This is a genomic window from Sphingomonas sp. AAP5 (assembly GCF_004354345.1).
Taxonomy (GTDB): Bacteria; Pseudomonadota; Alphaproteobacteria; order Sphingomonadales; family Sphingomonadaceae; genus Sphingomonas; species Sphingomonas glacialis.
In genome coordinates this window covers 3,874,732-3,931,116 of the sequence record NZ_CP037913.1, presented here as the reverse complement: position 1 = coordinate 3,931,116, position 56,385 = coordinate 3,874,732, and the positions used below count along the sequence as shown (strand labels likewise).

Annotated in this window: 52 protein-coding genes (2 of these 52 cut by a window edge); 18 read left to right on the top strand and 34 right to left on the bottom strand. The window is 65.8% G+C overall.

Annotated elements, in window-relative coordinates; all coding sequences use genetic code 11:
* The 5 genes from E2E30_RS18290 to E2E30_RS18270 form a co-directional block, all read right to left on the bottom strand.
* Nucleotides 1-86, bottom strand: partial view of an IS110 family transposase gene (locus tag E2E30_RS18290; RefSeq protein ID WP_133191781.1) — the 5' end (the start) only. 970 nt of this gene lie to the left of the window's left edge; only the first 86 of its 1,056 coding nucleotides appear in the window; the start codon lies at nt 84-86; the stop codon falls past the left edge of the window.
* A gap of 444 nt (nt 87-530) precedes the next feature.
* Nucleotides 531-896: a hypothetical protein gene (locus tag E2E30_RS18285; protein WP_133191780.1), complete on the bottom strand. Its 366-nt coding sequence runs from the start codon at nt 894-896 to the stop codon at nt 531-533.
* A gap of 333 nt (nt 897-1,229) precedes the next feature.
* Nucleotides 1,230-1,550: a DUF736 domain-containing protein gene (locus E2E30_RS18280; RefSeq protein WP_133191779.1), complete on the bottom strand. Its 321-nt coding sequence runs from the start codon at nt 1,548-1,550 to the stop codon at nt 1,230-1,232.
* A gap of 290 nt (nt 1,551-1,840) precedes the next feature.
* Nucleotides 1,841-2,737 (bottom strand): HEPN domain-containing protein, encoded by an 897-nt coding sequence (locus tag E2E30_RS18275; RefSeq protein ID WP_133191778.1) that lies wholly within the window; start codon nt 2,735-2,737, stop codon nt 1,841-1,843.
* Between the two features lie 157 nt (nt 2,738-2,894).
* Nucleotides 2,895-4,751: a ParB/RepB/Spo0J family partition protein gene (locus E2E30_RS18270; protein ID WP_133191777.1), complete on the bottom strand. Its 1,857-nt coding sequence runs from the start codon at nt 4,749-4,751 to the stop codon at nt 2,895-2,897.
* 352 nt (nt 4,752-5,103) lie between these two features.
* Here E2E30_RS18270 and E2E30_RS18265 point away from each other — a divergent pair, with 352 nt between their 5' ends.
* On the top strand, nt 5,104-6,324 hold the full coding sequence (locus E2E30_RS18265) for an IS481 family transposase (protein ID WP_133192189.1): 1,221 nt from the start codon (nt 5,104-5,106) through the stop codon (nt 6,322-6,324).
* A gap of 674 nt (nt 6,325-6,998) precedes the next feature.
* The gene (locus E2E30_RS18260) at nt 6,999-7,196 is read left to right on the top strand and encodes a helix-turn-helix transcriptional regulator (protein WP_133191776.1); all 198 of its coding nucleotides are present in this window, start codon (nt 6,999-7,001) and stop codon (nt 7,194-7,196) included.
* Nucleotides 7,197-7,385: 189 nt separating this feature from the next.
* Here the strand turns inward: E2E30_RS18260 and E2E30_RS18255 are convergent, their stop codons facing one another.
* Both E2E30_RS18255 and E2E30_RS18250 read right to left on the bottom strand, forming a co-directional pair.
* On the bottom strand, nt 7,386-8,381 hold the full coding sequence (locus E2E30_RS18255) for a response regulator (RefSeq protein ID WP_133191775.1): 996 nt from the start codon (nt 8,379-8,381) through the stop codon (nt 7,386-7,388).
* Nucleotides 8,382-8,483: 102 nt separating this feature from the next.
* On the bottom strand, nt 8,484-10,028 hold the full coding sequence (locus tag E2E30_RS18250; RefSeq protein WP_133191774.1) for an ATP-binding protein: 1,545 nt from the start codon (nt 10,026-10,028) through the stop codon (nt 8,484-8,486).
* A 129-nt stretch (nt 10,029-10,157) separates the two neighbouring features.
* On the opposite strand from E2E30_RS18250, the gene E2E30_RS18245 reads away from it, so the two are divergent.
* A complete protein-coding gene (locus tag E2E30_RS18245) occupies nt 10,158-10,769 on the top strand; it encodes a response regulator transcription factor (protein ID WP_133191773.1) in 612 nt (203 codons plus the stop codon).
* A 523-nt stretch (nt 10,770-11,292) separates the two neighbouring features.
* Here the strand turns inward: E2E30_RS18245 and E2E30_RS18240 are convergent.
* Nucleotides 11,293-12,453, bottom strand: coding sequence for a tyrosine-type recombinase/integrase (locus E2E30_RS18240; protein WP_133191772.1), 1,161 nt, complete (start codon nt 12,451-12,453; stop codon nt 11,293-11,295).
* Between the two features lie 477 nt (nt 12,454-12,930).
* Between E2E30_RS18240 and E2E30_RS18235 the strand changes: the two genes are divergently transcribed.
* The 3 genes from E2E30_RS18235 to E2E30_RS18225 are packed head-to-tail and all read left to right on the top strand — an operon-like array spanning nt 12,931 to nt 17,370.
* The gene (locus E2E30_RS18235) at nt 12,931-13,596 is read left to right on the top strand and encodes a TetR/AcrR family transcriptional regulator (protein ID WP_240698982.1); all 666 of its coding nucleotides are present in this window, start codon (nt 12,931-12,933) and stop codon (nt 13,594-13,596) included.
* Between the two features lie 57 nt (nt 13,597-13,653).
* A complete protein-coding gene (locus E2E30_RS18230) occupies nt 13,654-16,146 on the top strand; it encodes a TonB-dependent receptor (protein ID WP_133191770.1) in 2,493 nt (830 codons plus the stop codon).
* 60 nt (nt 16,147-16,206) lie between these two features.
* Nucleotides 16,207-17,370 carry a CehA/McbA family metallohydrolase gene (locus tag E2E30_RS18225; RefSeq protein ID WP_133191769.1) on the top strand — a complete coding sequence of 388 codons (1,164 nt, stop codon included), beginning with the start codon at nt 16,207-16,209 and terminating at the stop codon, nt 17,368-17,370.
* 9 nt (nt 17,371-17,379) lie between these two features.
* On the opposite strand, the gene E2E30_RS18220 is transcribed toward E2E30_RS18225, so the two are convergent.
* The 6 genes from E2E30_RS18220 to E2E30_RS18195 form a co-directional block, all read right to left on the bottom strand.
* The gene (locus E2E30_RS18220; RefSeq protein WP_133191768.1) at nt 17,380-18,789 is read right to left on the bottom strand and encodes an FAD-containing oxidoreductase; all 1,410 of its coding nucleotides are present in this window, start codon (nt 18,787-18,789) and stop codon (nt 17,380-17,382) included.
* Nucleotides 18,786-19,241: a DUF4126 domain-containing protein gene (locus E2E30_RS18215; protein ID WP_133191767.1), complete on the bottom strand. Its 456-nt coding sequence runs from the start codon at nt 19,239-19,241 to the stop codon at nt 18,786-18,788. The genes E2E30_RS18220 and E2E30_RS18215 overlap by 4 nt, the downstream gene beginning before the upstream one ends.
* Nucleotides 19,242-19,306: 65 nt before the next feature.
* A complete protein-coding gene (locus E2E30_RS18210) occupies nt 19,307-20,821 on the bottom strand; it encodes a cation:proton antiporter (protein ID WP_133191766.1) in 1,515 nt (504 codons plus the stop codon).
* A gap of 72 nt (nt 20,822-20,893) precedes the next feature.
* Nucleotides 20,894-21,985: an extracellular catalytic domain type 1 short-chain-length polyhydroxyalkanoate depolymerase gene (locus E2E30_RS18205; protein ID WP_133191765.1), complete on the bottom strand. Its 1,092-nt coding sequence runs from the start codon at nt 21,983-21,985 to the stop codon at nt 20,894-20,896.
* Between the two features lie 129 nt (nt 21,986-22,114).
* A complete protein-coding gene (locus E2E30_RS18200) occupies nt 22,115-22,402 on the bottom strand; it encodes a hypothetical protein (protein WP_240698981.1) in 288 nt (95 codons plus the stop codon).
* 52 nt (nt 22,403-22,454) lie between these two features.
* Nucleotides 22,455-22,736 (bottom strand): CsbD family protein, encoded by a 282-nt coding sequence (locus E2E30_RS18195; protein WP_133191764.1) that lies wholly within the window; start codon nt 22,734-22,736, stop codon nt 22,455-22,457.
* 145 nt (nt 22,737-22,881) lie between these two features.
* Between E2E30_RS18195 and E2E30_RS18190 the strand changes: the two genes are divergently transcribed.
* Nucleotides 22,882-23,145 (top strand): DksA/TraR family C4-type zinc finger protein, encoded by a 264-nt coding sequence (locus E2E30_RS18190; RefSeq protein ID WP_133192187.1) that lies wholly within the window; start codon nt 22,882-22,884, stop codon nt 23,143-23,145.
* A gap of 122 nt (nt 23,146-23,267) precedes the next feature.
* Nucleotides 23,268-24,155: a DUF4886 domain-containing protein gene (locus E2E30_RS18185; RefSeq protein ID WP_133191763.1), complete on the top strand. Its 888-nt coding sequence runs from the start codon at nt 23,268-23,270 to the stop codon at nt 24,153-24,155.
* Between the two features lie 9 nt (nt 24,156-24,164).
* Here E2E30_RS18185 and E2E30_RS18180 read toward each other — a convergent pair whose 3' ends face one another.
* Entirely contained in the window at nt 24,165-24,590 is a 426-nt protein-coding gene (locus tag E2E30_RS18180) for a pyridoxamine 5'-phosphate oxidase family protein (protein ID WP_133192186.1), read from the bottom strand.
* A gap of 181 nt (nt 24,591-24,771) precedes the next feature.
* Complete coding sequence (locus tag E2E30_RS18175; protein ID WP_165954562.1) at nt 24,772-25,101, bottom strand: hypothetical protein; 330 nt, start codon at nt 25,099-25,101, stop codon at nt 24,772-24,774.
* A gap of 67 nt (nt 25,102-25,168) precedes the next feature.
* Here E2E30_RS18175 and E2E30_RS20845 point away from each other — a divergent pair, with 67 nt between their 5' ends.
* Both E2E30_RS20845 and E2E30_RS18165 read left to right on the top strand, forming a co-directional pair.
* A complete protein-coding gene (locus E2E30_RS20845; RefSeq protein ID WP_165954561.1) occupies nt 25,169-25,639 on the top strand; it encodes a hypothetical protein in 471 nt (156 codons plus the stop codon).
* A gap of 518 nt (nt 25,640-26,157) precedes the next feature.
* Nucleotides 26,158-26,829: an outer membrane protein gene (locus E2E30_RS18165; RefSeq protein WP_133191760.1), complete on the top strand. Its 672-nt coding sequence runs from the start codon at nt 26,158-26,160 to the stop codon at nt 26,827-26,829.
* Nucleotides 26,830-26,936: 107 nt separating this feature from the next.
* Here E2E30_RS18165 and E2E30_RS18160 read toward each other — a convergent pair whose 3' ends face one another.
* From E2E30_RS18160 to E2E30_RS21155, 3 genes are read right to left on the bottom strand one after another with little or no spacing between them, the layout of a single operon-like run.
* On the bottom strand, nt 26,937-29,318 hold the full coding sequence (locus E2E30_RS18160; RefSeq protein ID WP_133191759.1) for a glycoside hydrolase family 31 protein: 2,382 nt from the start codon (nt 29,316-29,318) through the stop codon (nt 26,937-26,939).
* On the bottom strand, nt 29,315-30,583 hold the full coding sequence (locus E2E30_RS18155) for an MFS transporter (RefSeq protein WP_133191758.1): 1,269 nt from the start codon (nt 30,581-30,583) through the stop codon (nt 29,315-29,317). The genes E2E30_RS18160 and E2E30_RS18155 overlap by 4 nt, the downstream gene beginning before the upstream one ends.
* Nucleotides 30,580-30,702, bottom strand: a complete 123-nt coding sequence (locus tag E2E30_RS21155; protein ID WP_272482937.1) for a hypothetical protein — start codon at nt 30,700-30,702, stop codon at nt 30,580-30,582. Before E2E30_RS21155 ends, E2E30_RS18155 begins: the two co-directional genes overlap by 4 nt.
* Nucleotides 30,703-30,852: 150 nt before the next feature.
* Between E2E30_RS21155 and E2E30_RS18150 the strand changes: the two genes are divergently transcribed.
* Complete coding sequence (locus tag E2E30_RS18150; RefSeq protein WP_133191757.1) at nt 30,853-31,620, top strand: FadR/GntR family transcriptional regulator; 768 nt, start codon at nt 30,853-30,855, stop codon at nt 31,618-31,620.
* 168 nt (nt 31,621-31,788) lie between these two features.
* Here E2E30_RS18150 and E2E30_RS18145 read toward each other — a convergent pair whose 3' ends face one another.
* Together E2E30_RS18145 and E2E30_RS18140 are read right to left on the bottom strand one after the other, a co-directional pair.
* Nucleotides 31,789-32,679: an HpcH/HpaI aldolase/citrate lyase family protein gene (locus E2E30_RS18145; protein ID WP_133191756.1), complete on the bottom strand. Its 891-nt coding sequence runs from the start codon at nt 32,677-32,679 to the stop codon at nt 31,789-31,791.
* Nucleotides 32,676-33,128: a MaoC family dehydratase gene (locus tag E2E30_RS18140; RefSeq protein ID WP_133191755.1), complete on the bottom strand. Its 453-nt coding sequence runs from the start codon at nt 33,126-33,128 to the stop codon at nt 32,676-32,678. The genes E2E30_RS18145 and E2E30_RS18140 overlap by 4 nt, the downstream gene beginning before the upstream one ends.
* Nucleotides 33,129-33,268: 140 nt before the next feature.
* Here E2E30_RS18140 and E2E30_RS18135 point away from each other — a divergent pair, with 140 nt between their 5' ends.
* Entirely contained in the window at nt 33,269-33,946 is a 678-nt protein-coding gene (locus E2E30_RS18135; protein ID WP_133191754.1) for a response regulator, read from the top strand.
* Nucleotides 33,947-33,950: 4 nt separating this feature from the next.
* Here E2E30_RS18135 and E2E30_RS18130 read toward each other — a convergent pair whose 3' ends face one another.
* Nucleotides 33,951-35,381, bottom strand: coding sequence for a glycosyltransferase family 2 protein (locus tag E2E30_RS18130; protein ID WP_133191753.1), 1,431 nt, complete (start codon nt 35,379-35,381; stop codon nt 33,951-33,953).
* A gap of 103 nt (nt 35,382-35,484) precedes the next feature.
* On the opposite strand from E2E30_RS18130, the gene E2E30_RS18125 reads away from it, so the two are divergent.
* On the top strand, nt 35,485-36,048 hold the full coding sequence (locus tag E2E30_RS18125) for a cytochrome b (protein ID WP_133191752.1): 564 nt from the start codon (nt 35,485-35,487) through the stop codon (nt 36,046-36,048).
* Nucleotides 36,049-36,180: 132 nt separating this feature from the next.
* Here E2E30_RS18125 and E2E30_RS18120 read toward each other — a convergent pair whose 3' ends face one another.
* From E2E30_RS18120 to rpiA, 6 genes are all read right to left on the bottom strand, one after another.
* Nucleotides 36,181-37,194: an acetamidase/formamidase family protein gene (locus tag E2E30_RS18120; protein ID WP_133191751.1), complete on the bottom strand. Its 1,014-nt coding sequence runs from the start codon at nt 37,192-37,194 to the stop codon at nt 36,181-36,183.
* A gap of 47 nt (nt 37,195-37,241) precedes the next feature.
* Complete coding sequence (locus E2E30_RS18115; RefSeq protein WP_133191750.1) at nt 37,242-38,039, bottom strand: Cof-type HAD-IIB family hydrolase; 798 nt, start codon at nt 38,037-38,039, stop codon at nt 37,242-37,244.
* On the bottom strand, nt 38,036-39,019 hold the full coding sequence (gnd, locus tag E2E30_RS18110; RefSeq protein ID WP_133191749.1) for a phosphogluconate dehydrogenase (NAD(+)-dependent, decarboxylating): 984 nt from the start codon (nt 39,017-39,019) through the stop codon (nt 38,036-38,038). Before gnd ends, E2E30_RS18115 begins: the two co-directional genes overlap by 4 nt.
* Before the next feature lie 147 nt (nt 39,020-39,166).
* Nucleotides 39,167-40,276, bottom strand: coding sequence for a transaldolase (gene tal, locus E2E30_RS18105; protein ID WP_133191748.1), 1,110 nt, complete (start codon nt 40,274-40,276; stop codon nt 39,167-39,169).
* A gap of 212 nt (nt 40,277-40,488) precedes the next feature.
* The gene (gene tkt / locus E2E30_RS18100; protein WP_133191747.1) at nt 40,489-42,588 is read right to left on the bottom strand and encodes a transketolase; all 2,100 of its coding nucleotides are present in this window, start codon (nt 42,586-42,588) and stop codon (nt 40,489-40,491) included.
* Nucleotides 42,589-42,669: 81 nt separating this feature from the next.
* Nucleotides 42,670-43,338 carry a ribose-5-phosphate isomerase RpiA gene (gene rpiA / locus E2E30_RS18095; protein ID WP_133191746.1) on the bottom strand — a complete coding sequence of 223 codons (669 nt, stop codon included), beginning with the start codon at nt 43,336-43,338 and terminating at the stop codon, nt 42,670-42,672.
* Between the two features lie 167 nt (nt 43,339-43,505).
* On the opposite strand from rpiA, the gene E2E30_RS18090 reads away from it, so the two are divergent.
* Together E2E30_RS18090 and msrA are read left to right on the top strand one after the other, a co-directional pair.
* Nucleotides 43,506-44,135 carry a DedA family protein gene (locus tag E2E30_RS18090; RefSeq protein ID WP_133191745.1) on the top strand — a complete coding sequence of 210 codons (630 nt, stop codon included), beginning with the start codon at nt 43,506-43,508 and terminating at the stop codon, nt 44,133-44,135.
* A gap of 90 nt (nt 44,136-44,225) precedes the next feature.
* Nucleotides 44,226-44,882 carry a peptide-methionine (S)-S-oxide reductase MsrA gene (gene msrA, locus E2E30_RS18085; protein ID WP_133191744.1) on the top strand — a complete coding sequence of 219 codons (657 nt, stop codon included), beginning with the start codon at nt 44,226-44,228 and terminating at the stop codon, nt 44,880-44,882.
* 45 nt (nt 44,883-44,927) lie between these two features.
* On the opposite strand, the gene pdeM is transcribed toward msrA, so the two are convergent.
* On the bottom strand, nt 44,928-45,617 hold the full coding sequence (pdeM, locus tag E2E30_RS18080; RefSeq protein WP_133191743.1) for a ligase-associated DNA damage response endonuclease PdeM: 690 nt from the start codon (nt 45,615-45,617) through the stop codon (nt 44,928-44,930).
* A gap of 137 nt (nt 45,618-45,754) precedes the next feature.
* Between pdeM and E2E30_RS18075 the strand changes: the two genes are divergently transcribed.
* Entirely contained in the window at nt 45,755-47,689 is a 1,935-nt protein-coding gene (locus E2E30_RS18075; protein WP_133191742.1) for a potassium transporter Kup, read from the top strand.
* Nucleotides 47,690-47,801: 112 nt separating this feature from the next.
* On the opposite strand, the gene E2E30_RS18070 is transcribed toward E2E30_RS18075, so the two are convergent.
* From E2E30_RS18070 to E2E30_RS18050, 5 genes are all read right to left on the bottom strand, one after another.
* Nucleotides 47,802-48,974: a zinc-dependent alcohol dehydrogenase gene (locus tag E2E30_RS18070; protein ID WP_133191741.1), complete on the bottom strand. Its 1,173-nt coding sequence runs from the start codon at nt 48,972-48,974 to the stop codon at nt 47,802-47,804.
* A 301-nt stretch (nt 48,975-49,275) separates the two neighbouring features.
* On the bottom strand, nt 49,276-50,685 hold the full coding sequence (locus E2E30_RS18065) for a M20/M25/M40 family metallo-hydrolase (RefSeq protein ID WP_133191740.1): 1,410 nt from the start codon (nt 50,683-50,685) through the stop codon (nt 49,276-49,278).
* Nucleotides 50,686-50,784: 99 nt separating this feature from the next.
* The gene (locus E2E30_RS18060; protein WP_133191739.1) at nt 50,785-51,735 is read right to left on the bottom strand and encodes an aspartyl protease family protein; all 951 of its coding nucleotides are present in this window, start codon (nt 51,733-51,735) and stop codon (nt 50,785-50,787) included.
* 40 nt (nt 51,736-51,775) lie between these two features.
* Nucleotides 51,776-54,190 carry a ligase-associated DNA damage response DEXH box helicase gene (locus tag E2E30_RS18055; RefSeq protein WP_272482936.1) on the bottom strand — a complete coding sequence of 805 codons (2,415 nt, stop codon included), beginning with the start codon at nt 54,188-54,190 and terminating at the stop codon, nt 51,776-51,778.
* Between the two features lie 54 nt (nt 54,191-54,244).
* A complete protein-coding gene (locus E2E30_RS18050; protein ID WP_240698980.1) occupies nt 54,245-54,979 on the bottom strand; it encodes a hypothetical protein in 735 nt (244 codons plus the stop codon).
* A gap of 109 nt (nt 54,980-55,088) precedes the next feature.
* Between E2E30_RS18050 and E2E30_RS18045 the strand changes: the two genes are divergently transcribed.
* Complete coding sequence (locus tag E2E30_RS18045) at nt 55,089-56,087, top strand: ligase-associated DNA damage response exonuclease (protein WP_133191737.1); 999 nt, start codon at nt 55,089-55,091, stop codon at nt 56,085-56,087.
* A 66-nt stretch (nt 56,088-56,153) separates the two neighbouring features.
* Nucleotides 56,154-56,385, top strand: the 5' end (the start) of a protein-coding gene (locus tag E2E30_RS18040) for a hypothetical protein (protein ID WP_165954560.1). Its footprint extends 257 nt past the window's final position; only the first 232 of its 489 coding nucleotides appear in the window; it begins with the start codon at nt 56,154-56,156; the stop codon falls past the right edge of the window.

The following is a 56,385-nucleotide window of genomic DNA, read 5'->3' as shown; positions in this document are numbered from 1 at the left end:
GGCGCCTCATCTGCGCCTAATACCCACACACCAGTGCTCGCCTCACCCACGTCAAGACCAACCCCAGTATTTGTGACCCATGACATCCTCCTACTAGCGAAGAGGCCGACACCAACTTGAAGAACGGGATGACGCGGCACTTGCCGATCCCCTAAAGCAAGGTTGCGGTGTTCAGACTTCCTGCCGTCTTGCGGCGGGCCCGTTCTCAACCGCTGCGATTATCAGCGAATTAACAAATAATGTGATCGTCATGGTGTCGGCAAAATGGTGAGAAGTCAGCCATTTTCGGGTAATGCGACACTGTCAGCGCCCCGGCAGCGCCAAAATTCTTAACAAAAAACGATGTGCAGACAAACACTTACGGCGCCACCGGTGCCGTAGCTTTATCTTGCCTTCTACTCTCCTCCCATCCAGCCGCCAAACCCCATAAGTTCACGCCATTCCCAACCCTCGAGGTCAAAGCCAGCCGAGGCAAAAAAGACCGGGAAACGATGCTGATCGCACCGTCACCCGGCCTCGATCTTGTGCAATTAATGCGCCTTGGCCATCGCTTCCCAGGCTGCTTTCCGACTGCGGAATTCCCGGCATCCGAGCACCCCGTGCGCATTGCCATCGCCATCCACGATCATCGTCGCCGCGAACCATTTGGCGTCCAGTCGCCCGCAAATCGTGCTATCGAGCCAGAAATCTTCTTCGCTGCCTTCATATGCACCCAGCCAGCGCTCCCCGATGCGCACCTCCCATCGAAAATCCGCATCCTCCGCAGCCAGGAAATGCTGTGCCAGTCCCTCGCCCGCGCCGCGCCCGAACTCCACCTCAAGCCCTGCGATGAGTGCCGCCATCACTCGATCCGACGCTGCTGAAACTGGTTGAAACACGGTCATGATGTTCTCCATCGATTGACGCCTTCATCATCGAAGACAGCCTCTCGACGGCGGTTGGCGGCGTGGCAGTCAGGGCTGGCGGAGCGCCAGCGCAGCCACCGCGCGAGCGGCGGCGGAGGAACCGATTTTGTTATGCGGCGCCAAACAAACTCGGCTGCGCAGCAGCCACCATTTCACAACAAAATTGGAGGGGCCGCCGGCCTTGCACAGCCGCGCCGCCAGCCGCCATGCTCGGACGATCCGAGACGAGCCCCGCCCACCTCTCGATGGTGCGCCAACGTCTCCCCGCGCGCTGAAAGACCGGCCCCGACGCCCTCTCGGTCGCCGGAGCCGGTCCCTGCACCGTCAGTCGGCCGGGTTCCAGATGACCGCGAACCGGTCTTCCGGGCCGCCGGTGGCCTGGCCGAGATTGGCGTAGAGCCGACGCGGTCCAAACTCGGGCGCCGCGAGGCTCAGCGACACATAATCGCGGCCCGAGCTTTCCGACCGCCGCATCCAGCCCGCGCCGATCTCAACCCCGTCGGACAGCACGCGATAGTGCGGCTGGGTATCGCCCGAGCGGCTGGTATTGGCGACAATGTCAATGTCGGCGCGGATGCTGAGCGTCTTGAGCTGGCCCTTGAACGAGCCGTCCTCGTTCTTCGTCACATATCCGATGGCAGGCATGATCTTCACTCCTTCACGCGACCCGGGACCATTCCCGCGTCGACCCGCCGACCACATGGACGGGCCAGGGACGCGCGAACCGTCAGGCCGCAGCGCCAGCGGAGGACCGGAGCGTGCGCGCTGTTTTGCCGCGCGAGGAATGGCCGGCAGGCCAAGGGAAAACAGTGCGTGCGCGATGGTTTTGCCAGCGGTCCGACCGGCCATAGGTCACAGGCGACCGATCGCGGACACGGTCCTGCCCACAGGAGTAAGATGCCTGCTTTCGTACCGGTGACGACGGGGTTCTGGCGTCAGGATTGAGCCAGCCGTCGCTCGCAGACCTCGCGCACCAGCGTCTCCGGCACCGCGACCCGCTCGGCAATCCAGCCGATCTCTTCGTCGCTGAGCTTGTATTCGGGGGAATAGCGCGCGTTGACATAGGCGAGCCGTAACAGCTCGAAACAGCGCCGCGAGAATTTGTCCTCGCGTGGCCATGCGGCGATCAGTTCGGGCGCGAATCCCTCGCAATGCGAGCGCAGGAAGTTCAGCTTGTGCGACTTTGGACTGTAGAGCGTCAGCACCAGCAGGAGGGTGTGATAGAAGCGTTCGGTAGACTGGTGGTACAAGAAGGGCGCGAGCTTAGACTCCCCATCTCGCACAGCGTAGCCAGCGTTACGTCCAAAGCTGGACGCACTCGTAAACCACTCGTCGAAATAGCGCTGTGCCTCGGCGCGCGCTTCCTCCGGCGGCAGGTTCCGCGGCTGCCCGAACGGGTGCCCTTCGGCCTCATACAGCGCAATCCCCTGCTGCACGATGTCACCGAAAAAGGGTCGCCCATGCTCCAGTTGCTGGTTCACGTCCTTCAAGGTGTGGACGATAAAATTGACCGGTGCCGACAGCGCGTTGGTGATCGTCACGTCGCGCATCAGCCGGTCCTCGGCGGCGGCCCAATAGTCGGTGAAGTCGGTGAGCTTGTCGTGGCTGACCACGATCAGGATGTCATAATCGGACGTGTAGCCGTCGATCGGATCGCTGGCCCAGTCGCCGCGCGCATAGGAGCCGTAGAGCACAATCTTGAAGATGCGCGCGACCTTGCCGAACCCGTTCGACTTCGTCGTCGCGGCCTCGAACTCCTCGAACAGCACGTGCACGACGTGTGCCAGCTCGCGCTGCTTCGAGAGGGGCAAATGATCGAGGTCGGTCTTCATCCGTGACAGACTCGCTGCAAAGCGGGGCGATGCCAAGCGCATAATGCACTGTTCTTCGCGCGCCCGGGTGCGGAGCCGTGAGGATCCGCGCCTGGGCGCGCCCCGAATTTTGGGGCCTTTGGGGTGCGCGCGGGACTTACCCCGCGCGCACCCTTGGTCAGGCCGCACGCCGCTCCTCGTCCTCGGCGATGACGGGGTCGCCGTCCTGCGGGTCGCTGTCGTCGGGGTCCGGCGATGCCGCGAGCGAAGCCGGGGCATCGGAATCGGGGTCGGCATCGCTCACCGCATCGCGCTTGGCCGCCGCCACTCTGGCATTGGCCCTGACCGTGCAGACGCCGCCGCGCGACGTGTAGGCCGATGGCGGAAACGCCAGCCAACGCGGCACCCAACGCTCGACTTTGGCACGCCCGCCGCTGCCGCAAAGATGGTCGGCGATGATGCGTTTGAGGGTCGCGCCTTTCTCTTTGGCATTGGCAGCGGCAATGGTTTCGCCTGCGACTTCGCCGACCATGTTGCCGAGCACTTCCTTGTCGCGGACAAGGTCGAGGAACGCCGCATCGGCCTGCCACCATGCCGCCATATCAACGCCGAGGGTTTGCCCCACCGCCTCCACCGCCGCGCCGCCCGCGATCAAGGTTTCGCCCATCGCGATGGCAATGGCATCGCCGAGCGCGGCATCGGCCACGTCGAGCAATCGCAGGAACAGGCGGGTCAGTTCGTAATCATCGCCATCGCCGCCGGTCACGGTCGCTCGCTCGGGGTCCTTGCCGAGCAACGCCAGAACGGCGCGACGGCGTTCGTCGAACACGGCTTCGCCGCAACAATTTTCGACGCTCTCGCACGTGGCATCGTTGCGCGCAGCCTGCGGCTCGCGCCGTACGCTCCAGAGCGGCGACCCGACAATCACATGCGCAACCATCATCCGCAGCGCGACGCCGGGATGGCCCGCGAGTTCGGCGCGGACGGCGGCGTGGCGGTGCAGATCGACATAGCTCTGACAGGCGGGGGTGATCTCGGGCCGGACCGGCCTGGCGTCGGTTTCCGTCCCTGCTCGGGCGGCACGTTCGGCTTCGCGGCGGCTGACATAGCCTTCATAGAAGGTCACCTCGCCGGTCGCGCGGACATCGATATAGACGCGTCCGCCCTTGCGCCGGGGCGTCTTTTCATACGCCCAGGTCTGGAAATACTCGCTTGCCGGAATGATGTGCACCCCGGTCCAGCCGTCTGCCAGATAGGCAGCGCGCCGCTCTTCGATCGCGGCATTTTGCGCGGTCCAGAACGCGCCTGCGTCGGCAAAATAGCGATCCTCGCAGAACAGATCGGAGACCGTGGCAAGACCGCTCTCCGCCACGTCGAACAGCGCAACGGTGACCGCGATCGACTGCCCGCCCAGCAGCCATGCCTTTAATTGCCCCCCCATAGGCGCCCGCTGTTCGGCATCATCGACAAGCGCGAGCCAGTCGCTTTGCTGGCGCCTGCTGGCAAGCGTCAGGTGCCGCACCGTCGCGCGGTCGATCTGCTCGCCTGCATACATCTTGCGGATGCGCGGCAAGAGATTGCCAAGCGCCAGCACGCGCCTGATGGTGAGGTCGGGCAGACCGAACGTCGCCGCCACGTCCTCGATGCTGCGGCCCTCCTTTACCAGTCGCGTAAAGGTCGCCCATTGCGTCACCTCGTCGGCATCGAGCCGCGCGATGTTCTCGATCAACGAAGCCTCGACCGCGTCGGCATCGTCGCTCCGCTCGAGAATCGCGCAGGGGAGCGGCTCGGGCGGCCCCGCTTCCCCCGCGGCCGCGCGCTCATCCGCGACGATCCGCGCGGCAGTGAAGCGCCGTGCGCCCGCGATAATCTCGAACGTACCGGGCGCGCCGTTCGGACGCACCATGACGGGTTGCAGAACGCCGCGCCTGCGCACGCTGGGCAGGATGTCGGCCACATCGGGCGCGCGTTTCGCATAGCGCATGTTGGTCGTGCTGACGCTCAGTCGGTCGAGCGCAATGAAGTCGAGTTTCATGGGTGTTACTCCTTTCCCTGCCACACCCGGCCCCCGGAAAGCGGGGGTGAGCGGCAAACAGCGAGAGAAGCGGACCGCCGCCGAGCGGTGGCGGCACCCAAGTCCGGGGCCCCATCGCGACAGCGCGATGGGTCGCGCAGGGCCGCAACGTCAGTGAAGGAGCCGGGCTGCGCCCGGCTTGCCGCTGCCGCGGGCGGTCCTAGCAGCGAGTGCCGCGCACTCCCGCGCACCGGGAGCTACGCCGCGGTCCAATCCGGTTACCTTGGTGACGGATTGGACCGATCAGATCGGTTACACTTTGGACCGGTGACCTGGGTGACGGTCCGGCAATATGGCCATCGAGGAGATGGCCATGTCGTGGATGGAAACGGACCCTGTGAGCGAACGCGTGCGCTTCATATCGGCGTGGTTGAGCCGCGAGGAGAGCGTCAGCGCGCTGGCGATCCGGTTCGGCGTCTTGCGCAAAACGGCGTATAAATGGATAGGCCGCTACGCGGCCGAAGGCCCTGCCGGGCTTGCGGAACGGACGAGCGCGCCGGTGACGCAGGCGGCACAGACTCCGCCAAAGATCGTCGCGGCGATCCTGAAGCTACGGCGCAAATACCCTGCGTGGGGACCGCGCAAGCTCCGCGCGCGGTTGCAGCTCGACGATTCAACGACAGTGTGGCCAGCAGCGTCCACGATCGGCGACATCCTCAAGCGAGCCGGGCTGGTTCGTCCGCGCAAACTGCGTCGGCGGGTTCCGCCAGCGCAGCATCCGTTCCGCGGTGCCGATGCTCCCAACGACGTGTGGTGCATCGACTTCAAGGGCTTCTGGAAAACTGGCGATGGCGTTCGGGTGCTGCCGTTCACGGTGACCGACGCAATGAGTCGCTACCTGCGGGTCTGCCAGGCGGTCGAACATCCCGACTTCGAGACGGTGTGGTCGATCCTGACAAAGGCTTTCAAGGAATATGGTCTTCCGCGGGCAATCCGCTCGGACAACGGCCCGCCGTTCGGCGCGGTTGCCGCGGGTGGGCTGTCGAGGCTGGCGGTAAACTTCGTGCGGATGGGCATCACGCCGGAGCGGATCACACCGGGCAAACCGCAGGAGAATGGTCGCCACGAGCGGATGCACCAGACGCTGAAGCGCGAAGCGGCGACGCCGCCTTCCTCGACCGACAAGGCTCAACTGGCACGGCTCGAGCGCTTCCGGCAGATCTTCAACGACGAACGTCCGCATGAAGCGTTGGGCCAAATCCCGCCAGCCAGGGTCTTCACACCCAGCCCAAGACTATGGGACGGCAAGCTGCGCTCGCCGGCTTACTGGGGTGCTACGCACGTTCGCACCGTGCGGGTCAGCGGATCGATCAAATGGCGTGGGCGGGAGCTGTTCGTCTCGGAGGTGCTGAACGGCCACCGCATCGGGATCCTCGAGATCGCGGACGACGAATACGAAGTGCGCTTCGGTCCGATCCTGCTCGGCTACATCAAGGGAAAATACAAACTCATCCGCGTGCGCCCCGGCAAACGGCGCCGCCACTCTCCTGAAAACTGTCACCCAGCTGCCCGGTCTGAAACGTCACCCATGTGACCGGTTGCACACCGCCGCCGCGTAAGCGGCGACCGCAGCACCCGGCGCGCCAGCGCCGCGCAGCAAAGACCGGCACCCCGAGCGGGGACGGCGGAATAAGGTGCAGGGTCGGGCTTCGCCGGGCCGCCGTGCCGAAGGCGCCAAGGCCCGCGCGAAACCGGGCGCACCGACCGACGGCCGAGCCGGCGTGCCTGCGGGGCGATCGTAAGACGCCGCACCCTGACCGGCTGCAAAGCGGGTTTTCGCAAAGCACGGTTTGCGAAGACCGGCGGGGCAGTCCGGCAGTGTGCGCCCTCCGCCCCGCGCCGCTGTTCGGGGCGTTGCGGGGTGACCCCGCAGAAGGGGTATGGCCGAACTTTCGGATCGGCCATCAGGGGAAGGCTTTCCCCTCTTGGCCCATCACCCACGGCATACGGCCCAACGGCAAAGCCTTGACCGGCAAACCATGCGACTCGGGGCGAGATCGCATCCCTAACAACAAGATTCAGCCACTATGCACTGGCTCGGCCGCCTACAGGTCGGCCCTAATATCCAGTAAATGCCAAGTTTATTGCTCCTGTTTGGCTCGCAAGCGCTCAAGAGCGATTTTCATGAACTCGCTCCTGTTGCCGCGCGCTCAGACCCTACCAAAGCTCCGCAGCACGCATCATCGCGTTCAACAAAGGAGAGAGACCATGGGCGATGCACCCGACCGAATTCTACGAATCAAAGCCGTTCTTGAGCTAACCGGCCTGAGCCGTTCGACGCTCTATCGAAAGGTAGGGCAAGGCAGGTTTCCGAAGCAGATCAACATCGCCGAACGGTGCGTCGGCTGGCGACAATCCGCCGTGCGCGAATGGATGCAGAATCCCGCAAGGTATCTCGCTGGGTAACTAAGGCGCGGCCGCCTTGCGCCCCAACCTCGGCCGTTCCGACCAAACCGGCGAACGCTTGAAAGCAGACATTGCTCTTGGAAAAATTGATTGGCTGGGTCTGGGACATTTCAGTCGTTCAGATCCGGCTCCGCGAACGGCGGCTTCGGCTAAAAGCGGACTTTCCCGACGCATCCCACCGCTGCCAGTTTAGGCGGCGACGGCGAGCGGCGGCACGCGCATCTTGATGATCTCGGCCGCGATGCGCGCCATGCTGCGCAGGTTGATGACGACCTCGGAAGTGACAACCCTGGGCTTGGCGTCGATCAGGCAGATCGCGCCCAGATTTGTGCCGTCGTATACGATCGGCTGGCCAACGTAGGTGCGAATGCCGCCTTCACATGTGACTAAGGCGTTTCCGGCGAAGCGAGCATCGGTCGCGGCGTTCGCCACCACAAATGTCTCGCCAGCGCACAAGGTCCAGTTACAAAAGCCGAGATGGCGCGGCATCGCGCAGCGGGCCATGTTATGAGTTGCCTTAAGCCATTGCCGATCGCGGTCGATAAAGGTGATGATCGCGGTTGGGAAATCTGTGGTAGCGCCCAGGTGCGCGACCAGCAGATCTAGCTGTTCGTCCGGCGTCTCGCTGGCCAGGCCAATGCGCCGCAGCAAGGCTAGCCTTGCCTGTTCATCAATTGGGATCGGAAAAGCGCCAGGGCGCATTACGGATGCTACTGACTCGTCAGGCAAGCTCCGTTCGGCTGCGACTGGTAACCCCCTAAGGGCGGTGCGAGGCTTCGACCGGGCGAGTATCGCTTGTATTCTGCTGCAGAACTTGGCGGGATCCTGCGACAGATCCTTCTTGTGGATACATGCATCGGCGCCGGCCGCCTCCAGGCTGGCGGCGATGGCGGGGCTGTCGAACGCCTGGCCCGAGACGATGACCTTCCGAACGTCGGTCAGGTCCGCGATCATCTCGAGCAGCTTGCGTCCGTCGATATAGGGCATGCAAAGGTCGATGGTGACGAGGTCGGGCCGCATCTTACGGATCAATTCAGCCGCGGACTGTGCGTCGGACGCCAGGCCCACCACGTCAAACCCGAGCCGCAGCGAGAAGATCTGCTCCAGCGCGGCCTGCATTGTCCGTGAGTCGTCGACGACAACGACCCGTTTGCGCCTATTCGTAGTTTCCTTAGAAAACTTCATGACGCCCTCCCTCGATGATAGCGTGATGCACCGAAGAGAGGGGGCGGGGTATCTACGGATTCCACTGTATAACCGGAACGGGTTCCTGATCCGGTCTTTCGGTCAGGCCCGCTTTTTGCGCGCGTCGATCCGGTGTTCGATCTCGGCTAGCATGTCCGCCGTGCGGAAGGGTTTGCGCAACACGGGGATGCCGTCGATCTGGTCCACCTCGGCCGCCAGTTCCTCGGCGAAGCCGGTCATCAGCAGGATCGGGAATGAGTGGCCGCGCTCGACCAGCAGCCTGCTCAACTCAACCCCGGTCATGCCCTCACGCAGCCGGATATCGGACAGCAGCATCGCCGGGGTCAGGCCGCCATCGACCAGCGCCATGGCCTCCTCGGCCGAGGCGACGGCTTCCACTGCATAGCCGGCACGATCCAGATGCAGCGTCAGCACCTTGCGAATCTTGGCCTCGTCCTCAACAAGCAGTATCCGCTGGCGCGCATCAGCCTCAGTTGCGGATCGGATCGCGGGCTCGTCAATCGGCAACAGCATGTTCACCGTTGTGCCGACCCCCGGCGTGCTGTCGATGGTCACATCGCCGCCCGACTGCTTGACGAAATTGTATACCATCGCCAGCCCTAAGCCGTTGCCGCGCCCGTCCGACTTCGTCGTGAAGAACGGTTCGAACGCCCGCGCGACGGTGGCGGCATCCATTCCGGTTCCGCTGTCGCTGACCGACACCATCGCCACCGTGCCCAGCTTGGGGCCCGCGTTGATGCGACGGCGTGTGGCGATTCGGATCGTGCCGCCGTCCGGCATAGAGTCGCGCGCGTTGAGCACGAGATTCATCAGCGCCGTCTCGAAGAGAGTGCGATCCAGACGGACGCGGCCGACTGCGGCGCTTAGATCAGTCTGTACGTTCACACGCTCGCTGATCGTGCGTGCCAACAGCGCCACGATGTCCTCGATCGCGGAATTCACCTGTACGTCGACCAGTTCGCCATTCTCACCACGCGCATATTGCAGCATCCGGGTGACGAGCTTGGATCCGCCATCCGCGGCTTCCATGATGTCCAACGCGGCATCGCGCGTCATAGATTCATGTGGCGCCTCGCCGGCGATGATTTCTGCGTTGCCAAGGATCAGCGCCAAGATGTTGTTAAAGTCGTGTGCGATGCCGCCCGACAGCTTGCCGATCGCCTCCATCCGTTGCGACTCGCGTAGGCGTGCCTCGAGTTGGCGACGCTCCGTGACGTCGGACTGCGTACCCATCCAGAACCGGCCATTCTCGCCATCGTCGAGCAACGCGAGCGACAGCTCGTTCCAGAACGCGCTGCCGTCCTTGCGGTAATTAAGGATTAGCCCATCGAACGACCGTTCGGTCGCAAGCGCGGTGCGCATCGCCGCCATCGTTTCGACACTCGTCTCCGGCCCGGCTAGAAAATTGTAGCTTCGGCCGACCACCTCTGACGCGGCATAGCCCGTCAAAGTGGAGAACGCCTCGTTGACGAAGATGATCGGGTGACCTTCGCGACTTGCGTCGGCGATCACTACGCTTTGACGAATGGCGCTCAGGGCGAGTTCGCGAACGCGGGCGATATCATATTCCTTGCGGCCACGCACCGCGCCGGGTCGTGCCGAATCTTTGAAGGGTAAGGTCGTCACGATAAAGCAGTCCGCTTTTGACGGGGTGTTCGGAGCATAACCCGAAAACGCTTAAAAATCCAGTCTTCGCGATTTCTTTAACCTACATTTAGTTTCGAACTGCGACAGTTCAAACAAAAGGGGAAGCCGATGCGCGTCTATATAATCGACGACGACCCGCTGATACGGCGCATGATAGCGCGCATGATCGCGGGCGAGGAGGCACAGTGGGAGGAGTTCGGATCCGCCGCGGCGTTCCTAGAGGCGCTCGACACGCTGCCCATCGGCTGCGTCCTGCTCGATATCGGCCTGCCGGACCAACACGGCCTTGAGGTGCTCAACCGCATCGTCGCGAGACGCCCGTTTCCGGTAGTGATGGTATCGGGCAGTTCCGACGTGAACGATGCGATCGGATCGTTTCGCGGCGGAGCGATGCACTTCATCCGCAAGCCATTCAGTCGCCAGCAGTTGCTGGATACGCTGGCCGAGGCATGGACGGTCGGACTGGAACGCACGGCTGCGGCCGAGCGCGAGGCGGCGGCGGGCCGCATACGGCTGACTGCCCGCGAGAAGACCGTCCTGGAAGCAATGACGAGGGGCCATCAAACGAAGCTGACTGCTTGGCAGCTTGGTCTCAGCGTGCGCACAGTCGAGATGCACCGGTCGAACATCCTTACGAAGCTTGGCGCCCGCAATGTGGCGCATGCTGTGGCGATCACGCGGTCGCTGCACCTGTTGCCAGAGGCTGCGTCGCTGGCGTGAACAGAGGAGGCCTGCATCTTGCCCCCGCCTACAAGCGTGTGTGGCTGGCGGCCGCAAGATCTTCGGCCATCGAGTAGCCCAGCTGGCATCGGTGAGGAGAGGGCCAAGGCGCGCTCGCTCCTAAATTTGGCGACGTGGAGACGGGACCGCTGCTGTTGGCGGGATTTTCGGTTCCTGATGCCGTCGCGATTTGCCTATTGGCCGGGAGTGGGCGGTAGCCGTCCGGCAGCTTTCCGGCGCAAACGGCGGTTCCTGTCCGGGGCGGTCGTTCGGTGCTTCGCTCGGGAGCGGCCGGGATTGGTCGACTGCTGCCGAAAGTGGGGTCGGCGCTTCTTGGTCAATTTCCGACGGATCATTAGAGGCGCTTCAACGACAGCTATTTGCACTCTGTCCCCCGAGCCAGCCAATAATCGATCATCGCAACTCAAGCCATTCGTCGATCGAGCCGGTGATCTGACAAGGCACACCTTGCGACATTGGTAATCGAATTCGAGATCGGCGCGGAGAGTTTCGAGATACGCAGCTACAATGCCAGCCCGGCTAGAGCCTCGGCTGCAGCATGACGACTAAGATGGCCGTAATGCCTCTCGATCATCTCAGCGCTCGTATCGCTGATCTGGGCCACTGCCAGCAACGGCAGGCCCGCGTTCACTAGGTCGGTGATCGTACTGTGACGCAATGTGTAGGCGGTCGTACCGATCGGCAGCTTAGCAGTGACGACCGCCTCAGCAATCGGTCTTTTCCAAGTTTCCTTGTCCCACCGCTTGCCGTTGCCGCGTGCCAGTAAGGGCTTGTTTGGAAGCCGTCCTTTCGTCTGCCCAGCGAGAAGTTTGGCGGCAGCAGTGGGAACGAGAATGCGGCGGGGCTTTCCACTCTTGTCCTTGCCGATGCTTAATTCTGATGTTCGCTTATCAAAATCGCCAACAATCAGGCCCGATACCGCACCTGGCCGCAACGGGAGCAGACAGAGCGTTCGTACAAAAGGTTCAATTTCCGCGTCGATGTTTTCCAGAAGCGCCCGCCGCTGATTGCGGTCTAAATAAAGGGTCCGCTGCCGATCAGCATTACGGATCGCCTTCAAGGCCGCTTGCCACGCCGCTTCCGTATTCGGCGCACCCGGTGCAAGCACCGTGTTCAGGGCTGCACGAAGCATTGCCATATCGCGATTGATCGACGACGGCGCTCGATCCCGGGTCACCTGCGGACCCTTTTTGCGCAGTGTGACCTGCGCAGGCTTATTCTCCAGGCGTTGGCGCCACGCGTTTAGATGATGTCTGCGAAGCTTCGCCAGTTTCACCCTGGCAATCGGGTCCGAGTAGACATGGCGTGTGAAGCGCCCCTTCGCGTCCGCATGCGACACTGCATATCGCTGGCAGGCTTCCTCCATGGTTTCAATTTTTTCCTCAGTATATCCGCCAGCTTCCACAATCGCAGCGAACGCTTCCGCTTCCCTCTTCGCATCGGAGAAGCGATCCCGTGCGGGAAGCGTGCCAAAGACGCCAATGGCCTTGAGACGATAACTGCGCTGGTCTTCGTCGTAGGCGCGCGCAATCCACGTCCCAGCGCCCTCTCGGGCGGATGGTCGATAACCGAGGAAGCAGCCGGGCCGGATCCGCTGCCAATGCGGCTCACGCTGGCTCGAGAGCGATTCCCGTTCCTTCACCTTGCTCAGGTCCAAAGCCACTACCGGTCTCCCGCTTTCGTTCCGTACGGAAAACGTACGGAAAACATGGTCGGAATAAGCTGGACTGATTGAGACAAGAAATCAAGATATCGTAGTAACTTATAGATTTCAGGAAATCTCAAAAGCCCCCATTTCTTTGCACTCCGAAGGCAGAGGCCACTGGTTCGAATCCAGTCGGGTGCACCAAACTTACCAACAGGTTAGCGGGATACGCTGTCGTCGTACGGAGGCCGTACGCAAAACACTGTTGGACAATTGCGCCTCAATCCGCGCGCGCCACGACGAATCGTAGGGCGCAGCCGGTTGCAATTCCGTCGGGGTCCACTCTCACTCGCCTACGCGGCAAAGCCCTTGGTCGGACCGTCACCATAAGCGAATGCAGATGCGGGGAAATTGACGGAACGATAGCAATCGGTACCGCATTGCCCCGACTGCTTCCTCGTGACATGCTGCGACCCGAGATCGCTGCGGGAGAGTATGTTGAGCAACCATCGCAAGCCGGTGCAAGCGCGGTCACGCAAGACCTACGAACTGTTGCTCTCCGCCGCCGAGACGCTGCTTGAGGAGGTCGGCGTGGAGCGCATCTCGACGAATCTGATCGTCCAGCGCGCGAACCTGACCGCGCCCGCCTTCTACCGCTATTTCGATGACAAATATTCCGTGATCGAGGCGCTGGCCGAACGGCTGATGCAACGACAGAACACGGCGCTGACCGCGTGGGTCGCGCGCTATCGCGACAAAGGCTATGACGTGCTGGTCGATCGTGCCGAGGAACTGGTGCGCGAGATGGACACCATCACCCGGCAGCAGCCTGGCGCGATCTGGATCATGCGAGCGCTCCGCGCGGTCCCGCGGCTCGCGCATGTCCGGCTCGCCTCGCACCATTTCGTTACCGACCTGCTGACCGACGTTTACGCCACCTACTTGCCCGGCGTTGCGCGCGAACGGATCCGACGCCGGACCCGACTCGCCGTCGAGATCGCCTATTCGGTCGACGAGATGCTCAAGGAGGATCGCAACGATGAAGCGGAGGTGTTCGAAGACCTGAGCTATATTTTCCGCTCGCTCTATTATCATCCCGACCTCGCGGTGCCGCCGCCTGCACGCGATGCGAGCGCGGAGACAATTCCCGCGCTGTCATAAAAACGATATTAAAGACTATCATACGCGGCCTCGACACGAATCAGTTGGGGCGCAGACATGATCCATTCCATCGCTCGTTCTGCGGTGTTCGCCACCTTGTTGGCCGGCACCGCGATCACCACGCCGGCGTTGGCGCAACAGGCTACCGACCCCAAAGCGGCAGAGCCCGACAAGACTCGCGTAGCCGATGGCGACGACATCGTCGTGACCGGCCGCGCCGGCACGTCGCGCCAGCGCAAGGTCGAGACGAGCTATGCGATCTCGACGATTTCGGACCAGGACCTGCGCGTCCGCGCGCCGATCGGCGTCGCCGAGGCGCTGAAACAGGTTCCCGGCTTCTACAGCGCGCCGACGTCGGGCGAAGTCTCGGGCGGGGTGCGTGTGCGCGGTATTCCGAGCGACGGGTATCAGACCGTCGCGCTGCTCGAGGACGGCATCCCGATCCAGGGTGATCCCGGTCTCGGTTGGCTCAACGGCGACCAGTCGCTGCGGATCGACCAGAGTGTCGAGCGGATCGAGGTGGTGCGCGGCGGGCCGTCGGCGATCTTCTATTCGAATGCGCCGGGCGCCGCGATCAACTTCATCACGCGCAAGGGCGGCGACACGCTCGAGGGGCTCGTTCGCTACGAGGCGGCAAGCTACAATTCGCACCGTGTCGACGGCTGGATCGGCGGACCGATCGGCGCGAGCGGGTGGCATGTCTTCGCTGGCGGCTATTACCGCGTCTCGGACGGCCCGCACAATTCGGGCTTCACCCAGGATCGCGGCGGCCAGTTCCGCGTCAACGTGTCGAAGGCGTTCGAGCGCGGCGACATCACCTTCGGCGTCAAGCGGATCGATGAGCGCGTCGGCTATTGGGGCGGCGGCATCTATCAGGCCAACGCCAATGGCACGCCGAGCAACGTCGTCGGCCTCGACAACAAGGTCGACAATATCGTCGGCCCCGACACGCGCTATTTCAACTTCCTGACGCCGAACGGCGCGGTCAAGTTCGACGATGGCGTCGGCAGCAGCGTCAAGCTGACGCAGTTCAGCTTCCAGGCGCATTACGACATCAGCGACGCCTTCAAGGTCGAGGAGAATGTCCGCTATCGCACGAGCTGGACGCAGCGCAACAGCATCACCCCGTACACCGTCGCCGCATCGGCGAGCGCGCTGCTGACCAGCACCTTCGGCAAGCCCGCGGCGGGGACTGGCTACGCCTTGCTGTATCGCGACAGCGGGGCAGCGTTCAACCTCGTCAACCAGAACGGCAACGGGCTCGCGCTGATCGATCTGGCGCGCACGCACACCGTGCCGCTCGACGAGTTCATCACCGACACCCGGCTGGTGGGCAAGGTCGATCTGCTCGGCACGCACAATCTCGCGTTCGGCGTCTATTATGCGCGCGAGCAGGAAGATTATAACGCGCTCAGTGCCGCCGTGCTGACCGACGTGAAGGCGCATGCCGAAGTGCTCGATGCCTATCTCGTCGATGCGAAGGGCAACAAGCTCTTCAAGATCAGCGACAATGGCGTGATTCAATATGGCGCCGAATTTGCCAATGCGAGCGGCAGTTCTGACAATATCGCGGCCTATGCCAGCGACGAGTGGCAACTGACCCCAAAGTTCCGCCTCGAGGGCGGCGTGCGCTACGAGCAGATCAAGACGCGCGGGCAGGTCGAAGGCACCAAGAAGGTCAATCTCGGCCAGAGCCCGACCAGCGCCGATGACTCGGTCGGCGTCGGCACCGGGGTGTTCACGCCCTTCTCGCGCAAATACGATCATGTCGGCTGGACCGCCGCCGCCAATTATCAGGCGCGCCCGTTCTTCGGCGTGTTCGCGCGCTACACCGACACGTTCCGGCTGCCTGCGGTGTCGAGCTTCATCACCAACGCCAATGCAGCGCCCGTCGTGCAGACGCTCAACATGCTCGAAGGCGGGATCAAATATTCGCGCGGCAAGGTCGATCTCTACGTCACCGGCTTCCGTACGGTGTATAACAGCTACGCGATCAGCGACTATCAACGGCTTGCCAACGGCCTGTTGTCGCCGGTCACCGTCTATGGCGACACCAAGACCACCGGCACCGAAATCGAGGGGACGTGGCGGCCGACCAACTGGTTCGATCTCCACGCATCGTGGACCTGGCAGGACAATCGCTTCAGCAAGTTCGTCTACACCAACAGCGCCGGCGTGCTGACCGATTATTCGCACCACAAGGTCAACGGCGTGCCCGACAACACCTTCCGCATCACGCCTGGCGTGACGCTGTTCGACCGCAAGGTCCGGCTCCAGTCGGACGTCAACCATGTCGGCGCGCTCTATACCGATGTCGCCAATCAGATCCGGTTGCCAAGCTATTGGTCGGTCGATTTCGCCGCGCAGTTCCAGCTCACCCCCAAGCTGCAATTCGGGCTGATCGTGGCAAACGTCACCAACGCCTTCGGCCTGGTCAACGGCAATCCGCGCGCGGGCACGATCGACAGCAGCCAGGCCGGGCAGCCGGTCTATATCGGCAGCTCGCTCTACCAGCGGAACTATCGCGGGTCGCTCACCTACCGCTTCTGATGCGTCTGCGCGGCGTGAGCGATCACGTCGCGCGTCGCTTTGCTTCGAAAGGATCCTGCCGTGCGTATTGGTCTCCCCCTGCTGGCGCTCGTCCTGGCGCAGACTCCGCTGCTCGCCGCGCCGGGCGACGCGCCGCGCATCCCGCCTGTCGCCAGCCTGAGCGACGGGCAATGGCTCAAGGGCGATTTGCATCTGCATTCGCGCCACAGCAAGGATTCGACCAACAATCCCGAGGCGAAGATCATCACGTTCGCCGAGGATACCGGCTTCGACTATCTCGGCATCACCGATCACGACAATCACGTCGCGGGCGACGTCGCGCACAACACGTGGAGCGACCCCGAATTCACCTCCAAATCGGTGATCCTGCTCTACGGCGCCGAATGGACCACCGAGCGCGGCCACGGCAACGTCTTTTCGGCCAAGCCCTATGACCATCGGCGCCTGTTCGACGTGCGCGACGCGCGCGATGCGAAGATCCTCGCGGTCAAGCAATCGCTCGGCATCCATCTTTCGGGCAACCATCCCGCGGGCAAGGACCATTGGGGCTTCAGCTTCGACTTGCTCGATTCGCTCGAAGTGTGGAATTCGGCGATCTGGCCCAACAACGCCGCAGCGATTCTGATCTGGGACGACATGCTCAAATCGGGCCGCAAGCTGACCGGACGCGGCGGCAGCGACTCGCATCATGGTACGCCCGACACGCCCGAACAGAAGACATCGCACACCGCCGAGCGCAGCGCCAACTACGTCGGCACGCCGACCACCTGGGTGTTCGCCAGGACGCGCGACGCCAAGGGCGTGGTCGATGCGCTGACCAACGGCCGCGTGTCGATCAGCGCCAACCCGTACGATCCGCGCGTCGAGCTTCGTGCCGATCGCGACGGCGACGGGCGGATCGACATGATGATGGGCGACAATGCGCGCCCGACCGGCAAGCCCGTCACGTTCCAGGTGCGGCTCGTCGGCGGTGGCGTGAAGGGTGCGGTCTATCACATCCGCGTGATCAAGAACGGCGAGCCGCTCGGCGCCTATGACACCGATCCCGCAAGCAACGCCGTCAGCTTCACCGATACGCCCGCCGCCACGGGGCGCAGCTATTACCGCGTCGAGGTCGAAGGCCCGCAAACACCCTATCCGCAAGTGCCGGTATCGACCGTGCTGAGCGGCAAGATGATCGCGCTGTCGAACCCGATCTATTTCAATTTCGATCCTGACTTTTGAACCTGCCTGTCAGGCGGCGTTACCGATCGGCGATTGTGGATCCGTGCTCGGCGGCGCGAGGCCTTCGAGCACGGTCGGGATCAGTTCGGAGACCGTGGGATGGATCGGCACCGCCCAGCGCAGCACGTCGATCGGCTGATCCGCGTTCATCATGTCGAGGATGCCGTGGATCGCCTCGTCGCCGCCTGTCCCGAGGATCGCCGCGCCAAGGATACGCTTGGTCTCGGCGTCGGCGACGATCTTGATCATCCCCTTGGTCTCGCCTTTTTCGACCGCGCGGCCGACGCGCGTCATCGGGCGGTTGGCCACCAGGATCGGCCGGCCTGTCTCCGCCGCCTGCGTTTGCGTCATGCCGACGCGCCCGAGCGGCGGATCGATATAGAGCGCATAACCCGGGATCCGGTCGCTGACCTTACGGTCCTCGCCGTCGAGCAGATTGGCGGCGACGATCTCGAAATCGTTATACGCCGTATGCGTGAAGGCACCGCGCCCGTTGCAATCGCCGAGCGCCCAGATGCCGCGGACATTCGTCTGCAAACCGTCATCGACAGTGATATAGCCGTGCGCGTCGGTCTTCACGCCTGCCGCATCGAGCCCGAGATCGTCGGTATTGGGCCGCCGCCCGACCGCGAGCAGGACATGACTCCCGACCACGACGGGCGCGCCGTCATGGCAATCGACCGAGACCGCCACCCCGGCGTCGTGCGGCGCAAAGCCGATGCAGGTCGCCCCCGCGCGCACGGCAATCCCTTCGTCCTCGAGGATCTGGCGGACCGCATCGGAAATCTCCGGATCCTCGCGCGCGATCACGCGATCGCCGCGCTCGACGACGGTTACAGCCGCGCCGAAGCGGCGGTACATCTGCGCGAATTCGAGGCCGATATAGCTGCCACCGACGATCACGAGATGCTCGGGCACATGCGCCAGCGCGACCATGTCGGTATTGTCGAGATGCGGCACATCGCCGACCCCCGGCATGTCGGGCACCGCGGCGCGACCGCCGACGTTGAGGAAGATCCGCGGCGCCGAGAGCGCCTCCCCATCGACCTCTACGGTGGTCGGCCCGGTCAGGCGCGCATGGCCGCGGAGAAACGTCAGCCGCTCCATCTTTTCGAGCCAGCGCTCGTTGCCGCCACGCGCGTCGAGCGTCACCTTGTGCGCACGCGCCGCCACCGCGGGCATGTCGATCGTGACTGGCCCGACCTGCACCCCGAAATCGGCGGCACGGCGCGCGAGATGCGCAGCATAGGCGCTCGCCACGAGCGTCTTGGTCGGCATGCAGCCGGTGTTGACGCACGTTCCGCCGACGAGCTTGCGCTCGATCAGCGCCACGGTCATGCCCGCCGCGGTGAGCCGCCCGGCGAGCGGCGGCCCGGCCTGCCCGGCGCCGACGATGATCGCGTCGAACGCGCGGGTCACAGCGCGAAGACCACGGCGACGGCCAGCGCGAGCGCGATGGCGTCTTCGGTGAGCGCGGCCGGAAGGTCTCGCCCGAATGCCAGTGCCAGGCGCGTGCGCAGCGCGGCCCCGCCGAGCGTGCCGACCACCGCGCCGAGCAGCCCAAGCCCGAGCCCGACCAGCGGCATCGCGCTCGCCACGCCGATCGCCGCGCCCGACACCCCGCCGCTCACCAGCCGCGCGCCGAACGGTCCAGCCAGTTTCCGGCTCGGCGTGGTCGGCAAGACATCGCCGACGCACTCACCGAGCGCGAGCAGCGACGCGATCCACGGCGTGAAGCGCCAGCCGAAAAAGGCGAGCCAGCTGCCCTCGAGCGCCAGCCCGCGCGCGGCGGCGGCCCAGGCGATCGCCGCGGGCGCGAGCATCGTACGCGACCCCGCGACGATACCGATCAGGAACGCGAGCACGATCATAAAGCGAGTCCTGCGCGAGAGAAGGCCTGTCCCTCCCATGCGCGCCGCGCGCGGTCAAACGAGTCCTAGCTTTCCTCGATGCGGCGCTCGCCCTCGGGGAGCAGCGAGAGTTCGCGCCAGTCGATTTCTTCCTGCAGGCGATAATAGCTCTCGTCGCCGATCGCGTCGTCGACTCGCAGCGCCTCGAGCCGTTCGCGCTCGGCAGCGATCCCCGTGAGGCCGACCTTGCGATAGGGCTTCTCCGCCGAAGTGCCGAACAGCGCATAGGCATAGCGGAACTGCTCGGGATCGCGCCCCGGCGCACCGTCGAGCGCCGCGGCGCCCGCCGCCGCCAGATCGCGCCGCGCATCGGCGAGTTCGCGGTCGACATCGTCGACCGAGTCGAGCCCGAGCCAGCGGATCAGCGGCGCAAGCGTCATTCCCTGGACGATCAGCGTCGCGAGCACGACCGCAAAGGCGGTGAGCACCACGACATCGCGCTGCGGGAAGTTCGCCGGCAGCGCAAAGGCGGTCGCGAGCGTGATCAGCCCGCGCATCCCGCACCACGAGACGAACACACCCTGCGCCAGCGTCGGCGGGGTGAGATCGCCGCGCACAGCCGCAAAGCGCCGCGCGAGCAGGTTCCACGCCATCACGACGACGATCCGCGCGCCGATTACCGCGAGGATCACGACGCCGGCGACCGCGAGCGAATCCCACAAATGCGCTGCCGTCATCCGCCCCACGATCAGCCGCGCCTGCATCCCCATCAGCAGGAAAGCGAGCACGTTGAACAGGAACACCACGGTCGCCCACACCGCGAAGCTGTGGACGCGCATCCGCGGCGACCCGCTGCCGCCCGACCGCGCGATCGTCATCGCGCAGCCGACCACCGCGAGCACGGGCGAGAGGTGCAGATGCTCGGCGACGATCCACACCGCGAAGGCGTTGATGAATTGCAGGATGTTGCCGCCGAGTGTCCCCGCGACGAACTTGCCCAGCCACTGGAACACGAACGCGCTGGCAATGCCGAACACGATCCCGCCGGGCGCCGCGAACGCGAGCTGCAGCGCGACCCCCGAGCCGAAGCCGCCATTCGCCTGCACAGCGAGCGCCGCGCCGAACAACAGCAGCGCCGTCGCATCGTTGAACAGGCTCTCGCCCTTCAACACCGCGATCGTGCGCTTGGGGAGCGAGACCGTGCCGAGCACCGCGGTCGCCGCCGCTGCATCGGGCGGCGCGACGATCGCCCCGAGCGCCACCGCCGCGGCGAGCGGCAGGCCGACGAACGCGACGCCGATCCACGCGACGGTCGCAGTAGTGACGAGGATCGCCCCGACCGCGAGGATCGACAGCGGGCGCCACAAGCGCTTGGCCGCATGGAGCGGAAAATCGAACGCCGCGTCGAGCAGCACCGGCGCAATGAACAGCGCAAGCACCGTACCGGGGTCGATCGCGATCGTCGGCGCACCCGGAACGAAGGCGATGACCACGCCGCCGAGCGCGAGAATCGCGGGATACGGCAGATTCAGCCGCCGCGCTGCCTGGAGCGAGACGATCGCTGCGAACAGCAACGCCAACAGGCTTTCGAAAAAGGTCATGGCGCGAGCGTATCAAGCCGCGCGCGCCGTGTCAGGCCCGGCGCAACCGACGCGGCGCGCAGCCCGCGCCGCTTAATGAAGCAGGCCCGCAGCGCGCAGCGCACGCGCGATGATCGCCTGCACCGCGTTTGCCGAATCCTCGGGCTGCGGCGTTCCCCGTCCGGCGGGTCTTCTGGTCGTCCGATCGTTCGGCCGCGTCGCCTGCGCCTCGCCCGTCAATCCCCAGGCATCGGCGATCATCCGGCTGCTCGAAAGCCCGACATCGAGCATATAGGGACCGGCCTGCCCCAGCTGCTCGGGCCCCGATGGATCGATCGGCACGCCGTGGCCCATCCCCGCGACATTCCACTGCTCGACCGCGGCGCGCCCCGATGAATCGCGCCACACGCGCTTTTGCCAGGTCGCGCCGGTCTTCGTCTCGCTCGGTGCGTCGGGCAGGCCGTGCACGGTCCGCCATTGATCGGCGAGTTGGTCGGCATTGGCGGGGACGACGGTACGATCGGCATCGCCGTGCCAGATCGACACGGCGGGAAGCCGCTGCGCCACGCCAGGCGCAGCACCGCGCACCACATCTGCCGCAACGGCTGCACTGTCGGCACCGTGGCCGCGCATCCGGTCGAGCGCCTGCAACATGCTCGTCGCGCCGCCATAGGGCAGTCCCCCGATGATCGCGCCCGCCGCGAACAGATCGGGATAGGTGGCGAGCATTACCGCCGTCATCGCGCCACCCGCCGAAAGACCCGTCACGAAGATCCGGCTGCGATCGATGCGGTGCGTCGCGACCATCGACTCGATCATCTGCGCGATCGATTCGGCCTCACCACCCGTGCGCGCGATGTCGCTGCGTTCGAACCAGTTGAAGCACAGGTTCATGTTATTGGCGCGGCGCTGTTCGGGATACAGCAGCGCAAACCCCGCGCGATCGGCCAGCGTCGACCAGCCGCTGCCTTGATCGTAGCCCGCGGCATTCTGCGTGCAGCCGTGCAACACGACGACCAGCGGCGCATTCGGGCGCAAATCGGGGGGGAGATAGCAATGCGCCGCGAGCGCGCCGGGATTGCTTCCGAAATTCTCGAGCGACGCGAGGCGGCTCGGCACTTCAGGGGGATGGGGCGCGTAGGGATGCGCCGCCATGCGCGCGATAGTGTCTGAAATGCGCCGCATGATCGGCCTCTTGGGTAACGCCTGCAGGTGCTGGCCGGTCCTTGAAGATAGGGATTATGCTGCACTGCACAATAACAAAGGTTTGGAAATACGTCGCAGTGGATGGGCCACCCACACCGCGATCGCCGATTATTCGGTCGGATCAGGACAGCCGCGCAAATTGATGGCGTCGTATTGGGCGAGCAGCCGGCCGACTTCGGCGATGGTCGTTTCGAGCTCGTGCCGATGGCGTTCGGTCACGTCTTCGGTGGGAATGCCATTGCGACCGTCATGAACCGAGAAGCCGTTTTCGATCAGCCAGAGCGCATCGCTTGCGCGCGAGCGTTGGCGGCGCAGATGCATCGCCCATTGCTCGATAAGGCCGGAAGGCACGAGGCGATCGATTTCACTCAAGATCTGTCGTTCGATTGTCTTCATCCCCAAGGAGCGTGTCGCCACCGTGCCCGAGCGGCACGATGGCGACCTGGCATTACTTGCCGCGCAGCGTGTTCATCACGGCGAGGCCTAGCACGCCGACCAAGGCTGCCGTAGCATACGGCCGGTCGCGCGCGAAGGTGCGGACCTTGTCGACCAGCGGGCCGGGGTTCGAGACGGCGTCCATCGCCGCGCCGGCAACCTGCTTGGCATTCCCGACGACCTGGTCGGCGACGCCCGAGCCCTGCAGCGAGGTGTCACCCGTCAGCTTGCCTGCGGCTTCCTTGATGGTGCCACCGAGATCCTGAGCTTCACCCTTGAACGACGTGCTATTCATAACTGACCTTTCCATGCGCTCTGCCGGTCTTGGCGCGCGTGCGGCGATAACGAGCATTTGGCATAGAAGGTCCATCCACCGCCGCACTGCGCTGGAAAAGCCGCGCATCGTTCCTATTTCTCCGTATCGACAACGGGATACGGACATGGCGAACGGTTGGGCGCAGGACGGCGCGGTACAGGATCAGATCGACGATACGGTGGCGGACGCCGTTTTGGCGGCGCGCGCGCAGCTTCTGGCGGGCGAAGCGGCGCGCTATTGCGAGCAATGCGGCGATGATATTCCCGAAGCGCGCCGCGAGGCGCTGCCCGGTGCACGCACCTGCATCGCGTGCCAGGCCGAACGCGATGCAAAGATCCGCAGCGGCGGTATCAACCGGCGGGGCAGCAAGGACAGCCAATTGCGCTGATCCCGCGTATCCCCAGGTCGCTTCCACCATCGCCGCGAACATCCCCCTGCGAAACGGCGTTTGCAGTCGCGCGCGACATTGCCGATAGGGCCACACCGCGATCGGCGACGGTAAGGGGTGAGATGACGATGAACGGCTTGAAGGCGCTGGCCATGCTGCTGGCGCTCTGCGCGGTTGCCCCAGCGGCAGCGCAGCCGCGGCAGCGCACGATCCTGTTTATCGGCAACAGCTTCACGCAAGGGGCCCATTCGCCGGTGCGCAACTGGCATGCCGGCAGCGTCGTCGATCTCAATCGCGACGGTTATGGCGGCGTGCCGGCCTTGTTCAAGGAATTCACCGAGGAGGCCGGGCTCAATTACGCGGTCAGCCTCGAGACGCAGGGCGGCCAGTCGCTGGCGTTCCATTTCGATGAACGCCGTGCCTTGTTCGAGCGCGCCTGGGATGTCGTCGTGCTGCAGGAATTCAGCACGCTCGACCGCGAACGGCCGGGTGATGCGAGCAGCTATCTGCGCAGCGTGCCGCGTCTGGTGGCGCTGTTCCACGGCTATAATCCGGCGGTGCAGATCGAATTGATGGCGACGTGGAGCCGAGCCGACGAGACCTATCGCCCCAAGGGTCACTGGTACGGCCGCCCCGTCACCGCGATGGCGCTCGATCTGCGCGCCGCCGCCAATCGCGTGCGGGCGGCGACACGCGGCGTGTCGGGCGTGTTACCGGTCGGCGAGGCGTGGAATCGCGCGATCCAGACCGGCGTAGCCGACGCCAACCCCTATGACGGCGTGGCGTTCGGCAAGCTCGATCTGTGGAGCTACGACCAGTATCATGCGAGCGTCTATGGCTATTATCTCGAAGCGCTGGTCGTGTTCGGCCGGATCACCGGGGTCGACCCGCTGACGCTCGGCAAGGATGAAAGCGCCGCCGACGAGCTTGGCCTGTCCCCCGCGCAGGCGACCGCGCTGCAACGCGTCGCGCACGACCAGCTCGCTGCCGAAGGCCGTCCGCGACGCTAGCCGAAGCGGCTAGGGGCGGACTTCGCCCTGATCCTCGCCGTTCCAGTAATGCACCCGTTGGGCGTGGACCTTGATCAGCACGAGGCCCGGCGTGTCGACACCCTGTGCAAACCAGCGCTCGAGATCGGGATTCCAATGCTTCGCGAACACCGCTTTGTCGCGGATCAGTTCGGCCTGGCCAGCCACGGCGATGAACAGCGGCGGCTTGCCGAGTAGCCCCGAATTGCCGTGCAGCGTCAACCCGACCTTGGGGTTTGCCGCAATCTCGTGGACGCTATGCGTGTCATCAAGCGCAAAGAAGTAGCTGTCGCCGTCATAATCGACATCGGCATTGTTGCTCATCGGTCGCGCGGCGAGACCACCATCGGGCGCAACCGTCGTCAGCATCGTGAAGTCGATCTTGCGCATCGCTGCGGCAAGATCCTTTAGGGTCATCGTCACTGGCGGCTCTCCTGCTGGTTTGACAGGATAACCGGCCGTAGCGACGCGGGTTCCGCGATCGTCTCGAGCAAAACGGGCCGGGCGCCGGGCGCGAGCAGCGGACGTCGACAATCGACCCACCGTCACCCCCGTGAAACCCGGAAACTATCCCGATCGCGCAAAAGGCGCCTGACGCTCATTGCGCGGTAAGCCGCAGGATCCGCGCGCGTTTCGGGCGCGGGCGGAGCGAGTCCTGCGCTTTCCAATAGAGCGCGATCGCACCGATACGCAGCAGATCCGGCGCGCCCGACCCCGGTTGGCCCGTGACCGAAACGCTCCGCGCCCGCCGCACGCGCATTCCTGGCGGCACGCGCCGCCAGCGCGAGGCGAGGTCATCCGCTGCGCCGCGGCCGTCCGACCGGATCATGTCGCGGCGACAGCGGAGGCAATGGCTGAACGCGAAGCGTTGATTGCGTTGCAGATTGAGCGCCGGCACATGGCCGAGCAGCAGACACAATATCGCCATGAGTGACCTCCTTGGTGACCTGATGGGTTTGTAACAACGCTGCGAGCGTGACGAGGTCCGACGGCCCATGCGCGAGCACGCTTTCGAGATCCCAAAGCTCGAAGCACGCGCCGCTCGCTACCAGCAGAGCCGCAGTCCCGATCCCGCCGCGCTCGCGCATCGTCGCGGGAAGCTGCAACATCCCGTCGGGCGCGAGGGGCGCCGTATCGACAAAACCATAGGTCCGGCGCAGCTGATGGTGATCGTGAAATGCGCGCGGAGATTTGGCGAACCGCTCGGCAATTTCGAACTGGCGTTGCAGGACGTAGACCCGATCAAACGCGATGAGGCAGGGAGATTCCTCGTGCAGGCCAATGAACAGGAATTCGTCGATGCAGCGCGATCGCGAAGTTTCGAAGAAGCGGCGCGGCAGCATCAATTCTCCGCCAGGCGTAACCTCGCACAGCGCGCTGCCAATGTACATTTCTTGCATCGCCTGATCCCTTGCCTAAGCAAGAGAATGGTTAATGCCGAAAACCGATACTTTGAAATATCGTAAGATTACCAATCTGATTCCCCCATGAGAGATAAATGCTTTGTTTGTTAAGATCCTACCGCCCTGAAAATGACGACGTCGACGCACATTGTATTTTTACCATATCAACACCAGCGACCGAGCCAGAGCATGGGGAAGCGCAGGACCCGCCCAAAATGGCCTGATGTCTTGGTGAATAGAAAACATCTTCGACACCCCAACCCGCCCCCCGGCGGTCCTCCCGATCAGGCGCCGGAGCACAGTGCGTTCTCGTAACGCGACGCTGTCGGTCGGAAATTTTTTATTCGCCTTCGCGCATTCGGCCGACACGACACGATCAAATGTCGACTCGATTTTGCGGGTCTTTGCGCATATGGCCACGCCGCAGCGCTCCCGGAGAAGAGCGCCGACGTCACGGATACGGTCGATCAACGAGACCGTTGCCATAAAGTCACACACCCAAACCATCGCGCTTCGACCGAGGAACTCTGACGTTCCCGCCGGGTTGAACCGCCACTTGTCAGCATTTCAGAGGCTCATCCATGTACAAACTTCTCACCGCGTCGCTCGCAGCGACCCTCCTTTCGGCCGTTCCCGCGCTCGCGCAGGACGCCGCCGCACCGATGGCAACGCAGGACACCACGGCAGCAACCCCCGCCGAGGCAGCAGCCAAGAGCACCTCGGGCAGCTTCCGCGGCTTCCGCGTCGAAGGCAATTTCGGTGGCGATCGCTTCCAGTCGCAGGGCGTGCACCGCGACAAGTTCGGCTACGGCGCGTCGGTCGGCTTTGACGGCCAGCTCGGCGAGCGTTTCGTCGTCGGTCCGGAAGCGACCTACTGGCGTTCGAACAACTGGAGCGAGAACTGCACCGGTGCCGCCGGCGGCGCGCTGTGCACCAAGTCGTTCGAGGAACTGGGCGTTGGCGTCCGCGCGGGCATCCAGGCGACCCCGCAGTTCCTTATCTTTGGTAAGGGCGGCTATGTGAACAACCAGCAGCGCAAGCGCTTCACCTCGCCCGTCGCCGGTCGCAGCTTCTACGATCGTTACTCGACCGACGGCTATCAGCTCGGTGGTGGCGTCGAATACGGCATGGGCAGCCGCTTCTCGGGTCCGCTCTCGGGCCTCTACGTTTCGGCGCAGTACGTCTATTCGCAGTATTCGGACCACACGTCGCGTCAGCGCATCATGGGCGGCGTCGGCCTCCGCTTCAAATAAGGTCCAGTCGGGCAGCGGCGATCACGCCGTTGCCCGGATCAGATCACGTCGACGGGCGCTCTCGCAAGAGAGCGCCCGTTTTCGTTGGCGCAGCGACGCGAGCGGAATCAGCCGGTGATGCGGAGCGCGCGCCGGCCAGTGACGTCGTGCCGCTCCTCGATGCGCGCACCGGGAATAGCCACGCCCCGCTCCTCGCCGTGTGGAAGCACGATCGTCAGCGGATACGCATCGGCGGCATCGATGGTGAGCGTGATCGCGTCGGCGGTACACTGCCCTGTAATGCGCCAAACGCGCGGTTCTTCGCGTGTTTCGTCATCCTCAAAGGCGCTGACGGTAAAATCGCCCTCCCCGACTGGCGGGAACAGCCACAACCCGCGATCGCGTGGCGCGGGCGCGAAGCCGCCCTGCGCAAGATCGACGAACATCGCCGAACCGGCGCGCGCGAACAGCGGCGGATTGCCCGCAAGCGGCGCGTCGACCTCGATCACGGCGCCGCCGGCATGGCGCGTCCCGCTCCACACGTCGTACCAATCGTCGCGCCCCGGAAGCCGCACGGTGCGCGTCGCGGCACCGTGCTCGACGACGATCGCCGCGAGCACGTCGCGCCCGAGCATATGGTCGTCGCCGTCGATCCAGGCCGCCGCATCGCCGGGATGATCGAGCCATACCGGCCGGACGATCGGCTCGAAATCATGGCTGTAGCGCAGCAGGAGATCGCCGAAGAACGGCAGCAACGTCTGCCGCAACGCCATCAAACGCTGGATCGCGGGGAGCGCCTCGGCATGCATCCACGGTTCGTTGACGCTGCGGTCGTCGTTCCAGCTGTGGATGCTGAATCGCGGCATCAGCACGCCGGCTTGTACCCAACGCACCAGCAGTTCGGCATCGGGCGGCGGTCCGGCAAAGCCACCGACATCGTGGCCACTGTTCGAGATCCCCGAAAGCGCGAGCCCTAGGCCCATTTTGAGATTGTAGCGCAGCGTCTTCCAGTCGGTGCGATTGTCGCCCGACCAAGTCTGTGCGTAGCGCTGCAGGCCGGTCATCCCCGACCGCGTCACGACATAGGGCCGCCTGCCCGGCGCATGCGCGATCTGCGCGGCACGCGACGCGCGCATCATCAGCAACGCCTGCAGCGGCAGCGCTTCGGCCGCCGCGCGCGGGGTGCCGAAGCCGTGGATCCGCGCGCGCGTGTCCCACACTTCATATTCGTTATTGTCGTTCCATGTCGCTTCGATGCCGGTGTCGAGCAGTGCTGTCGTCACCTGCGCCTTCCACCACGCCGCAGTCGCCGGGTTGGTGAAGTCGAGGTAGACGCCGGGCGCGTCCCAGAATTGCGCCTGGGTTTCCACGCCATCCGCGTCCGCGACCAGCAAACCGCCTTCGCGCACCTCGTCGATCAGCGGATGATCGAGCAGCATCGCCGGCTTGATGTTGGGGACGAGCCGCACGCCCGCATCGGCATAGCTTTTGACGAAGGCGGCGGGATCGGGAAACTTGTCGCGGTTCCAGTGGAAGACGTAGCGCTTGTCGCCGATCGAGGTGTAGCCCGACGACAGATGAAACGACGTACAGCCGATGTCATGCTCGGCGAGCTTGGCGGTGAAGCTCTGCATCTGCACGGCGGCATCGGGCGCATCGGTGTAGGTCATCGTCGAGCCCGAATAGCCGAGCGACCAGGCCGGCATCAGCGCGGGGCGCCCGGTCAGCCAGGTAAACCGTTTGGTCACCGCGAGCGGGTCGGGGCCAGCGATCATCCACAGATCGACATCACCGTGATCGGCGACGACGTGGCGGTACGGCCCGTGATAGTTATCGAGTTCGCGACCAAAATCGTAGGTGACGCGCGCGAGCGTGTCGTGGAATTCGCCGTGGCAGCGGCCGGCAGCATCGGCGACGAGCACGTAGGGAATCGCCTTGTAGAGCGGGTCGCTCAGTTCGGCGTCATAGCCCATCGGATCGAGACTGGTGAGGCGAAAGCGGCGGCCGGTGCGGTCCATCGCGCCCGCGCGTTCGCCCAGCGCAAAATGGCGATCGCCCGCGCGGCGCTCGAGAAAGTGGTGCGCGCGGCCGTCCCACCAGCCGAAATCATACGCCTGGGTCGGGCGGTCGGCGGCGATCGGCTGCCAGGCCGCGCCGTCATACTGTTCCCAGCGGCAGTGCAAGCCGTGGAGCGCGATCGTCACGCGGATCCGCGCGGTCGCGACGACGAGCGTGCCGTCGGTCTTCTCGACCAAAGCCTCGGGGCAAGCGAAGCCCGCGACGTCCATCCGGTCGCGCCCGGGTTCCGCGATATCCTCGGCCCCCGCGGCGATCGCCCAGCTCGGCGGGCTCGTCACCGTGCCGTTCGCGAGCAGCAGGAGGCGGACGATATCGTCCTCGAGCACGAACAGATGCGCCACCGCGCCAGTATCGGCGGTGAGCGTGATCCGTCCGCGCGCGCGCTCGGTCAGCGCGAACAGCGGCGGATTGGCGATCGTGGCGCGTCTCATGCCAACTCCCTCGACTCAGGCACTTCGGGTAACGTCAGGCGGCTGACGAAGACGATCAGCACCGCTGCACCGATCAGGTCGAACACGGCGAGCGCGCCGAACAACGGCGCATAGCCGACCGTATCCGCCAGCTGACCGATCAGCAGCGAGAAGAGCAGCCCGCCGATCCAGCCGGCCTGCCCGACAAACCCGTTGGCGGTGCCGACTTCCTCGGGCGTGAAGACATCGGCCGACAGCGTGTTGATCAGCACCGAGATCATCTGGTGCGCAAAGCCGCCGATGCAGAACAGCGCGATCGCGGTGTACGGGCTCGCGGCGAGGCCGATACAGCCCGGCGCGATCATCAACACCGCGGCAAGGCTGATGCCGAGCACGCGTGACGGGATCAGCCGCATCCCGAAGCGCTTGATGAAAAACGGCGACAGATACCCGCCGAGCACGCCGCCGAGATCCGCCGCTAGAAACGGCAGCCACGCGAACAAGGCGATCTGCTTCAAATCCATCCCGCGCTCGGTCGCGAGGTAGAGCGGGATCCAGAAGCTGAAGGTCTGCCACGCGGGTTCGGCGAGGAAGCGTGGCACCGCAATCACCCAGAATTTCGCGCTGCCCAGGATCTCCTTCGCGCTCGCGCGGCGCGCCGGGACGAGCGGGCGGTCCTGCGCGATCATGGCGCGTTCCTCGGGCGTGATCGACGGATGGTCGTTCGGCGAGCGATAGAAAGCGTACCACGCACCCGCCCACACCAGGCCGACCGCGCCGGTCACGACGAAGGCCAGCCGCCAGTCGCCCCACAGCGTCACCGCGACGACGATCGGCGGCGCGATCAGCGCGCCGAGCGACGTGCCGGCGTTGAACCAGCCCGTCGCGACCGAACGCTCCCGCGCTGGAAACCATTCGGCGATCGCCTTCATCCCCGACGGGATCGCCGCCGCCTCGCTCATTCCGAGCAAGGCGCGGAAGAAAGCGAGGCTCAGCCAGCCGCCCGCCAGCGCGCTCAGCATGTTCGCGGCCGACCAGGCGACACCGAAAAAGGCGAAGCCAGCGCGCAGCCCGAAATGATCGACGATATAGCCGGCGACGGGCTGCATCACGGTGTAGGCAAGCTGGAACGCCCCGACGACATAGCTGTATTGCTGCGTCGACATCGCGAAACTCGCCTTCAGCTGCGGGGCGAGCACGCCGAGCGAATTGCGGGCGAGATAGTTGGCGATCGTGCCGACGCAAATCAAACCGACGATCCACCACCGCAGACGCCGGATCTTCATGCGGTCAGCGTCCACGCCATGCCGTGCAGAGCGTCCTGATCTTTCGCCGGAAGTGGCGTGTCGGCAGCCAAATCTCGCCCCCACGCGGTGGCGATGACGCGCGCGTCCAGGATCTTCACGATGCGTCCCTCCCCGACATTATGCCGAGGAAGCTAGACAGATCGGTCCGCGCTGTCCATGCTGGTAAGGCCAGATTGGCCAGGGAAGAATTCGGTATCCAAGATGTTGCAGATGTTGCGCTCTTCGCAAAGCTCGGTCACGATCGCATGATGAATGACCAGCCGCGCCGCGTCACAAGGCTTTACGAACAGGTCGCATCCGACGTCCGCGCCGCGCTCGCCAGCGGGCGCTATGCGATCGGTGATCGACTGCCGTCCGAGCGCGACCTTGCGCTGCAGTACAAGGTGTCGCGCCCCACGGTACGTGAGGCGATCATCGCGCTCGAGGTCGACGGCATGGTCGAGGTGCGAACCAATTCGGGGGTGTATGTCGCCGCGCTGCATCCGGCGGGTGGCGTGCTCAGTGAAACCGATGTCGGCGGATTCGAGCTGCTCGAAGCGCGGCGGCTGATCGAATCGCAAGTCGCGGGGCTTGCGGCCGGGCAGATCGACGCCGAGCGCCTTGCGCGGCTGCGGTCGCTGGTGCGCGAGATGGAGAATGTCGATCTCGTCACCGCCGAGGTCGCCGATCGCGAATTCCACCTCGAGATCGCGCGTTCCACCGGCAACAGCGCGCTCGAGATCACCGTCGCGATGCTGTGGGACACGCGCAGCCGGTCACCGCAATACCGCCTGCTGACCGAGAAGGTCCGCACCGCCGGGGTCGCGCCGCGCCAGTCCGAGCATCTGCGGATCGTCGAGGCGCTGGCATCGGGCGACGCGAGCCGCGCGCACAATGCGATGTGGGACCATCTCGGCCGCGTGATCGACGCGTTGCTCGAAGCGACCGAAGTCGAAGCGATCGAGCGCGCCCGCGCGGACGTCGACGCCAAGCGGCGGCGTTTCCGCGACAAGGTGGCGGTGGCGAGTTCGGGCTGAGCTGCGCACCGGGGCGATACCGTTGACGGACCCGCGCTCGGCCTGTCGTAGCCGTCACCCCGGCCTTGTGCCGGGGTCTACCGGGATGCGCTGCACTGCGCTGGCAGCATTTGCGGCACGGTGGGCCCCGGCACAAGGCCGGGGTGACGGAGGTCCGATCGTCCAACCCTACCGCGTATAGGCCGCAGCCAATGCGAGCAGACCCTCGGCCTGCTTCAAGTGCGGCAAATCCACCATCCGCCCATCGAGCCCAACGGTCCCCACGCCCGGCGCCGCTGCAAACGCCGCGACGATCCGCTGCGCGTGTGCGATCTCCTCGGGCGACGGCATGAAGCTCGCGTTGATCGCGGCGACTTGCGCGGGATGGATGGCGAGTCGGCCGGTAAAGCCCTCCGCCCGCGCTGCGCGCGAACTCTCGCGCAAGCCCGCCTCGTCGCGGAAATCGACATAGAGCGTATCGATCGCCTGAACCCCCGCCGCCTTCGCGCCGAGCAGCGTGAGCGAGCGCACCAGGCGATAGGTCAGCGCCCAGCCGCCGGCGGGATCGAGATTGCTGCTCGCGCCGAGCGCGGCGGAGAGATCCTCCGCGCCCCAGGTCAGCCCAAGCAAGCGATCGAGCCCCGCCCCCGCATACGCGCCAAGCGTGAACGGGGCTGCGGCGGTTTCGGTCGCCACCGGCACGATCTTGATCGATCCCGGCGCGACACCGGCTTGCGCCTCGAGCGCGTCGAGATAGTGCGACAGCCGGCGGATGTCGTCGGGCCCGTCGCATTTCGGCAGCATGATGCCATCGGGCGCGGCGCCGACCACCGCGACCAGATCGTCGAGCGCGAGGCCGCTGTCGAACGGATTGATCCGCACCCATAACTGGCCCGGACGGGCGCCGCGCGGACGCTCGCCGACGAACGCGGCGACCAGCGCCCGGCCCGCCGGCTTGTTCGCCGCCGCAACCGAATCCTCGAGATCGAGGATCACCGCATCGGCGCCACAAGCATCGACCTTGCCGAGCTTCTTCTCGCTGTCGCCGGGGATGAACAGCCAGGAGCGCAGCGGCGTCATGCCGGCCGCCGCCGCTGCAGCCCCGAACGCTTGCACGAGGCGACCAGCTCGTCGCGCTGATTGTAGGCGCGGTGGATGAAGGTCACGATCCCGGCATTGGGGCGGGACTTTGACTCGCGCAGCTCGGCGACCTCGGTCTCTATCCGCAGCGTGTCGCCGATGAACACCGGTGCGGGAAAGCGTACCTCGTCCCAGCCGAGATTGGCGACCGCAGTGCCAAGCGTCGTGTCGCCGACCGACACGCCGACCATCAGCCCCAAGGTGAAGGTCGAATTGACGATGATGCGACCGTAATCGCTGTCCTTCATGTACTCGGCATCGAGATGGAGCTGCGCGGGGTTATGCGTCAGCGTCGAGAAGAGCAGATTGTCGGTCTCGGTCACCGTCCGCCGGATCGCATGGGCAAAGGTCTGCCCGACCTGCAACTCCTCGAACCACAATCCTGCCATCGCTCTCTGCTCCTTTGCCTGGCGATGGATTAGGCAGGAATTGCGCAAAACGCCATCGCCTCGACGCGGTGGCAGCTCTGCGGGTACCGGGCGTTCGTCGTGGCATGGCCGAATGCGCCGATCGCGCGTACGGGGGGCAAATGACCGCACAGATCTTGATCGTCGACGATGAATCCGCGATCCGCCGCCTGGTGCGCGGCGCGATCGAGCGCGCCGGGCTGACCGCCGACGAAGCCGCCACCGCCGCCGACGCGCTGACGCTGGCGCATCGCCCCGGGTGCGCGCTGGTGCTGCTCGATCTCGGCCTGCCCGACCGCGACGGGATCGAACTCGTGCCGCTGCTCAAGGCGATGGACCGCGCGGTGATCGTCCTTACCGCGCGCGATGCGACCGCGGAGAAGGTGGCCGCGCTCGATCTCGGCGCCGACGATTATGTCGTGAAGCCGTTCGATACCGAGGAATTGCTGGCCCGGGTGCGCGGCGTGCTGCGGCGGCACAATGCCGTGCCGCCCGGCGGGAACCTACTGAAGGTCGGGCCAGTCGAGATCGACCTCACGGCACACCAGGTGTCGCGCGACGGCGCGGCGGTGAAGCTGACGCGCAAGGAATTCGCCTTGCTCGCCGAGCTCGCGCGGCATGCCGGCAAGCTCCTGACGCACGCGCATCTGCTGCGTGTGGTGTGGGGCGACGGGCATCTCGACGATGTCGAATATCTGCGTGTCGCCGTGCGCGCGCTGAGGTTGAAGCTCGAGCTCGATCCGGGCGCACCCGCGCTGCTGCTCAACGAGCCCGGAATCGGCTATCGGCTTGTCGCCTAGGCGCTCACTCCGCCGGCGCGACGATCGCGGTGCGCTGCTGCCGGCCCCAGCTTTCGCGCCCCGTCAGGAACGCGTGCCAGCCCCACACCGCCCCGGCATGGCGCAGCAGCTGGAAGCTGAACGGCTCTAGGAGCGCGGCGATCAGCGCGGGGAACAGCGCGAGCCCCTCGCGCTGCCCGGTCCAGCGCTTGTACATGCCGAGCGACCAGAGGTGGAAGGTCAGGTCGATCGCGATCTTGGCGAGCATCACGAGCAGGATCGGCAAGGCGAGCGTGAAGCGTCCGCTGACCACCAGCCCGACGAGGATCGCGAACGCCGCCAGCCCGTAGATCGGCTGCACCGTATCGAGCGCCTTGACCGGCAGCATCGCGGTGCCGAGCCAGCCGAAGCGCCGCGCGCCGACCATGTCGCGGTTCCAACGCTGCGTCTGGAGGAAGCCGCCGAACCAGCGCCGCCGCTGGCGCAGGAATGCCATCGGGCTCGCCGGCGCGTCGGTCCGCGCGAGCGCGCCGCCGACCACGCGAATCTTCCAGTCGCGACCATGATCGGCAGCATGGCGATAGAGCCGGTGGATCAGCTCGTAATCCTCGACCATGCAATCGGGGTCGAACCCGCCGACCGCGACCACCGCCTCGCGCCGGAACGCGGCGAACGCGCCCGAAATCAGCAACAGGCTGTCGAGCCGCTCCCAGGCGTGGCGCGACAGGAAGTTGCGGACATATTCGTAGGTCTGGAACCACTCGAAGAAGCGCCCCTGCAGATCGCGCCCGCAGATCGGCGCGAGCACGCCGGTCGCCGCGACGAGCGTCGGCTCGGCGGCAAACGCCGCGCGCATCGCGGCGATCGCGCCGGGTTCGAGCAGCGTATCGGCGTCGACCGTCAGCACGACTTCGGTATCGACTTGCACCATCGCCGCATTGAGCGCGCGCGCCTTGCCGCTATGGCGCAGCCGCAGCCAGCGCAGCGACGGCAGGATCGCCGAGGGCGGCGTCATCGTGCCGAGCGGCGGGACGGCGAGCCCGTAGCGCCGCTCGAGCACTTCGGCGGTCGCATCGCTCGACCCGTCATCGGCGATCAGGATCAGATCGGGCGGCGACGCTTGCCCCGCGAGCCGGTCGATCGCCGCGGCGATAACGCTCGCCTCGTTATGCGCCGCGACGATGACGCCGAAGCTGGGCGAGGTGACAGGCGTTGGGTGGGGCGTCTGGCGCAGGTCGCGGATGTTCCATGCGGTAAACGCCAACAGCGCCGTGTCGTAGAGGATATAGGCGATCCCGATCGACCAGACCGCCAGGCTTTGCCGCATGAACGCTTGAACGAACAAAGCGAGGAACAGCAGTGGTCCGATCGCGCCGATCAGGCGGCTTGCGAGCGGCACGCGGCGCGGGGTGAGCCGCGGGGATTCGGCAACGAGCGTTTCGGCGAGCGAGGTCATTGCGGGGGCGTTACCGATAGTGGATGAACAAGCGATGACGCGCCTAGCGCGGCCACGACCGGGCCGCTAGGCTCCGCCCTACCAAATCGCGAGGAGCCGGTCGATGTTACAGCGCTACACCCATGTCGCGATCGTGCTCCACTGGATCATCGCGGTGCTGATCGTCGCCAATGTCCTGCTCGCCTGGACATGGCCGAATCTTGCCGACGCGCAGGTCCGCCCGGCGATCGACCTGCACAAGTCGATCGGCATCACGATCCTCGGGCTCGCGCTGCTGCGTATCCTGTGGCGCCTCGGCCACCGCCCGCCGCCGCTGCCGCAGGGCTATGCGCGCTGGGAAGTCGGCGCGTCGCATATCGTGCATTGGGGACTGTACCTGATCCTGTTCGCGATGCCGCTGACGGGCTGGATCATGGATTCGGCCTATAAGGATGCGGCGAGCCATCCGATGTTCCTATACGGCCTGTTCGAATGGCCGCGGTTGGGGTTCATCATGGCGCTCGATCCCGCGACGAAGAAAGCGGTGCATGACGGCTTTGGCGAAGCGCACGAAATCATCGCTTATGGCGTTTACGCGCTGGTCGCGCTGCATCTGGCGGGGGCGATCAAGCATCAGTGGCTCGATCGGTCGCAGGAGCTGCAGCGGATGTGGTTCGGTCGGCGGTAGGGGGACGGGAGTCCCACCCCAACCGTCACCCCGGACCTGTTCCGGGGTCCACCGGGACGCGCGTTCTGACGCCGCGTGGGCGCGTCACGGTGGACCCCGGCACGAGGCCGGGGTGACGTCGGAGAGTGGGCGCTACCGCTTGGTGAACACGGCCTTTGGCAGCATCACATGCACGCCCTTGTTGCGATCGACCAGTTCGGTCACCTCTACATCCCCCGCGACGCTGATCAGCATGTACGCGTCATCGCGCGTCATCCCCTTCGCGGCCACGAGAAAGTCGATCATGTTGCGCAGCGCTTTGCGCGTCGCGTTGCTGAGATCGTCGTCGAACCCCATCGCGATATAGTGCGTCGGGGTCTCCGCGCGCGGATACGGCGCCTTGTCGCCCTTGTGCAAGATGAACTGCAGCGTCCCCGTCAGCGAGGTTTCGAGCGCGGTGATGTCGACTTCGCCATTGCCCTGTGCGGCATGGCCGTCGCCGACCTGGAACAGCGCACCGCTGGCATGGACCGGCAGGAACAGCGTCGTCCCCGCGACGAGCGCCTTGTCGTCCATATTGCCGCCATTGATCGTCGGCGGAGCCGAATCATAACGGCCGAAGGAAGGCGGCGGTGCCACCCCCATACTGCCGAAGAACGGCCGGAGCGGGACATCGACGCCCGGCGCGAACCGTCCGAGCATCGCCTTTTTGTCGAGCGGGACGATCTTCATCCGCGCATAGGGGAAATCGTCGGTCAGAAACCCCGCGCCATAGCGAAAGGCGTTGTAGGCATAGGGGATCGCGAGATCGATCTTGAGGATGCGGATCTCGAGCGTGTCACCGGGCTCGGCGCCGGTGATCGCGATCGGGCCGGTGAGCACGTGCCCGCCCGGCCCGCGCTCGCTCGCTGGGACGCCGGCATAGACCGCGCGCAACGCGGGCTCGACATCGGCGGGCGCGACGCCCGCTTTCTCGAGCCCTGCCGGGCTGTTGGTCAGCAGCGTATGGACGACGACGGTGTCGCCCGACTCGATCGTCAGGACGGGCTTGGAGGTCGCGTCGTAATGCCCCCAAGCGACGGTCTGCGGCGTGGCGGGCAGATCATGCGTCTTGGCCGCCAGCGGGCTCGCGACGGCCAGCCCGATCAATCCCATCCAGTATCGCATATGCCACCCCTGTTTACCCGTTCGGGCAAAGGTGGCGCACGCGACGCTCAGCGTCCAGCGAGGATCGCGTCGATCGCCTCGGCGACGCCGTCTTGGTCGTTGCTCGCCACTACATGCGTCGCCTTGGCGCGGACCGCCTCGGGCCCCTGCCCCATTGCGTAGGACACGGCGGCGCGGGCGAACATCGGCAGGTCGTTCGCCTGATCCCCCAGCACCGCGATCGCGTCGAGCGGAACGCCGAGCGTCTCCGACAACGCAGCGACGCCGTCGCCCTTGTTGCCGGCAAGTGCTGTCACGTCGAGATAATAGACCTGCGACTGCGCGATCGTCGCGCGGTCGCCGTACCCCTTGGCCTGTTCGGCAAGCGCCTTGAGCAGCTCGGCATCGTCGCTGACGAAGGTCAGCTTGTCGACGCGGTCGAACAGATCGGTGAAGTCCTGCCGCACGACCGGCGCCTGGTTCGACGCCAGCTTCTCGCTGCCGACATGCCCGCCCTGATCGGTGCTGGCATACCATTGATCGTCGGCGAACACCCAGGTGTCGACCGCCGCGCCTTTGACGACGTCGAACACGCCCTCGACCACCGCGCGCGGGACATAATGCTGGCTCGTCACCGTGCCGTCGCGGGTGAACACCGTGCCGCCGTTGAACGCCCCCATCGGCGCGTCGATGCCGAGCAGCTCGGCAATCGGCATCATCCCCGAACGCGGCCGCGCGCTGACGATCGTGAACCCGACGCCCGCCTCGCGCAGCCGCGCGACCGCGGCCTTGACGCCGGGTGTAACCTGCTTCTGCTTGTCGACCAGCGTGCCGTCGACGTCGGAAACGACGAGCTTGACGCTCATTGCGGCATCTCGACATGCCCGCCGAAGCCGAAGCGCATCGCCGACAGCAACTTGTCGCCGAAGGTATGATCGACGCGGCTGCGATAGCGCGCAAACAGCGCGGCGGTCAGCACGTTGGCGGGGACTTTCTCCTCCATCGCGGCGTCGATCGTCCACTGGCCCTCGCCCGAATCGGCGACGCTTCCGGTGAATTGTTCGAGGTTCTGGTCCTTGGCGAGGCCGATCGCGGTGAGATCGAGCAGCCACGACGAGATCACGCTGCCGCGGCGCCATACTTCAGCGATGTCGGTGAGGTTGAGATCGAAGCGCTCGTCCTCGGGCAGCTTGTCCGACGCCTTGCCCTTGAGGATGTCGAAGCCCTCGGCATAGGCCTGCATCAGGCCGTATTCGATGCCGTTATGGACCATCTTGACGAAATGCCCGGCGCCCGCGGGCCCGGCATGGATATAGCCCTGCTCGGCGCGCGGATCCTCATTCTCCTCGATCCGGCCCGGCGTGCGCGGGATCGTGCCGATGCCCGGCGCGAGCGCGGCGAGGATCGGGTCGATCGTGTCGACCGCTTCCTTCGATCCGCCCACCATCATGCAATAGCCGCGCTCGAGCCCCCACACGCCGCCCGACGTGCCGACATCGACGTAATGCGTGCCCTGCTCGGTCAGCGCCTTGGCGCGGCGGATGTCGTCCTTGTAGAAGCTGTTGCCGCCATCGATGATGATGTCGCCCTTGGTGTCGAAGCCGCCGATCGTCGCGATCGTCTGTTCGGTCGGGTCGCCGGCCGGGAGCATCACCCAGTAGATGCCGGGGTGCCCGAGCTTGTCGCGCATGTCCTCGAGCGAGCTCGCGCCGATCGCGCCATCGGCGACGAGGCCCTCGACTGCGGGGGCGTTGCGGTCGAACACGACCGTCTCGTGGCCCGCGCGCATCAGCCGGCGCGCGATGTTGCCGCCCATGCGGCCCAAGCCGATGATCCCGATCTTCATGTGGACAATCCTTCGATCAAAAAGCGGTACAGCTTCCCCGGCGGAGGCCGGGGCCCAGTCGCGCAGACCGTGATCGTGAAAGGCTGTCTGCCGCCAGGACCGTGTCTCGACTGGGCCCCGGCCTCCGCCGGGGAAGAAAATGACAGGTCAGGCGTGCGCGGGGTGCTTTGCCGCGATCGCGCCGAGCAGGTCGTCGAACGCCTTGGAGAAGGACGCGACGCCGTCCTCGACCAGCGTGTCGGTGACGCCGTCGAGGTCGAGCCCGAGCCGCTCGGCCTCCGAGATCACGTGGCGCGCACCGGCGACGTCCTGCCCGAGCGTCGCCGCCGCGGTGCCGCGCTCGCGATACGCGTCGAGCGTCTTGGGCGGCACGGTGTTGACGGTGTCCTTGCCGATCAGCGTGTCGAGATACAGCGTGTCGGGATACTCAGGGTTCTTCGTTCCGGTCGACGCCCAGAGTAGCCGCTGGACCTGCGCGCCCTTGGCGGCGAGCGCTTGCCAGCGGGCCGACGCGATGAACTCTTCGTACCAGGCATAAGCGAGCTTGGCATTGGCGATCGCGACCTTGCCCTTGAGCGCCTTGGCTTCGTCGCCACCGACGCCGGCATCGATCTTGTCGTCGATCTTCGAATCGATCCGGCTGATGAAGAAGCTTGCGACGCTGGCGATCTTGTCGATCGGCTCGCCGCGCGCGACGCGCTTTTCGAGGCCCTCGACATAGGCTTCGGCGACCGCCTGATACGCGTTCTGCGAGAAGAGCAACGTGACGTTGACGTTGATCCCGGCATCGATCGTCGCGGCGATCGCGGGGACGCCGGCGGGGGTGCCGGGGATCTTGATCATCAGGTTCGGACGGTTGACCGCCTTCCACAGCTTCTGCGCCTCGGCGATCGTACCGTCGGTGTCGTTGGCGAGATAGGGCGAGACTTCGAGGCTGACATAGCCGTCCTTGGCCTCGAGCCGGTCGTAGACCGGGCGCAGCGTGTCGGCGGCGGCCTGGATGTCGAGGATCGCGAGATGCTCGTAGCGCTCCATCGTCGGCGCATCGGGATGGGTCTTGTCGAAGGCGGCGAGCTCTGCGTCGTACGCGTCGCCGTGCCCCATCGCCTTTTCGAAGATCGACGGGTTCGACGTGACGCCGGTCAGCGAATCCTCGTCGACCATCTTCTGCAGGCCGCCCTCGGCGAGGAACTTGCGGTCGACGAAGTCGAGCCACACGGCCTGACCCAGATTTGCGAGATCGTTCAAACGGCCCATCAGTGCTTCTCCGTAAATCTGTGTCGTGCGCCCTTGTAGCCCTGCATTTGGGCACGGCGGTTACGCGAACAACCCCGTGGGGGCGAATAGTGTTGGGTCCCCTCCCCGTCATCCCCGCGAAGGCGGGGATCCCGCTGCCTTGCCCCGCGCTTGCGAGAAGAAGCGGGACCCTCGCTTTCGCGAGGGTGACAGGGAGGTAGGCCCTGGCTTCGTTACTTCGCCGCGTTGACCATCTCGGTCGCGACCTTGACGACATGGTCGACGGTGAAGCCGAACTTGTCCTGCAGCTTGGCGATCGGGGCCGAGGCGCCGAAGGTCGACATGGTGATCGTCTTGCCGTGCGTGCCGACATAGCGATCCCAGCCGATCTCGCTGCCCATCTCGATCGCGACGCGCGCGGTGACGGCCGCGGGGAGCACCGACTCCTTGTATGCCGCGTCCTGGCTCTCGTAGCGGTGCCAGCTTGGCAGCGACACGACGCGCGATGCGACGCCCTGTGCGACGAGCTTGTCGTGCGCTTCGAGCGCGAGCGACACTTCCGAGCCGGTCGCGATCAGGATGACCTGCGGGGCGCCGTCGGTTTCTGGGCTATCGGCGAGCACATAGCCGCCCTGCATCAGGCCCTCGGCGCTCGCATATTTGGAGCGGTCGATCGTCGGCAGCGCCTGGCGCGACAGGATCAGCGCGGTCGGGTGGTTGGCCGACTGCATCGCCGCCTTCCACGCCCATGCGGTCTCATTGGCGTCGGCCGGGCGGATCGTGTCGAGGCCGGGGATCGCGCGGAGCGAAATCACCTGCTCGATCGGCTGGTGCGTCGGGCCGTCTTCCCCGACACCGATCGAATCGTGCGTGAAGACGTAGGTCGCGCCGAGTTCCATCAGCGCGCCGAGCCGGATCGGCGGGCGCATGTAATCCGAGAAGACCAGGAACGTCGCCGAATAGGACCGCAGATAGGACAACGCCATGCCGTTGACGACCGCGCCCATGCCGTGTTCGCGCACGCCGAAGTGGAGGTTGCGCGCGTCATAGCTGGCCGCCTGGAACGAACCGCCATTGTCGATCAGCGTCTTGGTCGAAGGCGCGAGATCGGCCGAGCCGCCCATCAACCACGGCACCTTGGCGGCGATCGCGTTCATCACCTTGCCGCCGGCATCGCGTGACGCCATGCCCTTGGCATCGGCGTCGAAGGTCGGAATGTCGGCATCCCAGCCCTCGGGGAGCTGGCTGGTGAGCAGCGCGTCGAGCTCCTTCGACAGCTCGGGGTATGCGTCGGCATAGCGCGCGCGCATCTCGTCCCAGGCTTCGCGCAGCGGCGTGCCGCGATCCGCGACCGCCTTGTGGAAGCCTTCCTTGACGCCATCCGGCACCAGGAACTTCGCCTCGGGATCCCAGCCATACGCCTTCTTGGTGTTGGCGATGTCGTCGAGCGTCATGCCCTCGCCGTGCGCCTGGGCGGTGCCCTGGATCGAGCTGCCATAGCCGATGATGCTCTTCACCACGATGAAGGTCGGCTTGTCGTCACAGGCCTTGAAGCTGTCGAGCGCCGCCGCCATCGCCGCGCAATCGTTGGCGTCGTCGACGTGGAGAACGTGCCAGCCATAAGCCTCGAAGCGCTTGCCGACGTCCTCGTCGAACGCGAGGTCGGTGCCGCCCTCGATCGAGACGTGGTTCGAATCGTAGACCCAGCACAGGTTCGACAGCTTGAGATGCCCGGCGAGGCTGGCGGCTTCGCTCGCGACGCCCTCCATCATGTCGCCGTCGCCCGAGAAGACATAGACGTCATGGTCGAACAGTTTGAAGCCGTCGCGATTGTAGCGTGCGGCGAGCCAGCGCTCGGCGATCGCCATGCCGACCGAATTGCCGCAGCCGGCACCGAGCGGACCCGTCGTCGTCTCGACGCCAGTGGTGTGGCGATATTCGGGATGGCCCGGCGTCTTCGAGCCAAGCTGGCGAAACGCCTTGATGTCATCGACGCTGACCGCCGGCGCGCCGGACTTCTTGCCGTCGCGATCGATCTCCTCGACGCCGGCGAGGTGGAGCAGCGCGTAGAGCAGCATCGACGCATGGCCGACCGACAGCACGAAGCGGTCGCGGTTGGGCCAGTCGGGGGTCGACGGGTCGGTGCGCAGGAACTTGGTCCACAGCGTGTGGCCGACCGGCGCGAGCGCCATCGGCGTGCCGATATGCCCCGACTTTGCGGTCGACACCGCATCCATCGACAGCGTGCGGATCGTGTCGATCTGGAGCCGCTCGGGGCTGCCATCCTCGTGGAGCGCGGTTGCGGGGTTCGCTTGGGTCTGGGTGTCGGCCATGCAGGGGGTCGCCTTTTAGTGTGGTCGCTGAACGCTCGCGCGTCGGTCGGGTTGCCCGGGGTTGAAGATAAGGATCGCGCTTTAGTCGCTCGCGCGGCCGCGTTCTAGCCGCGTAACGACTCCGTCGGTCGCGATATAGGCGGCATCGACCTCGGCGAGGAACAGACCGTGGCCGAGCGCCCCTGGAATCGCGTCGATCGCCGCGGCGAGCGCAGTATGATCGATGTCGGCGGGGAAGCGGCAATCGAGGATCGGATTGCCCTGGTCGCTGGTGAAACCCGCCCGCAGCACCGGTGCACCGCCGAGGGCGGCGAGTCGGTCGGCGACGAAGGCGTGCGCGAAGGACAAAACTTCGACCGGGATCTTGGCGGCACCGATTGCGCCGATGCGCTTCGATCCGTCGGCGATCACGATCATCCGGTCGCTCGCCGCGGCGACGACCTTTTCGCGCAGCATCGCACCGCCGGCGCCCTTGATGGCGTTGAGGGCATCGTCGATCTCGTCGGCGCCATCGATCGTGAGGTCGATCCGGGCGGGCATCTCGATGAGCTGGATGCCGGCCTCGCGGGCGCTGGCTTCGGTGGCGAGGCTGGTGGCAACGGCTTGAATCCGAAGCCCGGCGCGGACCCGTTCGCCGAGTGCCGCGATCGCGAACGCGGCGGTCGAGCCGGTGCCAAGCCCGACGATCATCCCGGCGCGGACTTCGGCAATCGCGGCGAGCGCGGCGAGGCGTTTGTCGGACTCGTTCATGGCGGCACCCCTTAGCCGCTTCGTCGCGAGCTTGTCGAAGGCCGTTCTCGCCTTTTCTCGCTGGAGGAACTCGAGACGCCACCGCTTAAGCCTCCCCTTCCTTCCAGGGAGGGGAGAAGAAACTTTCCCCTAGCTCTCGCCGGCACCCCACGGCAAAGCCTCCACCCATGATCGAACGAATCCTCGGCATCCTCGCCACCTTCACCATCGGCGTCATTTCGAGCGGCGGCTATCTCGGCATCGCACTCCTCATGGCGATCGAGTCGGCGTGCATTCCGCTGCCGTCCGAAATCATCATGCCGTTCGCGGGCTATCTCGTCTCGACCGGGCGCTTCGACCTGTTCCTCGCAGCCACCGCGGGCGCGATCGGGTGCAATCTCGGGTCGATCGTCGCCTATGAGATCGGCAAGCGCGGCGGGCGGCCGCTCGCCGAGCGGTGGGGCCGCTACGTGCTGGTCGGCCCGGGCGAGCTCGACGCCGCCGATCGCTTCTTCGCGCGCTTCGGCAACATGGCGGTGCTGATCGGGCGGCTGCTGCCGGTGATCCGCTCGTTCATCGCGTTCCCGGCAGGCGTCGCGCGGATGCCGCTGGTGCCGTTCCACATCTACACCTTTCTCGGCTCGTGGCCGTGGTGCTTCGGGCTTGCCTGGGTCGGGATGAAGCTCGGCGATCAGTGGAACAAGAGCCCGGCGATGAAGGCGGCATTCCACAGCGCCGATGCGGTGATCGCGGTCGTGCTCGTCGCCGCGGTCGGTTTCTATATCTGGCACCGCGTGCGTGGCTTGAAGCGGCCCTGATTCGACACGACATCTTTGTCGACCGCCAAAGCGTAACTTGGCGCGTGCATGACGCGAATGGCGTTATGTCCTGGCCTCAGAGGTGTTTCGATGTTCAAGCCCGTCCTGATCACTGCCGGCCTTGCCGGAATCGCGCTCTACGCGCTCGGCGGCGGCACGGCGAAAGCCGAGCGCGCGGTGCCGATCCCCGTCTCCAAGACCGACGTCACCGCGAGCGGCCCGCAGACCGCGGTGTTCGCGGGCGGCTGCTTCTGGGGGATGGAAGCGGTGTTCGAGCATGTGAAGGGCGTGAAGAGCGTCACTGCGGGCTATGCCGGCGGCACGCGCGAGACCGCGACCTATGACCAGGTCTCCACCGAGACGACGCAGCATGCCGAGGCGATCCGCGTCGTCTACGATCCCGCCAAGGTCAGCTATGCGACGCTGCTGCGCGTCTATTTCTCGGTCGCGCACGATCCGACGCAGCTCAACCGCCAGACGCCCGACAGCGGCTATAGCTATCGCTCGGCGATCTTCCCGCAGAGCGCGGCGCAGCGCGGCGTTGCTGCGGCGTATATCGCACAGCTCGGGCAGGCGCATGTGTTCGGCAAGCCGATCGTGACGAAGATCGAGAACGGCTCGTTCTTCCCGGCGGAGGCGTATCACCAGAACTTCTTCGACCGGAACCCCAACCACCCGTATATCGTGACCTTCGACAAGCCGAAGGTGGCGGCGTTCCGCGCGGGGTTCCCGCAACTGGCGAGCTGATGTTCTGAGCCCCTCCCCTTTACGGGAGGGGCTTTTCTTGTCCCGCTACGCCGCGACCTTGAACCGCAGCAACTTGTCGTCGACCGGGATCAGCGCCTCCGCCCCCGGCCCCACCGCGCGGACGATCTCGGGATGGTCGACGTCGAGCCCGCCGGTCAGCGCGCCGAACGCGGGCAGGATCAGCTTGGTCGGCGTCGCAACGAAGCAGATCCGCGAGACGTTGCGGCCGCGCACCCGCAACCGAAGCTTGGGATGGAAATGCCCCGACAGCTCGGGCCGCGTCTCGCGCGCGCTCGCTTCGTGGCGGAGCACCAGCCCGTCGACCACCGCCTCGTCGACCACCACGCCGCCGCAGCGATCGACCAAGCCGGCATCGTGCCCCGCATCATGATTGCCCGTGATCCACGTCCAGCGCGCTGCCGAGGTCAGGCTGCGCAGCGTCGCCTGCGCCGCGGCTGGCAAGCGCTCGCAGCCCTTGGGGTCGTGGAAACTGTCGCCCAGGCACCAGATTTCGCGCGGGCTGAGCGCGTCGACGACCGCGCTGAGATCGGCAAGCGTCGCGAGCGAATCGTACGGCGGCAGCATCTGCCCGCGCTTGGCAAACCAGCTCGCTTTCTCGAAGTGGAGATCGGCCACCAGCAGCGCCTGGCGCGCCGGCCAGAACAGCGCACCGCTGCGCAAGGCGAGCAGGGAATGCCCCCCGAAGGCAAGTGGGGCGAACGGAAAGGGAACCATGCCCCCGCCTATGTCGCAATCGATGCAACCATGCAACGCTGTCCGGGCGAGCGACGGCCCCGGTCGGTTAAACCGCTTGCGCAAAGGCGTAACGGGCGTAAAGCGCGCCGTCCTCTCCGGCGAGCCATTACCCCCTTATGACCTCTGCCACTGACAGCATTGTCGCCAAAGCCACCCCGCACCCAGCGCTCGTCGCGCTGACGATCGGCGCGATCGGCGTGGTGTTCGGCGATATCGGCACCAGCCCGCTCTACGCCTTTCGCGAGGCGCTCAACCTGACCGCCAAGGACGGGCTCGACCCCGGCGAGATCCTCGGCGTGCTGAGTCTGGCGATCTGGTCGCTGATCCTCGTCGTCACCGTCAAATACGTCATCTTCCTGATGCGCGCCGACAATCAGGGCGAGGGCGGCGTGCTCGCGCTGACCGCGCTGGCGCGGCGTGCGCTCGGCAAGCGCTCGCTGATCGCGCTGGTGCTCGGCGCGGCGGGCGCGTCGCTCTTCTATGGCGATGCGATCATCACCCCGGCGCTGTCGGTGCTCTCGGCGGTCGAGGGGCTCAAGACGATCCCGGGGCTTGGCGACGTGTTCTCCGACTCGGTGATCCTCGGCGTGACGATCGTCATCCTCGTCGCTTTGTTCTTCATCCAGAGCCGCGGCACGGCGAGCGTCTCGGCGCTGTTCGGGCCGGTCTGCATCGTCTGGTTCCTCGCGATCGGCGCGCTCGGGCTGTGGCACATCACCGACGAGCCCTCGATCCTGCGCGTCATCTCGCCGCATTACGGCGCGATCTTCCTCGCGACGCACGGCGTGACCGGGCTCTTCGTGCTCGGCGCGGTGTTCCTCACCGTCACCGGCGCCGAGGCGCTGACGGCCGATATGGGCCATTTCGGCGTGCTGCCGATCCGCATCGGCTGGTTCGTGCTCGTCTTCCCGTGCCTGATCCTCAACTATCTCGGGCAAGGCGCCTATGCGCTGAGCGCGCTCGAGGCCGCTGCCGCGGCGGGCAAGCCGTTCGTCAACCAGGACTGGTTCTTCCTGATGGCCCCAGAGGGCCTCCGTCCGTGGCTGATCGGCCTTGCGATGATGGCCACCGTCATCGCCAGCCAGGCGGTGATCACCGGCGCCTATTCGCTGACGCAGCAGGCGATCCAGCTCGGGCTGCTCCCGCGGCTGCGCATCCGCCAGACCTCGGCGACGCAGGCCGGGCAGATCTACCTCCCGTCGATCAACTGGCTGCTGCTGGTCGGCGTGCTGGTGCTGGTGATCCAGTTCCGCACCTCCTCCGCCATGGCGGCGGCGTACGGCATCGCGGTGACGGGGACGATGGTGGTGACGACGCTGCTCGCGTACATCGTCGTGCGGCATCGCTGGAACTGGGGGCGCCCGCTCGCGCTTGCCGTCATCCTGCCGTTCCTGACGCTCGATCTGATCTTCTTCGGCGCGAACATCCTGCGCGTGATCGAGGGCGGCTGGGTACCGCTGGTCGTCGCCGCGGTGATCGGCCTCGTCATCTACACCTGGAACCGCGGGCGCGGGATCGTGCGCGCCTTCGAGTTGCGCCAGAGCGTCCCGCTCGCCGACCTCGCCGCCGCGCTCGCCAAGCGCCCGCCCGAGCGCGTCGAGGGGACCGCGGTGTTCCTCACCGCCAACCCCGACAGCGCACCGGGCGCGCTGCTGCACAATCTCAAGCACAACAAGGTGCTCCACGAGAAGAATTTGATCTGCAGCATCCGCACCGCCGACCGCCCCTCGGTCGAGCAGGACGAGCGCGCCGAGATCCGCCCGGTCGACGCCAATTTCACGATCATCGTGCTGACCTATGGCTTCATGGAATCGCCCGACGTGCCGCGCGACCTAGGGCTCGAGGCGGTGAGCCACAAGAAGTCGCTCAACCCCGCCAAGACGAGCTATTTCATCGGCCGCAACACGATCAAGCCCGCCGCCGACCAGGGCATGCCGCTGTGGCAGGACCGGATCTTCATGTTCCTGCAGAGGAATGCGAGCGACCCGACCGACTTCCTGAAGATCCCGCCAGGCAAGGTGCTCGAGCTGGGGGAGCAGGTTACCGTCTGAACCGAGCCGCGCTTCGGTCCGCCGTACCGCAGCGCGACCGGCCGACGCAACACGCCCCCCGCCGGCATGGCCGACGGGGGGCGGTTCGCAGCGCAAGGGGTCGCGGCGCGCCTTACGGCCGCAACACCACCTTGATCACGCCGTCCTCCTTGTCGCGGAACTTCTTGTACATCTCGGGCGCATCCTCGAGGCTCGCCGGGTGCGTCACGACGAAGCTAGGGTCGATGTCGCCCGCCTCGATCCGCGCGAGCAGCGGCGCAGTGTACGCCTGGACGTGGGTCTGGCCGGTCTTGATCGTCAGCCCCTTGTTCATCATCGCGCCGAGCGGGACCTTGTCGCCCATGCCGACATAGACGCCGGGGATCGACACCGTGCCGCCCATCCGGCAGCTCATGATCGCCTCGCGCAGCACGTGGATGCGATCGGTGGCGAGGCCGATCGTCGCCTTGGTCTTGTCGAGCACCGCATCGAAGCTGCCATGGCCCGAGGCTTCCGCGCCGACCGCGTCGATGCAGCTGTCGGGGCCGCGGCCCTTGGTGCGGAATTGCAGCTCGTCATAGACGTTTTCGGTCTCGCTGAAATCGATCGTCTCGGCACCGCCGGCCTGCGCCATCAGCAGCCGCTCGGGGACTTCGTCGATCGCGATGACGCGGCCCGCACCCAGCATCAGCGCCGAGCGGATCGCGAACTGGCCGACCGGACCGCAGCCCCAGATCGCCACCGTGTCGCCGGGTTCGATCTGCGCATTCTCGGCGGCCATATAGCCAGTGGGGAAGATGTCGGAGAGGAACAGGGCTTGTTCGTCGGTGACGCTGTCGGGCACCTTGATCGGGCCGATATCGGCCATCGGCACGCGGAGGTATTCGGCCTGGCCGCCGCAATAGCCGCCGAGCATGTGGCTGAAGCCGAACAGGCCGGCGGGCGAATGGCCCATCGCCTTGATCGCCAGCTCGGCATTGGGGTTGGTGCGCTCGCACGCCGAGAACAGGCCCTTGCGGCAGAAGAAGCAATCGCCGCAGCTGATCGTGAAGGGGACGACGACGCGGTCGCCGATCTTGAGGTTGGTCACTTCCGAGCCGAGCGCGACGACTTCGCCCATGTTCTCGTGGCCGAGGATGTCGCCGGCCTGCATCGTCGGCTGGTAGCCGTCGAGCAGATGGAGATCCGACCCGCAGATCGCGCAGGCGGTGACCTTGATGATCGCATCGCGCGGATGCTGGATTTCGGGGTCCTTGACGGTGTCGACGCGGACGTCGCCTTTGCCGTGCCATACCAATGCGCGCATTTCTTTTCTCCGGTCGCTGGATGCTTCCGCCGGGGGTGCGGAAGCGTTTTCATGCGGCCTAACGCGTCAGGGTGCGGAATGGGGGGCGTAAGCTTTTGTTTTTCAGGCTGATCGGGATCAGGTTGGGGACGAGGCGCGGCCTTCGCGTTCTTCAGGGAAGGCGTGGACCCCACCCACCGCCGTCACCCCGGCCTTGTGCCGGGGCCCACCGGGACGCGCGTCCTGCCGCCGCAGCACATGCGGCGCGGTGGGCCCCGGCACAAGGCCGGGGTGACGGTTTGGGGGTGTGGCGGATCGGGCGCTAGCCGGCGTAGGCCTTGACCAAATCAAACAGATAATCGCGCCCGTTATACAACGACTTCACGTTCATCCGCTCGTTGAGCCCATGCGCGCGGTTGAAGTCGCCGGTCATGAAGATGCCGGGCACGCCGTAGACCGGGATGCCGATCCCCTCGAAGAAGATGCCGTCGGTCGCGCCGGTCGACATCAAGGGCAGGATCGTCATGCCGGGGAAGTGCTTGGCCGCCACGGCCTGCGCCGGGCCCATCACCTTGGGGTCGAGGCTCGGCGGCACGGCAACGGGACGGATCGGCGCGTTGGCGCTGACCTTCACCACGGCGCCAGCGAGCGCCTGGAGCTTGGCGAGCGTCCCCTCGACCGTCTCGCCCGGGAAGATGCGGCAGTTGATGTTGGCGGTGGCGCGTTGCGGGAGCGCGTTCTCGGCATGGCCGGCACTGAGCAACGTCGCGACGCAGGTGGTGCGCAGCGTCGAGTGGAAGGTCTTGTCGGTGCTGACGATCTTGTCGGCGGCGGTGTCGGCGGGGTTGGCGACGAGTTTCAACATCGCGTCGCGCATCTCGGGCGGTTGCGCCAAGGCGGCGCCTTTGAAGAAGGCGCGCGTCGTGTCGGTGAATTTGATCGGGAATTCGTAGCCCCTAATCGCCTCGATCGCGTCGGCGAGCTGGTAGATCGCGTTGGTAGGCACGGGCTGCGAGCTGTGGCCGCCGGGGTTGGTGGCGGTGAGCGTGAAGTTCTGCGAGGCTTTCTCGCCGACTTGCATGAACATCGCGAGGCGCTTGCCGTCGTCGGTCATCTGGCCGCCGCCGCCTTCGTTGAGGCCGAATTCGGCGGCGATGAGGTCGGGCTTGTTCTTGGCGAGCCACTGCGCGCCATTGAAGGCGAAGGTCGTCTCCTCGCCGCAGGTGAGCGCGAGCTTGATCGAGCGCTTGGGGCGGTAGTTCTGCTGCCTGAAGCGGATCAGGCTGTCGGCCCAGATCGCCGCCATCGCCTTGTCGTCGGTGCTGCCGCGGGCGTAATAGTATCCGTCTTCCTCGATCAGCTTGAATGGATCGCGCGTCCAGTCCTCGCGCTTGGCCTCGACCACGTCGAGATGCGCGAGGAGGAGCATCGGCTTGGCCTTGGCATCGCTCCCCTTCAGGATCGCGACGAGGCCGCCCTCCTTGGGATGATCGGGGACGCTGAAATAGGTGAGGTCGGAATCGGCGAAGCCCGACGCCTTCAATCGCGCGCCGATCTGGGCGGCGGCGGTGGTGCAGCTTCCCGAGGACAGCGTGGTGTTGGTCTCGACCAGCTCCTTGTAGAGGCCGAGATAGGCCTTCTGGTCTGGGCGGTCCTGCGCGGTGGCGGCACTGGCGAGCGCGGTGGTGGCGAGCAGACTGGTGGCGAGGATCTTGGTGATGCGTGCGAACATTGGGGCCCCCTGTGTTTGGCACGAGGCTAGCGTGGTGGCGGGGGAACGCAACGGCGCGAGTCAAAAGCCCCTCCCCTGAACGGGAGGGGCGAAAAAAGGTTATGGCGCCTTCGGCTGCGCGAGGCGCAGTTCGCGATTGGCGAAGTCGATCCGCACGCGGCCGAACAGCCGCAGTGCATCCATGCCGAGCAGCAACGCGGGCCGGTCGTGCAGCCCGAGCCGCGCGAAGGGGGCGGCATCGACGAACGCCACCTGCAGATTGGCAAAGCTGATGTCGCCGAAGTGCACGCGATCGAGCAGCGCCTGCTCGGCCTGGAGCGAGGCGCCGGTGACGCTGAGCACGCTTACCGCCGTCACCGCGCTGCTCGACGGCGCGGCGAGCCGGCGCAGCGCGAGATTCCCCATGCTGGTATCGGCGCCGGTGTCGATCACCACGCGCACGGTGCGCCCGCGATAGCTCGCATCGGTGACGACGAGCTGGCCGAGCAGATTCTTCGCGCGGATGACGATATCGTCGGGGCCGAAGCGCTCCTTGCGCAGCCGCTTGGTCGAGGGGATGACGGTCATCGTCTGGGCGGCGAAGTCGATCGTCACGGCATGGCCCTGCAGCGTGTCGATCCCGACCAGTCCGGCGGCGCCGAGATTGCGCGCGACGAGCGCGGGCGCCTCGATCCCGCGCGTCGACAGCCGCGCGCCACCGCCCGGCGATCCGATCTGCAGATCGGGGATGACGACGGTGCCGAATTGCGCCGACCCCGCCATCGCGGTGACATGGACGCTCTTCCCGGGCACCAGCCCGAGCTTGGCGGCGAGTTCGCGCGCGATCACGGTCCGCTCGGCGCCGGTGTCGACGATGAAGCGATACGGGCCGGCCGGGCCGATCGTCACCGGCACGGTCATGCGAAGGCCCTCGGAGATGAAATCGAGCTGCTCGGCGGGGTTTTGCTGCAGCTCATGCTGCGCAACAGGCGAGGGCGGCGGGGTCGGCACAGGCTGGGGCTGGGCCAGCGCCGCGGCGATCGGGACAGCGACAAGCAGCACCGGGTTCATAGCGACAAACTACGCCCGTTTCGGCCGCACGACAAGCCGATCAGTCGAGCCGCATCGCCTCCTCGGCGAGCGCCTCGGCCTCGATCAGCAGCGCGTCGTCGGCGAGGCCGGTGGCAATCTTCTCGCGGCCGATCAGCGTGAGCACGGGCACCGCGAGTGGCGACACGCGGTCGAGATCGACGTGGAGCATCGTATCGACCGCGCGATCGAGCAGGTCGGCCAAGCGCCCGACATCGGTCATCCGCGCGCGGGCATCGGCCCAGGCGGCTTCGAGCAGCAAATGGCCGGGCTCGTATTTGCGCAGCACGTCGTAGATCAGGTCGGTCGAGAAGGTGACTTGCTTGCCGGTCTTGCGCTTGCCGGGGTGCTGGCGCTCGACGAGGCCACCGATCACCGCGACCTCGCGGAAGGCGCGTTTGAGCAGCGCCGAACTTTGCACCCAGTCGACGAACTCGTCCTCGAGAATGTCGGGCGAGAAGAGCGCTTGCGGGTCGGTGATCGGCTCGAGCCCGTAACAGGCGAGCGCATAATCGTTCGAGACGAAGCCGAGCGGTTTGAGCCCCATCGTCTCCATCCGGCGCGTGACGAGCATCCCGAGCGACTGGTGCGCGTTCCAGCCCTCGAAGCTGTAGGCGACCATGTAATGCCGTCCCTCGCGCGGGAAGGTCTCGACGAGCAATTGCCCGGGCGCGGGAAGCGTCGAGCGGCGCTGCTGCATTTCGAGCCATTCGCGCACGTCGTCGGGAAAGCGCGGCCATTCGGACGGATCGGCGAGGAAACCGCGGACGCGCTGCGCGAGGTTGGTCGACATCGCCATCCGCGCGCCGCCATAGGTCGGGATTCGCGCCGGGCGCGCGGTCGCGCGGACGAGCAGGTCCTCGGTGTCCATCCCCATCACTTCGAGGCTCATGCCCGCAAAGAAGAAGGTGTCGCCGGGGCTGAGCGTCGCGGCAAACCCCTCCTCGACCTTGCCGAGCGAGCGGCCGTTCTTGAAGCGGACGGTGAGCATCGTGGCCTCGACGATGATCCCGGCGTTCAATCGATGCTGCGCAACAAATTTGGGATGGCTGACGCGCCAGCTGCCATCGGCATCCTGCGTCAGCCGTTTGAACTTGTCATAGGCCTGGAGCGCATAGCCGCCGTCGCGGATGAAGCCGAGCACGCGGCTGAAGGTCGCATCGGTCAGCGCGGAATAGGGCAAGGCCGAGCGGATCTCGTCGAGCATCTCGGCTTCCTGGAACGGCGCGGCGCAAGCGCACGCCATGATATGCTGTGCCAGCACGTCGAGCCCGCCTTGCCGGAAGATGTCGGGGTCGAGCTCGCCCGCATCGACCGCGTCGAGGGCTGCACGCGCTTCGAGATATTCGAAGCGGTTGCCTGGGACGAGTACCGCCTCAGAAGCCTCGTCCATGCGGTGATTGCTGCGCCCGATCCGCTGCAGCAATCGCGACGACCCTTTCGGCGCGCCCATCTGGATGACGCAATCGACATCGCCCCAATCGACCCCCAGGTCGAGGCTGGCGGTCGCGACGAGGCCGCGCAATTTGCCGTCGGCCATCGCGCCCTCGACCTTGCGGCGGGCTTCGAGCGACAGCGAGCCGTGGTGGATGCCGATCGGCAAGCTCATTGCGTTGACCTTCCACAAATCCTGGAAGATCAGCTCGGCCAAGCTGCGCGTGTTGCAGAAGACGATCGAGGTCTTGTGCGTTTCAATCTCGGCCATCACCTGCTCGGCGGCATAGCGGCCCGAATGGCCCGACCAGGGAACGCGGCCCTCGGGCAGCAGGATCGCGATATTAGCGGGGACGCCGGGCTCGCCCTGCACCAGATCGACCGTATCGATATCGCCATCGGGGGCGAGCCAGGCGCGATAGCCGTCGGCGTCGGCCACCGTCGCCGACAGCGCGACGCGGCGCAGGTCGGGGGCGAGGCGTTGTAGTCGCGCCATGCACAGCGACAGCAGATCGCCGCGCTTGCCAGTGGCGAAGGCATGGACTTCGTCGACGACGATCGTCCTGAGATTCTCGAAGATCAGCCCGCTGTCAGGATAGCTGAGCAGTAGGCTGAGCGATTCGGGCGTGGTCAGCAGGATCTGCGGCGGCTTGATCCGCTGGCGCGCCTTGCGGTCCGACGGCGTGTCGCCGGTGCGCGTCTCGACGCGGATGTCGAGGCCCATCTCGGCTACGGGCGTGAGCAGGTTGCGCTGGACGTCGACCGCAAGCGCTTTCAGCGGCGAGACGTAGAGCGTGTGAAGGCCTTGCGTCGGGGTCTCGATCAGTTCGGTCAGCGTCGGGAGGAACCCCGCCAGCGTCTTGCCAGCACCAGTGCTCGCGACGAGCAGGCCGTGATGGCCAGCCCGCGCAACGTCGAGCATCGCCAACTGGTGCGCGCGGGGAGCCCAGCCCTTGGCAGCGAACCAGTCGGTGATCGGGGCGGGAGGGTCGGATACGCTCACCCCCCCGATATGGGGTGCGCGACGCGGCAATGACCAGCCCCGCGCGCGCGCGCGTCACCGAATTGCGCGATACTCGCTGTAGCTCGTGCTGGTTTGCATCGTGCCGGCCTTGCCCATCATCGCGCCCGTCAGCGCGCTGGTCGCGTCCGACGGGACGACAATGCCATCGCCGAGCAGACGATAGCGCTGGTCGACCGTGATGCTGCGCAGCGAGGCGACGAGCATGACGCTGAAGCTCTTGTTCGACGTCATCCGCACGCGCTCGACGAACGGTACCGCGCCGCCGGTGTTGACCAAAGCCTCGACCTGCGTATCGGCCGACGCATCGTGCGACCCGATCTTGAAGGTGCCTGCGGGCAGCCGGGCAAAGCGGTACAGCACGCCGCCGCCGACCTCGCTGCGCGTCGCGGGGCTGCCGAACCACGCCGCCAGTTCCGCATAGGACGGGATCGGCCCGTGATTGGCCTTGCGTGACTTGGCGATTTCCTTGGGGGTCGGCGCGCGGCCGTCGATGCTGATCAGCGACCAGCGCTCGGCGGGCGCGCGGCTGGGGTCGAACTGCTCGACATAGGTTTTCCGCGGGGCGCCGGTCCGCTCGAACGCGAGCGTGCGGCGAAAGGCGTGGCGCGTGGTCGGCGTGGCGCGGGCGGTCGCGACGATCCGAGTCTGCAGCGCGTCGGCGTGCGCGGCGGTGACGGGGGCGCCGATCGCCAGCGCGATCAACGCGAGGCCGACCATCCTGCTGTTATGGCGGGGCGGCAGGGCGGACGGTGAGGATGCGCAGGTCATGCCGTATCGATCCTACAGCAATGGGGCCAATCCAAGGCGCACTCAAATCCCGCTACCCGCGCGGAGAGGGAGATTTGGAACTCAAACGCGTCCCACCCATATAGCCATGATGGCAAAGCTCGGCGACTGGATCGAACCCCACCCGCACGGAATCTACGTGAAGCCCGCCGATGTGTGGATCGATCCGTCGCGCCCCTCCCCCGTCGCGCTCGTCACGCACGGCCATGCCGATCACGCGCGTGGCGGGCACGACGCGGTGTGGGCGACGCCCGAGACGCTTGCGATCATGGACGCGCGCTATGGGCCGCAACCCGGCAACCCCGTGGCCTATGGCGAAAGCCACACCTTCGGCGACGTCAAGGCCACCTTCGTTCCCGCGGGGCACGTGCTCGGCTCGGCACAAATCCTGCTCGAATATCGCGGCGAGCGAGTCGTCGTGTCGGGCGATTACAAGCGCCGCGCCGACCCGACCTGCGCTGGCTTTCAGCCGGTCAAATGCGACGTGTTCATCACCGAGGCGACGTTTGGATTGCCCGTCTTCCGCCACCCCGAGACCGGCGACGAGATCGACAAGCTGACCGCCGCGCTCCACGCCAATCCGACGCGCTGCGTTCTCGTTGGCGCGTACGCGCTCGGCAAGGCGCAGCGCGTCATCGCCGAACTTCGCGCGCGCGGGCATGACGCGCCGATCTATATCCACGGCGCGCTCGAGAAACTGTGCGCGCTGTACCAGGCACACGGCGTCGAGCTCGGCGAGTTGCGCCCCGCCACGGTCGCCGCCAAGGCCGAAATGATGGGCCATGTCGTGATCGCGCCGCCCGGTGCGATGGCCGATCGCTGGTCGCGCCGCCTGCCCGATCCGATCACCGCGATGGCATCGGGCTGGATGCGCGTGCGCCAGCGCGCGGTGCAGCGCGGGGTCGAGCTGCCGCTGATCCTGTCGGACCACGCCGATTGGGACGAACTGACCGACACTTTGACCGAGATCGCGCCCAAGGAAGTGTGGGTGACGCATGGCCGCGAGGATGCGCTCGTCCACTGGTGCCAGACTCGCCAGATCAAGGCGCGTGCGCTCGCGCTGTCGGGCTATGAGGACGAGGACGACTGAGCGATCGCGCTGGACGGCTTTTCCCGCCGAGATTAGAGATCGAGTGAATTTGCGGGGGAAAGCAGCATGGTACGACGGTCAATTCGAGCAGGCGTCGCAGCTGCGACCGTCTGTGCCGCTACCCCGAACGTGGCGCACGCCAGCAGCTTTGGCGACACACTCTCGAAATGCCTGGTCGATCACAGCTCGCCCGCCGACCAGACGCTGTTGGTGCAATGGGTATTCTCGGCGATCTCGGCGGGCCCCGCGGTGAAGGCGCTGTCGACGATCACACCGACGCAACGCGAAGATTTCAACC

Coding starts and splice junctions, on each gene's coding strand:
- E2E30_RS18270 (WP_133191777.1), bottom strand. CDS start 4,751: ATGAAACTCGACTTCATTGCGCTCGACCGACTGAGCGTCAGCACGACC.
- pdeM (WP_133191743.1), bottom strand. CDS start 45,617: ATGGTTCCCTTTCCGTTCGCCCCACTTGCCTTCGGGGGGCATTCCCTG.
- E2E30_RS18045 (WP_133191737.1), top strand. CDS start 55,089: ATGGCAAAGCTCGGCGACTGGATCGAACCCCACCCGCACGGAATCTAC.
- E2E30_RS18265 (WP_133192189.1), top strand. CDS start 5,104: ATGTCGTGGATGGAAACGGACCCTGTGAGCGAACGCGTGCGCTTCATA.
- E2E30_RS18155 (WP_133191758.1), bottom strand. CDS start 30,583: ATGAAGATCCGGCGTCTGCGGTGGTGGATCGTCGGTTTGATTTGCGTC.
- E2E30_RS18175 (WP_165954562.1), bottom strand. CDS start 25,101: ATGGCGATATTGTGTCTGCTGCTCGGCCATGTGCCGGCGCTCAATCTG.
- E2E30_RS18070 (WP_133191741.1), bottom strand. CDS start 48,974: ATGCGCGCATTGGTATGGCACGGCAAAGGCGACGTCCGCGTCGACACC.
- E2E30_RS18245 (WP_133191773.1), top strand. CDS start 10,158: ATGCGCGTCTATATAATCGACGACGACCCGCTGATACGGCGCATGATA.
- E2E30_RS18195 (WP_133191764.1), bottom strand. CDS start 22,736: ATGAATAGCACGTCGTTCAAGGGTGAAGCTCAGGATCTCGGTGGCACC.
- E2E30_RS18180 (WP_133192186.1), bottom strand. CDS start 24,590: ATGACCCTAAAGGATCTTGCCGCAGCGATGCGCAAGATCGACTTCACG.
- E2E30_RS18145 (WP_133191756.1), bottom strand. CDS start 32,679: ATGACGCCGCTGCGCTCCTGGCTGTTCATCCCCGGCGACAGCGAGAAG.
- E2E30_RS18215 (WP_133191767.1), bottom strand. CDS start 19,241: ATGATCGTGCTCGCGTTCCTGATCGGTATCGTCGCGGGGTCGCGTACG.
- E2E30_RS18140 (WP_133191755.1), bottom strand. CDS start 33,128: ATGGCAGGATTGTGGTTCGAGGAGTTGCAGGTCGGGCAGACCTTTGCC.
- E2E30_RS18090 (WP_133191745.1), top strand. CDS start 43,506: ATGATCGAACGAATCCTCGGCATCCTCGCCACCTTCACCATCGGCGTC.
- E2E30_RS18185 (WP_133191763.1), top strand. CDS start 23,268: ATGACGATGAACGGCTTGAAGGCGCTGGCCATGCTGCTGGCGCTCTGC.
- E2E30_RS18115 (WP_133191750.1), bottom strand. CDS start 38,039: ATGAGCGTCAAGCTCGTCGTTTCCGACGTCGACGGCACGCTGGTCGAC.
- E2E30_RS18255 (WP_133191775.1), bottom strand. CDS start 8,381: ATGAAGTTTTCTAAGGAAACTACGAATAGGCGCAAACGGGTCGTTGTC.
- tal (WP_133191748.1), bottom strand. CDS start 40,276: ATGGGCCGTTTGAACGATCTCGCAAATCTGGGTCAGGCCGTGTGGCTC.
- E2E30_RS18280 (WP_133191779.1), bottom strand. CDS start 1,550: ATGCCTGCCATCGGATATGTGACGAAGAACGAGGACGGCTCGTTCAAG.
- E2E30_RS18235 (WP_240698982.1), top strand. CDS start 12,931: ATGTTGAGCAACCATCGCAAGCCGGTGCAAGCGCGGTCACGCAAGACC.
- E2E30_RS18260 (WP_133191776.1), top strand. CDS start 6,999: ATGGGCGATGCACCCGACCGAATTCTACGAATCAAAGCCGTTCTTGAG.
- E2E30_RS20845 (WP_165954561.1), top strand. CDS start 25,169: ATGCGCGAGCACGCTTTCGAGATCCCAAAGCTCGAAGCACGCGCCGCT.
- E2E30_RS18285 (WP_133191780.1), bottom strand. CDS start 896: ATGGAGAACATCATGACCGTGTTTCAACCAGTTTCAGCAGCGTCGGAT.
- tkt (WP_133191747.1), bottom strand. CDS start 42,588: ATGGCCGACACCCAGACCCAAGCGAACCCCGCAACCGCGCTCCACGAG.
- msrA (WP_133191744.1), top strand. CDS start 44,226: ATGTTCAAGCCCGTCCTGATCACTGCCGGCCTTGCCGGAATCGCGCTC.
- E2E30_RS18075 (WP_133191742.1), top strand. CDS start 45,755: ATGACCTCTGCCACTGACAGCATTGTCGCCAAAGCCACCCCGCACCCA.
- E2E30_RS18165 (WP_133191760.1), top strand. CDS start 26,158: ATGTACAAACTTCTCACCGCGTCGCTCGCAGCGACCCTCCTTTCGGCC.
- E2E30_RS18050 (WP_240698980.1), bottom strand. CDS start 54,979: ATGACCTGCGCATCCTCACCGTCCGCCCTGCCGCCCCGCCATAACAGC.
- E2E30_RS18150 (WP_133191757.1), top strand. CDS start 30,853: ATGAATGACCAGCCGCGCCGCGTCACAAGGCTTTACGAACAGGTCGCA.
- E2E30_RS18275 (WP_133191778.1), bottom strand. CDS start 2,737: ATGAAGACCGACCTCGATCATTTGCCCCTCTCGAAGCAGCGCGAGCTG.
- E2E30_RS18210 (WP_133191766.1), bottom strand. CDS start 20,821: ATGACCTTTTTCGAAAGCCTGTTGGCGTTGCTGTTCGCAGCGATCGTC.
- E2E30_RS18125 (WP_133191752.1), top strand. CDS start 35,485: ATGTTACAGCGCTACACCCATGTCGCGATCGTGCTCCACTGGATCATC.
- E2E30_RS18205 (WP_133191765.1), bottom strand. CDS start 21,985: ATGCGGCGCATTTCAGACACTATCGCGCGCATGGCGGCGCATCCCTAC.
- gnd (WP_133191749.1), bottom strand. CDS start 39,019: ATGAAGATCGGGATCATCGGCTTGGGCCGCATGGGCGGCAACATCGCG.
- E2E30_RS18200 (WP_240698981.1), bottom strand. CDS start 22,402: ATGAAGACAATCGAACGACAGATCTTGAGTGAAATCGATCGCCTCGTG.
- E2E30_RS18135 (WP_133191754.1), top strand. CDS start 33,269: ATGACCGCACAGATCTTGATCGTCGACGATGAATCCGCGATCCGCCGC.
- E2E30_RS18065 (WP_133191740.1), bottom strand. CDS start 50,685: ATGTTCGCACGCATCACCAAGATCCTCGCCACCAGTCTGCTCGCCACC.
- E2E30_RS18060 (WP_133191739.1), bottom strand. CDS start 51,735: ATGAACCCGGTGCTGCTTGTCGCTGTCCCGATCGCCGCGGCGCTGGCC.
- E2E30_RS18130 (WP_133191753.1), bottom strand. CDS start 35,381: ATGACCTCGCTCGCCGAAACGCTCGTTGCCGAATCCCCGCGGCTCACC.
- E2E30_RS18160 (WP_133191759.1), bottom strand. CDS start 29,318: ATGAGACGCGCCACGATCGCCAATCCGCCGCTGTTCGCGCTGACCGAG.
- E2E30_RS18120 (WP_133191751.1), bottom strand. CDS start 37,194: ATGCGATACTGGATGGGATTGATCGGGCTGGCCGTCGCGAGCCCGCTG.
- rpiA (WP_133191746.1), bottom strand. CDS start 43,338: ATGAACGAGTCCGACAAACGCCTCGCCGCGCTCGCCGCGATTGCCGAA.
- E2E30_RS18230 (WP_133191770.1), top strand. CDS start 13,654: ATGATCCATTCCATCGCTCGTTCTGCGGTGTTCGCCACCTTGTTGGCC.
- E2E30_RS18190 (WP_133192187.1), top strand. CDS start 22,882: ATGGCGAACGGTTGGGCGCAGGACGGCGCGGTACAGGATCAGATCGAC.